52 protein-coding genes and 1 pseudogene (1 of these 53 running past the window's edge) are annotated in these 57,671 nt (G+C 58.3%); 16 read left to right on the plus strand and 37 right to left on the minus strand.

All coding sequences use genetic code 11. From position 1 onward, the window contains the following. Window positions 1–99: 99 nt before the first annotated feature. From AC6CWS_RS14400 to tssK, 9 genes and pseudogenes are all read right to left on the minus strand, one after another. Entirely contained in the window at window positions 100–459 is a 360-nt protein-coding gene (locus tag AC6CWS_RS14400; RefSeq protein ID WP_140599722.1) for a hypothetical protein, read from the minus strand. Window positions 460–614: 155 nt separating this feature from the next. After that, the gene (locus tag AC6CWS_RS14405; protein ID WP_130941553.1) at window positions 615–887 is read right to left on the minus strand and encodes a hypothetical protein; all 273 of its coding nucleotides are present in this window, start codon (window positions 885–887) and stop codon (window positions 615–617) included. Window positions 888–929: 42 nt separating this feature from the next. Then, window positions 930–1,826, minus strand: a complete 897-nt coding sequence (locus tag AC6CWS_RS14410) for a hypothetical protein (RefSeq protein WP_165454427.1) — start codon at window positions 1,824–1,826, stop codon at window positions 930–932. Between the two features lie 14 nt (window positions 1,827–1,840). Further along, window positions 1,841–4,030, minus strand: a complete 2,190-nt coding sequence (locus AC6CWS_RS14415) for a LysM peptidoglycan-binding domain-containing protein (protein WP_074442542.1) — start codon at window positions 4,028–4,030, stop codon at window positions 1,841–1,843. A 2-nt stretch (window positions 4,031–4,032) separates the two neighbouring features. Then, window positions 4,033–6,660 (minus strand): type VI secretion system Vgr family protein, encoded by a 2,628-nt coding sequence (locus tag AC6CWS_RS14420; RefSeq protein ID WP_498256409.1) that lies wholly within the window; start codon window positions 6,658–6,660, stop codon window positions 4,033–4,035. A gap of 150 nt (window positions 6,661–6,810) precedes the next feature. Further along, window positions 6,811–6,934: pseudogene (locus AC6CWS_RS14425) on the minus strand (hypothetical protein). 186 nt (window positions 6,935–7,120) lie between these two features. Beyond that, entirely contained in the window at window positions 7,121–8,818 is a 1,698-nt protein-coding gene (locus AC6CWS_RS14430) for an OmpA family protein (RefSeq protein WP_065881236.1), read from the minus strand. Window positions 8,819–8,821: 3 nt separating this feature from the next. Continuing rightward, the gene (tssL, locus tag AC6CWS_RS14435) at window positions 8,822–9,475 is read right to left on the minus strand and encodes a type VI secretion system protein TssL, short form (protein WP_065881234.1); all 654 of its coding nucleotides are present in this window, start codon (window positions 9,473–9,475) and stop codon (window positions 8,822–8,824) included. Continuing rightward, complete coding sequence (tssK, locus tag AC6CWS_RS14440) at window positions 9,472–10,812, minus strand: type VI secretion system baseplate subunit TssK (RefSeq protein WP_065881232.1); 1,341 nt, start codon at window positions 10,810–10,812, stop codon at window positions 9,472–9,474. The genes tssL and tssK overlap by 4 nt, the downstream gene beginning before the upstream one ends. Window positions 10,813–11,409: 597 nt before the next feature. Here tssK and AC6CWS_RS14445 point away from each other — a divergent pair. Next, on the plus strand, window positions 11,410–11,739 hold the full coding sequence (locus AC6CWS_RS14445) for a gamma-glutamylcyclotransferase family protein (RefSeq protein ID WP_065881230.1): 330 nt from the start codon (window positions 11,410–11,412) through the stop codon (window positions 11,737–11,739). A 115-nt stretch (window positions 11,740–11,854) separates the two neighbouring features. Next, window positions 11,855–12,394 (plus strand): DUF2058 domain-containing protein, encoded by a 540-nt coding sequence (locus AC6CWS_RS14450; RefSeq protein ID WP_140599508.1) that lies wholly within the window; start codon window positions 11,855–11,857, stop codon window positions 12,392–12,394. A 24-nt stretch (window positions 12,395–12,418) separates the two neighbouring features. Here AC6CWS_RS14450 and AC6CWS_RS14455 read toward each other — a convergent pair whose 3' ends face one another. After that, entirely contained in the window at window positions 12,419–13,117 is a 699-nt protein-coding gene (locus AC6CWS_RS14455; RefSeq protein WP_032428902.1) for an RluA family pseudouridine synthase, read from the minus strand. Between the two features lie 191 nt (window positions 13,118–13,308). Here AC6CWS_RS14455 and AC6CWS_RS14460 point away from each other — a divergent pair, with 191 nt between their 5' ends. Both AC6CWS_RS14460 and psrA read left to right on the plus strand, forming a co-directional pair. After that, window positions 13,309–13,791: a cold-shock protein gene (locus AC6CWS_RS14460; protein WP_004203243.1), complete on the plus strand. Its 483-nt coding sequence runs from the start codon at window positions 13,309–13,311 to the stop codon at window positions 13,789–13,791. Window positions 13,792–13,905: 114 nt separating this feature from the next. Continuing rightward, window positions 13,906–14,805 (plus strand): L-proline-binding transcription factor PsrA, encoded by a 900-nt coding sequence (gene psrA / locus AC6CWS_RS14465; RefSeq protein WP_044523908.1) that lies wholly within the window; start codon window positions 13,906–13,908, stop codon window positions 14,803–14,805. On the opposite strand, the gene AC6CWS_RS14470 is transcribed toward psrA, so the two are convergent. From AC6CWS_RS14470 to AC6CWS_RS14480, 3 genes are all read right to left on the minus strand, one after another. Then, window positions 14,780–15,589 carry a substrate-binding domain-containing protein gene (locus AC6CWS_RS14470; protein ID WP_074442541.1) on the minus strand — a complete coding sequence of 270 codons (810 nt, stop codon included), beginning with the start codon at window positions 15,587–15,589 and terminating at the stop codon, window positions 14,780–14,782. The two genes, psrA and AC6CWS_RS14470, sit on opposite strands and share 26 nt — an antisense overlap. Before the next feature lie 11 nt (window positions 15,590–15,600). Next, window positions 15,601–16,896 (minus strand): MFS transporter, encoded by a 1,296-nt coding sequence (locus AC6CWS_RS14475; protein ID WP_044523912.1) that lies wholly within the window; start codon window positions 16,894–16,896, stop codon window positions 15,601–15,603. Window positions 16,897–17,229: 333 nt separating this feature from the next. Further along, window positions 17,230–18,162, minus strand: a complete 933-nt coding sequence (locus AC6CWS_RS14480) for a LysR family transcriptional regulator (protein ID WP_065881227.1) — start codon at window positions 18,160–18,162, stop codon at window positions 17,230–17,232. A 99-nt stretch (window positions 18,163–18,261) separates the two neighbouring features. Here AC6CWS_RS14480 and AC6CWS_RS14485 point away from each other — a divergent pair, with 99 nt between their 5' ends. Further along, window positions 18,262–18,738 (plus strand): GNAT family N-acetyltransferase, encoded by a 477-nt coding sequence (locus AC6CWS_RS14485; RefSeq protein WP_004203250.1) that lies wholly within the window; start codon window positions 18,262–18,264, stop codon window positions 18,736–18,738. A 49-nt stretch (window positions 18,739–18,787) separates the two neighbouring features. Here AC6CWS_RS14485 and pckA read toward each other — a convergent pair whose 3' ends face one another. Continuing rightward, window positions 18,788–20,431, minus strand: a complete 1,644-nt coding sequence (pckA, locus tag AC6CWS_RS14490; RefSeq protein ID WP_023290179.1) for a phosphoenolpyruvate carboxykinase (ATP) — start codon at window positions 20,429–20,431, stop codon at window positions 18,788–18,790. Between the two features lie 283 nt (window positions 20,432–20,714). On the opposite strand from pckA, the gene AC6CWS_RS14495 reads away from it, so the two are divergent. Continuing rightward, entirely contained in the window at window positions 20,715–21,608 is an 894-nt protein-coding gene (locus AC6CWS_RS14495) for a LysR substrate-binding domain-containing protein (protein WP_023290180.1), read from the plus strand. A 5-nt stretch (window positions 21,609–21,613) separates the two neighbouring features. Here the strand turns inward: AC6CWS_RS14495 and AC6CWS_RS14500 are convergent, their stop codons facing one another. The 5 genes from AC6CWS_RS14500 to AC6CWS_RS14520 all read right to left on the minus strand — a co-directional run bounded on the left by AC6CWS_RS14500 (window position 21,614) and on the right by AC6CWS_RS14520 (window position 26,580). After that, on the minus strand, window positions 21,614–22,333 hold the full coding sequence (locus AC6CWS_RS14500) for an ABC transporter ATP-binding protein (RefSeq protein WP_065881224.1): 720 nt from the start codon (window positions 22,331–22,333) through the stop codon (window positions 21,614–21,616). Continuing rightward, entirely contained in the window at window positions 22,330–23,205 is an 876-nt protein-coding gene (locus AC6CWS_RS14505; protein ID WP_065881222.1) for an ABC transporter ATP-binding protein, read from the minus strand. Before AC6CWS_RS14505 ends, AC6CWS_RS14500 begins: the two co-directional genes overlap by 4 nt. Beyond that, on the minus strand, window positions 23,202–24,488 hold the full coding sequence (gene livM / locus AC6CWS_RS14510; RefSeq protein WP_065881220.1) for a high-affinity branched-chain amino acid ABC transporter permease LivM: 1,287 nt from the start codon (window positions 24,486–24,488) through the stop codon (window positions 23,202–23,204). The genes AC6CWS_RS14505 and livM overlap by 4 nt, the downstream gene beginning before the upstream one ends. A gap of 9 nt (window positions 24,489–24,497) precedes the next feature. Continuing rightward, the gene (locus AC6CWS_RS14515; RefSeq protein ID WP_065881218.1) at window positions 24,498–25,412 is read right to left on the minus strand and encodes an ABC transporter permease subunit; all 915 of its coding nucleotides are present in this window, start codon (window positions 25,410–25,412) and stop codon (window positions 24,498–24,500) included. Between the two features lie 109 nt (window positions 25,413–25,521). Then, window positions 25,522–26,580, minus strand: coding sequence for a branched-chain amino acid ABC transporter substrate-binding protein (locus tag AC6CWS_RS14520; protein ID WP_075206763.1), 1,059 nt, complete (start codon window positions 26,578–26,580; stop codon window positions 25,522–25,524). A 289-nt stretch (window positions 26,581–26,869) separates the two neighbouring features. Between AC6CWS_RS14520 and AC6CWS_RS14525 the strand changes: the two genes are divergently transcribed. After that, window positions 26,870–27,016 (plus strand): hypothetical protein, encoded by a 147-nt coding sequence (locus AC6CWS_RS14525; protein WP_004225356.1) that lies wholly within the window; start codon window positions 26,870–26,872, stop codon window positions 27,014–27,016. Between the two features lie 51 nt (window positions 27,017–27,067). Here AC6CWS_RS14525 and pflB read toward each other — a convergent pair whose 3' ends face one another. The 5 genes from pflB to tdcA all read right to left on the minus strand — a co-directional run bounded on the left by pflB (window position 27,068) and on the right by tdcA (window position 34,006). Then, on the minus strand, window positions 27,068–29,362 hold the full coding sequence (gene pflB / locus AC6CWS_RS14530) for a formate C-acetyltransferase (RefSeq protein WP_080901437.1): 2,295 nt from the start codon (window positions 29,360–29,362) through the stop codon (window positions 27,068–27,070). A 29-nt stretch (window positions 29,363–29,391) separates the two neighbouring features. Next, window positions 29,392–30,600 (minus strand): propionate kinase, encoded by a 1,209-nt coding sequence (gene tdcD, locus AC6CWS_RS14535; RefSeq protein WP_065881216.1) that lies wholly within the window; start codon window positions 30,598–30,600, stop codon window positions 29,392–29,394. Between the two features lie 27 nt (window positions 30,601–30,627). After that, window positions 30,628–31,959 (minus strand): threonine/serine transporter TdcC, encoded by a 1,332-nt coding sequence (gene tdcC / locus AC6CWS_RS14540; RefSeq protein WP_065881212.1) that lies wholly within the window; start codon window positions 31,957–31,959, stop codon window positions 30,628–30,630. Between the two features lie 25 nt (window positions 31,960–31,984). Next, window positions 31,985–32,974, minus strand: coding sequence for a bifunctional threonine ammonia-lyase/L-serine ammonia-lyase TdcB (tdcB, locus tag AC6CWS_RS14545; protein ID WP_065881209.1), 990 nt, complete (start codon window positions 32,972–32,974; stop codon window positions 31,985–31,987). A 93-nt stretch (window positions 32,975–33,067) separates the two neighbouring features. Continuing rightward, a complete protein-coding gene (tdcA, locus tag AC6CWS_RS14550) occupies window positions 33,068–34,006 on the minus strand; it encodes a transcriptional regulator TdcA (protein WP_032453338.1) in 939 nt (312 codons plus the stop codon). Between the two features lie 197 nt (window positions 34,007–34,203). On the opposite strand from tdcA, the gene AC6CWS_RS14555 reads away from it, so the two are divergent. Next, a complete protein-coding gene (locus AC6CWS_RS14555) occupies window positions 34,204–34,326 on the plus strand; it encodes a hypothetical protein (protein WP_218811005.1) in 123 nt (40 codons plus the stop codon). A 362-nt stretch (window positions 34,327–34,688) separates the two neighbouring features. Here the strand turns inward: AC6CWS_RS14555 and AC6CWS_RS14560 are convergent, their stop codons facing one another. The 6 genes from AC6CWS_RS14560 to AC6CWS_RS14585 form a co-directional block, all read right to left on the minus strand. After that, a complete protein-coding gene (locus AC6CWS_RS14560; protein WP_065881207.1) occupies window positions 34,689–35,489 on the minus strand; it encodes a phosphate/phosphite/phosphonate ABC transporter substrate-binding protein in 801 nt (266 codons plus the stop codon). After that, window positions 35,482–36,468 (minus strand): fatty acid desaturase, encoded by a 987-nt coding sequence (locus tag AC6CWS_RS14565; protein ID WP_074442538.1) that lies wholly within the window; start codon window positions 36,466–36,468, stop codon window positions 35,482–35,484. The genes AC6CWS_RS14560 and AC6CWS_RS14565 overlap by 8 nt, the downstream gene beginning before the upstream one ends. Window positions 36,469–36,891: 423 nt before the next feature. Next, the gene (locus tag AC6CWS_RS14570; RefSeq protein WP_032453343.1) at window positions 36,892–37,638 is read right to left on the minus strand and encodes a proteasome-type protease; all 747 of its coding nucleotides are present in this window, start codon (window positions 37,636–37,638) and stop codon (window positions 36,892–36,894) included. Between the two features lie 16 nt (window positions 37,639–37,654). Continuing rightward, on the minus strand, window positions 37,655–38,470 hold the full coding sequence (locus AC6CWS_RS14575) for a transglutaminase family protein (RefSeq protein WP_032453344.1): 816 nt from the start codon (window positions 38,468–38,470) through the stop codon (window positions 37,655–37,657). Then, window positions 38,467–39,396, minus strand: coding sequence for an alpha-E domain-containing protein (locus AC6CWS_RS14580; RefSeq protein WP_002910835.1), 930 nt, complete (start codon window positions 39,394–39,396; stop codon window positions 38,467–38,469). Before AC6CWS_RS14580 ends, AC6CWS_RS14575 begins: the two co-directional genes overlap by 4 nt. Next, a complete protein-coding gene (locus tag AC6CWS_RS14585; RefSeq protein WP_498256410.1) occupies window positions 39,390–40,829 on the minus strand; it encodes a circularly permuted type 2 ATP-grasp protein in 1,440 nt (479 codons plus the stop codon). The genes AC6CWS_RS14580 and AC6CWS_RS14585 overlap by 7 nt, the downstream gene beginning before the upstream one ends. A gap of 486 nt (window positions 40,830–41,315) precedes the next feature. Between AC6CWS_RS14585 and AC6CWS_RS14590 the strand changes: the two genes are divergently transcribed. Both AC6CWS_RS14590 and AC6CWS_RS14595 read left to right on the plus strand, forming a co-directional pair. After that, entirely contained in the window at window positions 41,316–43,049 is a 1,734-nt protein-coding gene (locus tag AC6CWS_RS14590; RefSeq protein ID WP_023290200.1) for an alpha,alpha-trehalase, read from the plus strand. Window positions 43,050–43,304: 255 nt separating this feature from the next. Next, window positions 43,305–45,425, plus strand: a complete 2,121-nt coding sequence (locus tag AC6CWS_RS14595) for a TonB-dependent siderophore receptor (RefSeq protein WP_049013407.1) — start codon at window positions 43,305–43,307, stop codon at window positions 45,423–45,425. Window positions 45,426–45,466: 41 nt separating this feature from the next. On the opposite strand, the gene emtA is transcribed toward AC6CWS_RS14595, so the two are convergent. Further along, entirely contained in the window at window positions 45,467–46,078 is a 612-nt protein-coding gene (gene emtA, locus AC6CWS_RS14600; RefSeq protein WP_048335997.1) for a membrane-bound lytic murein transglycosylase EmtA, read from the minus strand. A gap of 175 nt (window positions 46,079–46,253) precedes the next feature. Here emtA and ldcA point away from each other — a divergent pair, with 175 nt between their 5' ends. Next, the gene (gene ldcA / locus AC6CWS_RS14605; RefSeq protein WP_044523947.1) at window positions 46,254–47,168 is read left to right on the plus strand and encodes a muramoyltetrapeptide carboxypeptidase; all 915 of its coding nucleotides are present in this window, start codon (window positions 46,254–46,256) and stop codon (window positions 47,166–47,168) included. A 92-nt stretch (window positions 47,169–47,260) separates the two neighbouring features. Beyond that, entirely contained in the window at window positions 47,261–48,994 is a 1,734-nt protein-coding gene (locus AC6CWS_RS14610; RefSeq protein ID WP_050533798.1) for a potassium/proton antiporter, read from the plus strand. 16 nt (window positions 48,995–49,010) lie between these two features. Here the strand turns inward: AC6CWS_RS14610 and dadX are convergent, their stop codons facing one another. The 3 genes from dadX to AC6CWS_RS14625 form a co-directional block, all read right to left on the minus strand. Further along, the gene (gene dadX / locus AC6CWS_RS14615; protein WP_065881195.1) at window positions 49,011–50,081 is read right to left on the minus strand and encodes a catabolic alanine racemase DadX; all 1,071 of its coding nucleotides are present in this window, start codon (window positions 50,079–50,081) and stop codon (window positions 49,011–49,013) included. Window positions 50,082–50,090: 9 nt separating this feature from the next. After that, the gene (locus tag AC6CWS_RS14620; RefSeq protein WP_044523951.1) at window positions 50,091–51,389 is read right to left on the minus strand and encodes a D-amino acid dehydrogenase; all 1,299 of its coding nucleotides are present in this window, start codon (window positions 51,387–51,389) and stop codon (window positions 50,091–50,093) included. Window positions 51,390–51,487: 98 nt separating this feature from the next. Then, on the minus strand, window positions 51,488–51,634 hold the full coding sequence (locus AC6CWS_RS14625) for a hypothetical protein (protein WP_032428909.1): 147 nt from the start codon (window positions 51,632–51,634) through the stop codon (window positions 51,488–51,490). Window positions 51,635–51,710: 76 nt separating this feature from the next. Here AC6CWS_RS14625 and AC6CWS_RS14630 point away from each other — a divergent pair, with 76 nt between their 5' ends. After that, on the plus strand, window positions 51,711–53,243 hold the full coding sequence (locus AC6CWS_RS14630) for a SpoVR family protein (RefSeq protein WP_004203310.1): 1,533 nt from the start codon (window positions 51,711–51,713) through the stop codon (window positions 53,241–53,243). Between the two features lie 74 nt (window positions 53,244–53,317). Here the strand turns inward: AC6CWS_RS14630 and fadR are convergent, their stop codons facing one another. After that, window positions 53,318–54,037, minus strand: a complete 720-nt coding sequence (gene fadR / locus AC6CWS_RS14635) for a fatty acid metabolism transcriptional regulator FadR (protein ID WP_004203311.1) — start codon at window positions 54,035–54,037, stop codon at window positions 53,318–53,320. Window positions 54,038–54,285: 248 nt separating this feature from the next. Between fadR and nhaB the strand changes: the two genes are divergently transcribed. From nhaB to AC6CWS_RS14650, 3 genes are all read left to right on the plus strand, one after another. After that, the gene (gene nhaB, locus AC6CWS_RS14640; protein WP_065881193.1) at window positions 54,286–55,836 is read left to right on the plus strand and encodes a sodium/proton antiporter NhaB; all 1,551 of its coding nucleotides are present in this window, start codon (window positions 54,286–54,288) and stop codon (window positions 55,834–55,836) included. 127 nt (window positions 55,837–55,963) lie between these two features. Further along, window positions 55,964–56,494 carry a disulfide bond formation protein DsbB gene (gene dsbB / locus AC6CWS_RS14645; protein WP_004203315.1) on the plus strand — a complete coding sequence of 177 codons (531 nt, stop codon included), beginning with the start codon at window positions 55,964–55,966 and terminating at the stop codon, window positions 56,492–56,494. A 150-nt stretch (window positions 56,495–56,644) separates the two neighbouring features. Further along, complete coding sequence (locus AC6CWS_RS14650) at window positions 56,645–56,989, plus strand: TehB family protein (RefSeq protein WP_032453353.1); 345 nt, start codon at window positions 56,645–56,647, stop codon at window positions 56,987–56,989. Window positions 56,990–56,995: 6 nt separating this feature from the next. On the opposite strand, the gene ycgN is transcribed toward AC6CWS_RS14650, so the two are convergent. Together ycgN and AC6CWS_RS14660 are read right to left on the minus strand one after the other, a co-directional pair. Next, window positions 56,996–57,442 (minus strand): cysteine cluster protein YcgN, encoded by a 447-nt coding sequence (gene ycgN, locus AC6CWS_RS14655; protein ID WP_017900197.1) that lies wholly within the window; start codon window positions 57,440–57,442, stop codon window positions 56,996–56,998. Between the two features lie 94 nt (window positions 57,443–57,536). Further along, window positions 57,537–57,671: the 3' end of a fumarylacetoacetate hydrolase family protein gene (locus tag AC6CWS_RS14660; RefSeq protein ID WP_044523955.1), read on the minus strand. The gene runs 525 nt beyond the window's last position; the window shows 135 of its 660 coding nt (coding positions 526–660); its start codon lies beyond the right edge, outside the window; its stop codon occupies window positions 57,537–57,539.

Consider the following 57,671-nt stretch of genomic DNA (forward strand, 5'->3'; position numbering starts at 1 on the left):
GCGCTGAACAAAATGACGAAAGCAGGTATGCCTGAAAGCGTGCGTATTGCCTGAAAACACAACCCGCTACGGGGGAGACTTACCCGAAATCTGATTTATTCAACAAAGCCGTTTTCCATTAATCAAGATGGTTTTCCCATTGTCATCAGTTTTTGGTATCTTAGGTAAATCCTTGCCTATGTCAGGGTCAACAATAACTATCTGATCCTTTCTTGTTATCTTAAATGCCCCCTGTGCAGAATCAAACCTATAGTATCCATTTTTTAATACCAAAGACTCACTCATATATTTAAGACCTTCAGGGATTGAATAAGGAATTGAATCCAATTTAACTAATGTATTAAATTTCTTATCGTAAAGTAAAATATCATAATGCCCGTCATGCTTGATTGAGTTCCTCTGAAGTGAGTCATATGTACAGCCCGAATAAAAATATATATAAAACTGATCGTCTTTCATTATCTTATCATTCTTTTCAAGACAAGAGTTTGGATATCCATCAACTGCTGATGGCAATAAAAACTGTAATATTTTTCCATTTCCTTTTATTCTAATTACCTGCTGCGATTGATAACTATCCTCTGATAGATTTGAATAAATCCCAGCAGGTACTTTTATTTTTTTCCATCAAAAAAGCCTATCCATAAATTTTGTTTTTTATTTATCAACCAATACTGATTGTAAAATAAAGATTTATTCCTCTTTATATCGGGGAGATTGTTTTGAGTTGTTTTAAAATAAATAAATTGATCATGATGTCTTTCGTCTGCATCTCGATCTAATAGATTTCCAGGGTCACTCTCGGAAAAGAATATCTCATCATTTCTATCGCTAGCATGGACAAATTGTGTTGATATCAAAAAATAAAATAAAACAAAATATTTCATGATTTACCATCCTATGGATAATCAAAATAATTGATAAAGATATTAATCAACAATAGTGACTTCAGGAAGTCTTTTTAAAATGACAGGATTATAGCCATCAGGATCATCAACCATTACTGGCTTTCCATTAATCAAGATGATTTTCCCATTGTCATCAGTTTTTGGTACCTTAGGTAAAGCTTTGCCTGTGTCAGGGTCAACAATAACGATCTGATCTTTTGCGATTATTCTAAATGCAACGTCAAGCGCATCATACCGATAGTATCCATTTATTGACACCAAAGATTCTTTTATATATTTAAGATCTTCAGGAGTTGAATAAGGAATTGAATCAAGCACAATTATCGTATCATATATTTTATCATATAGTAAAATATCATATAATATGCTATGGCGGGTTGAGTTAGGTTCAAAACTAAAACTAGTACATCCAGAGTAAAAATATGTATATGATGAAGAGTCAAAAACTATATTATTTATTACACTGAGACATTTAGATGGGTAATTATTAGTTTCACGTTCCAATAGAAACTGTGAAATTTTACCCTTTCTTTTAACTCTTAATATTCGTTGTTGATGATACCCACCATTAGGAATGTCCTTGTAATAGTTTGCTGGCACTTTGATATTTTTTCCATCAAACAAGCCAAGCCATAGATCCTGTTCTTTATTTACCAACCAATATTCATTACTTGAAAAAACTTTGCTCCTCTGAGAATCAGGTAAATTATTTTGCTTATTTTTGTAATTACGATAATCACCGCGATATTCCTCATCAACACGTTGTTGTTCCTGTCTTGAAAAAATCTCCGATAATGTCATGGAATTTGTATCCGAGTTGACACTGGATACTGAGTTATCTGACGCATAACAGATTTGTAAGCTTGCTGCTTCTAAAAATAAAAGCGACATGAAAGAATATTTAATAAAAATTTTCATTTCTCATTTTCTTATTAAGGATAATTAAACCCATCGATGAAAGGAGCAGGATCAAGCCTGTTTGCTATACCAGGACCAGGTCTCTTTTTTACTCTAACTTCAAAATGGAGATGAGCACCTAAAGCTATACTGGTCATTCCATTGGCATTACCTGTGCAACCAGTTTCTCCCAATAATTCACCACAACGTACATGGTCTCCCCTCTCTAAACCAGAATGAATTGCAGACAGATGGGCGTAGAAAAAATAAACCTCACTAATTTCACTATCATTACATCTACAAAGCAACGCCTTCTCTAGTGGAAGATCGTCAACCTGAACAATAATACACAACTGTCTGCCATAATCACTACGAGGAGGATCAATTATAAAAGCGATGCGACCATCTGCTACTGAAAATATTGGTGTGTTTGGTGCAGCTTCTATATCCAAGCCCTGGTGTTGATAACGACGTCCATTAGAGCGAGTTCTCCATCCCTTAAAAGTAGCACTACGGACTCGAGGAAGAGCATGAGTACGAATCCGGCACACAGAAAGTGGGTTACTCCATGTATTCCCCTCAACGTTTACAGAAGGAGATGGGGTATTTCTTGGCTGCGAATTTGATGGGGTACTTCTTGGCTGCGAATTCGATGGGGTGCTTCTTGGTTGCGAATTCGATGGGGTACTTCTTGGTTGCGAATTCGATGGGGTACTTCTTGGCTGCGAATTCGATGGGGTACTTCTTGGCTGCGAATTCGATGGGGTACTTCTTGGCTGCGAATTCGTAAGAGTTACTGGAGGTAAATCCGTATTTATAATGTACGTAGAATTAAGTTTCTGAATAATATCTTTGGTGGAGTAATTTGTCATCTTCGGTTCAATTCGGTAATGATCAGGTACGATAATTGAATCGAAATAATTGACCATCCATGCAACAAAAGCGGTCCTCCATGTACTATCAATAGAATAATACCTAATTCTCATCTCATTATCTTTTAAATTACCAATTAGTCGGTTATAGAAAACAATATTAGTGGGGATTTTTTCGCCTTTTCCAGGAGTTTCTTTCCCATTCATAATAATGTCATATGCGCCAAATGCCCCATTCATATGAACAAGGTAAGCTATTTTAACTAATTCATCTGATTCAAGAGCACTAACTGCTGATAACTTTAAACTAAGTGAGTCAATCCCTTTTCGATCATACAATCCAATCATATCAATATTGTATTCTGCATTAACCCGTAAAGATAAAACAGTATCTGTATCGATTTCCGTTATAGTTCCGTCACCTGACTCGCCAAAAAGTTTATTATCTCTATATATTAATTTTTGGTATGAGTATTTTTCTGTTATAAACTGATAAACCTTAGATTCAGGTTTAGCGCAGTAAGATAACCATGTATCAGGTTTAAACTGTCCTAACCCTACCGCTCCCGAACCAGTAGGATTGGTCGCATTTGCTTTCCATCTTGACTCTGCATAAATTAATGCAGCAAGTCCCTCTGGCTGGAAATCATATTTTTTAGCTGTTTCAATGATATAATCTCGATATTGTTCTGCCTCTGGAGGAAGGCGTAACCCTTCACTAACATTACCAATATTACTCACACTGGTAGGAGCACCACCTTCAGTTCTGGTGGTTTGATTTACAGAAGGAGTCGGGTTTTCTGTTGTTCTACTTTCTGATGGGCTGGAAGCAGATGAGTCATTTCTTTGTTTCGCCTTTTCTTTTTCCTGTCGTTTGCTCGATTGCTGGGTACCTTGTTTAACTCTGGTACTTCCTTTTATTATCATTTCTCTGGATGATATCCGCAGAGTTAACGTTCCCAGCGGTAATTTTTTATGGTTGGCTATCAGAATATATTCTTTCTTATTCAAATGTTGTAATTCAACCTTTATACCTTTGGTACTATCTTCAATAAGCAGACCTGCCATAACACCAGTCCCATCGGTTACGTATTCATACGTCCTGCCATCGAAAGTGAGTCTGACTTTTGCATTTTTGAGCGGACGCCAGGCAAGATCGCAGATCCTCAACGTCAATTGAGTATCATAGACTTTATCTTTTGATGGTAAATTTAATATCTGTCCGGGTTGGATAATATGTCGCTCTGCTTTAGTGTGAAGTCCATTAATACTGGCAAGTTCATTGATATCAATGCCAAATTTACGACTGATTTTCCACAGGCTGTCACCCTTCTGAACGGTATACTGTTCCATAGCTATTCCTTATCTTGTTCGTTTAGTTCACCATCATACTGCGGACCATGCTCACCAAGATCCAGATCATCATCAATCTCATCCTCAATCTCGTAGTTATCATCATAAGAAAAAAGACTCGTCCATTTGTCATCGCCAATTATTGCCTGAAAATTTTTACTTTCAGGTTGTTCAAAACATCCCGACTCTCCATCATAAAAAGCAGAGTCCCATATTTTTTCTTTTGACTCACTATCGAAAAGACTCACTTTCATAACAGATGGTGCAGCATTACCCAAAGCGTCCAGCAACATAAAACTCATTGCGTGTGGGCCACTATCGGGTAGTTCTGGAATATTTGATTGCAAAGACGCCGGACCACTATAGAGAAGCTTACTTTGTTTCATCATAATATCACCAGGACAACCTAACTCTATATTCCCCCCGGACAGACGAACATACGCACCACCAGCACAAGCCAATGTCAAAGTTTTTGCTGCTGTCAAAGTAATATTTTCTGTTGTACTGACCAAAGAGATATTCTGTTTAGCGATTGTTTCAATATTTCCTGACTGAGACTGCGACACCAAATCTCCCTTTGCGGCAATCGTCTCGACTCCTTCATCCTCAGTAAAAATTGATATTTTTTTAGATGCAGCCAGGCAAATATTATTATTTGCCCCCAATTCAATACGTTGCCCTGCCGTAATATAGATATTTTCACTTGCAGTCGTCTGAAAATGACCACCGCTGGCTAAAGCAACACCTTCGGGTGCACTTGCCAGCAATACAGCCTGCTTTAATGTAAGTAGCTTCTCTTCCATCAATGCCTGTTGTTGTTCATATTGCAGAAGCTGTGCTTTTGCCGCTGATGCTGCCTGTGAAAGTGATTCCATTTGGCTAAGGGCTTGCGCCAGTAAAGAATGTGCCGCAGCCATATCCAATGTCTTCCCCTGTGCTTCAGGCTGACTGTCCGCAGTAATAAATATCCCTTTCCCGGCGCGTATCGCCCCCCACTCATCAGTACGCAGCTCAAAACCTTCCCCACGGAGCGCTCGCTGAGCATCCACATTATGCCCCAGGTTCAGCTGCGTCTTGCCGCCGTACTCGGTGCTGAGCTTGATATGCTCTTCGCCGCGCTTGTCCTCCATCCGCAGCTTGTTCAGCCCCGCCGTTCTGATGACGTTGCGCGTACTGTTCTTTTCCGTCACATGGTCAACATGCCGCGAGTCGTGCAGCGCATGGGCGATATACGGGCGGTCGGGGTCGCCTTCGTGGAACGCTATCGCCACTTCCGTTCCCTGAATCAGCGGGAAGTGAAAGCCGTACACATCGCCGCCGTAGGGTTTGGCAAGCCGCACCGGCATGCTCTCCTGGCCCTGCTTTTTATCATCCCGGTCGGCGTCGAACATCACCCGGTACAGCCCGGACGCATCCTGCCAGGCGTAGATATCATTCGCCTTCGCGCTGGTCACCCGCGCTGTCATCGTGCCGGTCACCTTCGGACGCGGCAGCAGCGGCGGACGCCAGCACACCGTTTCGCTGTACGGCACCGCCAGTATTGTCACCCGCAGGGCGTTCCTGCGACTGGCGGTAAAACCGGTTCCGGTGATGAGTACCGGCTCCTGTAATGGCGCCGGCAGGGTCGGCGGCAGGCTGTCGGTGAGGGTCAGCACCTGGGCGGGCGCCAGCGTCGCGTCGGTGCTGACGCCGGTTATCAGCGTCTGGTTCGCCAGAAAACGTTCGTGGTCCAGGCGGGCGTAAAAGTTCGCCGTTTCCGCCGTGGGGTCGATTTTATCGCCCCGCTCCTGGTGGCGCAGTTTGTAGTGATACACCTCGCCATAGGTATTTCCTTCGCCGTCCCCCCGCGTCATATCCGCCGGGGCTGACTGCAGAATGCTCTGCGCGGTACGGTGGTTGTAATCTTTCGTGATGACGCCCGCCTCCACCACGTTATGGGAGACATTCAGCCCCCACACTGATTTCGCACCGCTGTCGCTCATCCCGGACGGGCTGTTAACCGGCAGTGTCTTATCGAACATCAGCGCCCGCTGCGCGTCGGCGAAGTGGACCACTTCGCTCTGGGCCTCTTCCTGCAGGGTGAAGAAATAAAATATCCCCACCTCTGCCAGCAGGCGCTGGATAAACGCCAGGTCACTCTCCTGATACTGATTAATTTGCTCGCGCCGCGGATAGTGTTGCTTGAGATTAAACTCATACTCCCAGTCATGCAGGTGGTGTTCCTGCAAAACCTGCTCCACCACTTCCGGCACCGATTTATTGACGAAGAAACGATGGGTGCGGAACTGTTTGTCCAGCAGCGAGAGGAAGGGTTCGAGGGTTATCATGTACTCTGCCTGGTCAGCAGAGCCACTGATACGCTCAAAATGCGTGACCACGCCATGCACCCGTTTGCATTCGGTCAGGCTCTGTAATATGCCGCCGCCCATCGTCAGCGTCGCCGGTTTGCTCAGTAACTGGCTGGCGTCGATATTTTTATCCGTGCTGGTGAAATAAATTGTCCAGAGATACGTTTCACTGAGTTTTTCTGCACCGCTGAATTCTTCCACATCCAGCGATGCAGTACATGAAGGAATATCCAGCTGGTAACGGTTAAGGGTGGTGCCGGTAATTATTGAAGAGGTATCCATTATATTCCTGTTTTACTCCGCAGTAGTGACCATCAAACATCGATTAACAGGCCATACGGTTTAATTTTGTTTAATGATAATCATCTCATTCATCATAAATATATTTAAGTGCATATCGATATATCAGATACCCCACCAGGAGTTTCATTACTAAAAGGCAACCCCAGGGATATTTATTTTCACTTACTGAGAAATAAAAAAGCACACAGAAACCGGAACCTTCAACGTTTAACGCTGCCAGCATTTCTCTGGCACTGTCCTTAGCGCTATCCATGCTGATCTCCTTTATCCATCCCCTTTCCTGCGCTTCATCCCCGCAGAGGCCCCGCTTTGCCGACAAGATTGACTGGCTGCAGGCACGCTACCGCCCATCGCTGTTTCCTGTTTATCAGGAACCCGTAGCGCACAGGGTCAGGCAGGCAGATTGTTATTGTTCACCGTCCTCGTTCGGGGTCGCGGATTACTCGGTTTCGTTTTTTAAGGCGTCAGCCCCGGCTCCTGAGGTATTAGCCGTGCCCGGCGTCAGACAGGCGTCCTTCTGCGGGACCAGACTGATCTCCACCCGGCGATTTTGCGCCCGCCCGTCTGGCGTCTCGTTGCTGGCGACAGGACGACTTTCGCCGTAGCCCTGCACCGCAAAACAGCTCTCCGGCACATCGCCGGTATCGCGCATCCAGTCGCGGACCGCCTCGGCACGCTTCAGAGAGAGCTGTTGATTGGATCTATCGTTGCCGATGCTGTCGGTATGGCCTGCCACCACGATCAGCCAGCCGGGTTTCGCCTTAATGCCCAGCAGCGAGTTCACCAGCAGCTTTGTCGAACCCGGTTTCAGCGTCGATTTGCCTGTATCGAACAGCGCCATGCTATCGAGGCGGATCGTCTGCGGCCCCTGCACAACCTGCTTAATGACCGGACGCGGCGGCGGGGGCGGCGCCCAGTCATTGATCGCGGCTTCCACGAAGGGGATCAGCCGCAATCCCTGATACAACCCCAGCCGGTAACGCAGCGGCTCTCCCCGGCGCAGCCAGTCATCCAGCAGGCGGCTGTCGGCACGCAGACGCTGCTGCGCCTGCAGCTTCGGCGTCGGCGGCGCGCCGCTAAGGCGGTGATACACCGCCAGATGATCGCCGACGCTGCGCACCAGGCGCTGGTTGTTGATAAAGGAAGCCAGCATCGCCAGCGCCAGAAAGAGGAAGCCCATGCCAGCGGCAAGACCGGCAGCGCGCATCCGGCGGCTGACCCCGTGGCGGTGCGGCAGTGACGACAGAAGAAGATCCGGCAGCGGGTGAGGACCTGGCGCCGCGGCGTTGCCCGGGGAGAGCGTGGTGATCCCGGCGATTTGCTGCTGCCAGAGGTTATTTGCCACCGCCGTCACCGGCGTCAGGCAGATGCCCATGGCGCACAGGTCCAACGGCGAAAGTTCCGCCTGGCGAGTGCTCAGTGGCCGGACAAGAACGTTTTCTGCCAACGCCAGAATGCTCTCCAGCCACAGCGTCTGATGCAGGCGTGAGGCTGAGCTGCCCTCTCGCTGCCAGTCGGCAATCGACTGGGGCGCTTGTCCCTTCTGCCGCACCTGGAGACCAGGCCGATCCGGCGTGACGGTAAACCAGCGGCTTTCCGCTGCCTGGCCGCCAGGCGGCGTCACCCAGAACACGCTCCACACCGGCGGCAGACCGTTTAACCAGGTTCGGCACTGAACAATACTCCGCCGCCAGTCGCACAGCGACTGCACCAGGTGCTCCCCGGAGGGGTGGTGCTCCGGTACCACCGCCAGCAGCACGGAAACCTGCGATACCAGCGCCGGACGCGCCGCCGCCAGGTACTGCGCCAGCCGCGGCAACTGCTCCGCGCTGTCTCCCCGTAGATACCAGCCGTGACGGGTTTCGCAGTGCGCCGAACGCCCGGGAAACAGACTGTCGGTATCCCCGCAGACCAGAACCACTGCCCCCTGAAAATCCTCGGGCGGCAGGACGATTTCCGATCGCTGACGGCTGACTGCCCGGCGACGCTGACGCCAGAGCGCCGCGCCGCCCACCAGCAGGATGCACAGACTGACGATCACCTGGTTGCCGATGGACAGCGGCCAGAAGCCCAGCGCCAGCCACAGGGCCAGGATGACGGTCAGTAGCGTAAGCAGACGACGGGCGTTATCACGCATCTCTTATCCCTGCCCTGCTATCTTCGCCACCATCTGTGACAGCACGGCGGAGAAGGTCAACCACAGCGCGGCCAGCGCCACAATGCCAACCGCCCAGCCGCACCAGTACATCCGCCGTCCGCTGCGCAGCCGGGAGGCACGAACCACCACCGGCGCCTCCTGGGTCAGGCTGAACGGCGGGACCCGTGCGCCAAGCGCATGCGCCACGTCCTCACGCCGTTCGTCATCCTGGGCGCGGTACTGCCCGACAAACCCCAGCTGCAAAGTACGATAGAAACAAGTCAGCACTGCCGCATCCGCCGTGGGCTCTCGCAGCAGCTGGCGGATCCGTTCCCAGAGCTCTTCCCCGGCGTTGAGAGTGCTGAAAAAACGCGCCTGCAGCGGATCCTTGCGCCACCTGCGGTAGCCATCATCCTGACTGGCGCGGTTGAGGACGCTCTCATCGAGCAGCGCGCAGTAGGCATAGAGCATCTGCTCAGCGCTGGCTTCACTGACGCCTGCCGCCGCCAGCGCCTCGCGCGCCTCGGTCACCCATCGACAGGCCTGACGATAGAGCGCCTCGCCATCGGTCACCGGCTGGCCGCAGCGTAACTGACTGACCATCAGCCAGCCCGGGTAAAAGGTTTTGTTGATCAGATCGCTTTCAGAGATATTCATGAGCGCAGTACCGCAAAGAGTTCAAGTTTCACGTCGCCAAGCGATTCCGGGGTATAGAAGGTGCAGTTGCCGGCCTCCAGCATCGCGCGGGCGGCATCGGTGGAGAGATCCAGAGCGAAATATTGGTTTTCCAGACGTAGCGGAATCGCCGCCGGCACGTGGCTCAGCGGTTTGATCGCGATGCCGCTGAGGGCAATGTTGACGACCTCGGCGACATCATCATGGCTACCCGCCTTACAGAGCTGCGGAAAGCGGCTCTGAAGCTGGTGAGGGGGAAGTGAAGAACGCACCGACAGATAAAAATCCGCCCCCTCGCGCAGCCGTGCATCGTGCAGCCTCCCCCGCCAGATCTCCCGGTCAGCACCCTGCTCCAGCGCGATGGCGATCACCCTTGAGGGCAAGCTGACTTCGAGCAGCGTATCCAACAGGGCAAACAGCGGTGGGAATACCTGCTCCGGCGAGGCATGCCGGTAGCGGGGGATCGCGTCCAGATGATGTTCAAGAGAGAAGGTCAGCAGACTGCCGGCCAGCCTGGCCAGTTCACGATAGAGCAGCTCCGGATGGCGCGAAGGGTCCTGATGCAGCTCGCTGAGCACCGGCTCGGCGCTGTTCAGCGCGTTGAGCAGCCAGAACAGGGAAACATCCGCCACGGCAAAATCAGCCATCCGCGCATTGCTTTCACGGCGCATGGCCATGAGGCGTCTGCGTCGGGCCTGCAGGCGATGTAGCAGCTCGCCCAGCTCGCTGACCAGCGTCGGGCTTGCGGCCAGCGACAGCAGCGGCGGGATGAATTTCGGGTCAACGATCCACTGCCCCTGGGCGTCGCGTACCAGACGCGCTACCGGGCAGGTAAGGAAGGCCGCATTTTCCTCGGTGGAGAGACGCAGCGTCAGCGCGTGGCGCAGAACGGCCAGCTCGCTGCGTTCATGGCCTGCCAGCTCCTGCACGGTCACCTGCTCGGCGCGCCAGCGGCGCGGGCGGGCGCTTTCCTGGCCGTCATCAAGATTGCCGCCGCTGGCGCTGAGCAGCGGCAGAGCGAGCAGAACCTCCACGTTGTCCTGCATCACGTCCGATACATCGCGGACCGGTGGCAAAATATCCGCCAGCTCGGTGTCAATCAGCGCGCCGTCGGCGAAACGCACGATCAGCCGGGTGGCGTTGAGCCGGGAAAGGGTGAGCGCGCTGGCGTCAAACTCCGCGCGCAATACCCCCCAGGGGTGGGCGAGCGCCATGCGGGAGACCGTATCGGCGACGTGCGCCTCCCAGCGGGCCTGTTGCTGAAACTGCTGCGGAACCAGAAAAGCCCCGTCGCGCCATAATGGGCGGAAAATCTTCATTGCACCTCCTGTGCCTTTCGCTTTCATCTGTCTGCAGACAGGACCAAATGCCCGGTCGGATATCCTTCATCCGCCGTACGTTCGCCTCAGCCCCTGCATTTGCTCTGGCCTGTTCCTCACTAGCGGTTTTTCTCCCGAACGTCGTTCGTCTCGATTGATTGCCTGCCGCTTCAAGGAAAGGAAATATCTCCCCTGCCCGCGAGAATTTCGAAATCAGATGGTATTTTTTGTTCAAGGGAGGTTTATCTTAAAGTGAAATAGCCAGGGGAGGTAACGCCTGGCCCTAAATAATATCTGAATTCAACCCAAGGAAGTTTTATAATTCCTCTTCATTCCATTCACGCAGCTTATTCTATAAGCCGTCCATTTATTATTTCGCTATTAAATATTATTTATATTCACCTGCAAATAATAAAAAACTCAACACTAAATTGTCACTGCAGTAAATATGCCACCGACAGCGCCGGCGCCTGAATCTCCTCCGGCATCAGAGAGATGCCTGCCCCCCCACCCGGCCATTGCCAGGCGCTGAATTACCCCGTATTTTGGTTTTCCGCTCCGCTGGGGGCGGGTATCAGGGCGAACGAGAGAGAGAAAATGAAACCGCTATTTGTCTATGGGACGCTCTGTCCCGGTCGCAGCAATGCGCATATTCTGGAGGCGATCGGGGGCGAGTGGCGTCCGGGCTACGTTACCGGTACCTTTTACGCGCGCGGCTGGGGCGCAGCTGCTGATTTTCCGGGGATCGTCCTCGATGCCAACGGCCCGCGGGTCAACGGCTATCTGTTCCTGTCCGACCGGCTGGCGGCGCACTGGGCCATGCTGGACGACTTTGAGGAGGGGTACGATCGGGTGTCGGTGGAGGTGACCACCGACGATGGACAGCAGGTCAGCGCCTGGATTTATCAGCTCCAGCCCCGGGAGTAATCCCCGGCCAGTCTCGAGCTACCGGGCACAGCGGCCCAGTACGTCCGCGGGTCTGGCGTCGTTTCCGCCAATGCAGGTATACTTGCCAGATGTTTCCTAAGCTTCAGATACGCAAATGACAAAACTTACCTTACAAGAGCAGATGCTCAAAGCCGGCCTGGTCAGCAGCAAAAAAATGGCCAAAGTCCAGAGAACGGCGAAAAAATCCCGCGTGCAGGCCCGTGAGGCCCGGGAAGCGGTGGAAGAGAATAAAAAAGCCCAGCTGGAGCGCGATAAACAGCTCAGCGAGCAGCAAAAGCAGGCGGTGCTGGCGAAAGAGTATAAAGCTCAGGTCAAGCAGCTGATTGAGATGAACCGCATTACGGTCGCCCGGGGCGATATCGGCTTTAACTTTACCGATAATAATCTGATTAAAAAAATCATGGTCGACAAGACCACCCAAACCCAGCTGATTAACGGTCGCCTGGCGATTGCCCGCCTGGCGGTGGATAACAAACCTGAAGGGGAATATGCAATTATTCCGGCGATTGTGGCTGAGAAAATTGCCCAGCGCGATCCCAGCAGCATCGTGTTGCACAGCGCCCTGAGCCAGGATGAGCAGGATGAAGACGATCCGTACGCCGACTTTAAGGTGCCCGACGACCTGATGTGGTGATCGCGGGCTTTCGGCGGCAGGCGATCAGAACGAGCTTGCCTGCTGGATATGCATCGGCTCGCGACTGACGGGGTGGCGAAAACGCAGTTCGCTGGCGTGCAGCATCAGCCGCGGAGCCTGTTCCGTGCCCGGCAATTCCCGGCCGCCATACAGATCGCAGCCAAGGATCGGATAGCCCAGCAGCTGACAGTGGATCCGCAGCTGATGGGTGCGCCCGGTCTCCGGGGTGAGCGCCACCCTCGTCAGCGCCAGCGCCCTCTCCCCTTCCCGCGTCTGGTACATACGGTCAATTACCCGGTAGCGCGAACGCGCCGGTTTGCCGTGCCGGGCGCAGATCGACATGCGCGGGAAACGGGCCGGGTCTTTGGCGATCGCCGCCTCCACTATCCCTTCATCTTCCGGCAGATGGCCGCACAGCAGCGCCGTATAGACCTTACCCACCGTGCGCTGACTGAACTGCTGGCACAGCGCGGCGTTAATCACCTTGTTGCGGGCGACCACCATCAGACCGGAAGTGCCGAAATCAAGGCGGTGTACCAGGGTGCAGCCCGGAAAGCGCTGGACCAGTCGATGATGCACGGAGTCGAGGTTGCGCGGATCTTTGCCTGACAGGCTCAGCAGCCCGGCAGGTTTATTGATCAGCAGCAGGTGTTCGTCCTGATACAGGAGGGTTATCTGCTCGCGGCACGGCGGAGCGACAAAGGTATCGATAATGGTGGACATCAGACGGCCCGAAGAAGGAGTGGCCGGCGATAGTACCCCATTTTGCCCGCCGGTACGACGCTGGCGCACGATCCGCCCTCGCGGCGGCGTCATTTATCACCCACACTTATCGTAAAGGCATGGTCTGCGCAGGCAATGTGCTTTACACTGCGCGCTGCAAAATTTGAGTTAACCAACGAGTAAGAACGGTAATGGCGATGAACGGAACAATCACAACGTGGTTTAAAGATAAAGGTTTTGGATTTATCAAAGATGAAAACGGCGAAAACCGGTATTTTCATGTGATTAAGGTCGCCAATCCCGATCTCATCAAGAAAGACGCGGCGGTGACTTTTGAACCTACCACCAACAATAAAGGGCTGTCGGCCTACGCGGTGAAGGTCATTCCGGAAAGCAAATATATCTATATCGCCGGCGAGCGGCTGAAGCTGACCTCCATCAAGTCCTATGTGGTTTACCGGGAAGAAGAGCCGGTCGAGACCCGTGTGGATAAAGAAAACGCGGTGCTGTCGGTCGGGCTGCTGATGAACAGCATCCGGCCAAAATCCACGGTGCAGCCGGGAGAGATGCGCTCGGTGAAAAAGCTGGCGATCACCACCTTTCAGGGGACAACCCTGATCTTCTCGGAAGACGAAATCGATATCGATGCCACGGTAAAACTGCTCAAGGTATGACGACCCGGCGTGCGGTCAGCCGCGCGCCCAGTCACCTGCCGAGCCGATTTTCGTCGCCATCGCCCCTCACCGGACGGGGCGAGGCGCCAGACAGCCGATAAGGATGCCGCCGCCATGCCCGTAAATTTTGACTTCAACGATCTCTATGCCTTTCGCGCCCTGATGGAGTATGGCAGCTTTCGGCTGGCCGCAGAATCCATTTGCCTGTCGCAGTCGGCCCTCAGCCGCCGCATCGAAAAGCTGGAAACCGCGTTAGGCAACCGGCTGTTCGAGCGCACCACCCGCCGCGTGACCCTTACGCTGTATGGACAGAATTTTGCCGAACGTTCGGAGCAGCTGCTGGCCCACGTCGAGACGGTGCTGGCGGATATCAGCCAGGTCAGCAAGGCGCGTACCGGGCTGGTGACAGTGGCGACGGTACCTTCCGCCGCCTACTACTTTATGCCGGAAATCATCCGCAGCTTTCAGGCGCGCTTTCCCCAGGTGCGTATCCGGCTAATCGACAGCAGCGCCGGGAATGTCATTGAGGCGGTGAGCAGCGGACAGGCTGACTTTGGCCTCTGCTTTGCCAAAAACCTGCCGGCCAGCATCGAATTCACCCCGCTGGCCGACGACCGCTATGTCGCCGCCTGTCGGCACGACCATCCGCTGGCGAGCAGGACGCACCTCAGCTGGCAGGCATACTTTGAACAGGATTATATTGGCCTCGATCGGGTCTCCGGCAACCGGACGCTGCTCGACAGGGAGCTGGCGCATCTGACGCCGGCGCGGCCAAGCATTTGCGAAACCCGCCACGTCACCACGATGCTGGGGATGGTGGAAGCGGGCATCGGCATTGCCGCCGTGCCCGCGATGTCGATGCCCGCCGGGGAGCATTCCGTTCTCCGCGCCGTACCGCTTACCGACCCGGTGGTCACCCGTACGGTAGGCCTGATCCGCCTCAGCGGCCGTATTCAGTCCTACGTGGCGGCAGAGCTGGAGAAGCTGATTATTGAACAGTATCCTTCTGGCTGACCGGCGCGGCGGCAGCTACGCTTCGCATACCGGTGGCGTGGATGGTCTCCTGCGCCGCCGGTGAGGCCAGATACGTCAGCAGCGCCTTTCCTTCCTGCGGGTGGTCGGCGATGACGGTCACCGCCCCGGCAAAGCGGGTGATGTACTGCAGGTTATCCGGCAGTTCGCCGACAACGGTCACGCCGGGCACCGGCAGCAGTTCGCTCACCTGCTGAAAACCGATCGCATACCGTCCCTTCGCCACTTCCGAGGCCACCGGAATACGCTCCACCATCTGCGCTTTGCTCTGCATCGCCTCATCAATGCCCAGGCGGTGGAACAGCGTCGAGCTGACATAGCGTCCGCTGGCGCTGTCGGAGTACGCGACCGACGGCGCAGCCAGCAGCGCCGCCCGCAGCTGGTCTGCGCTGTGGATAGCCGGCAGCGGCGCTCCCGCTTTCACCACCACGCCGATGGGCGAGTCGGCCAGCTCCCGGCGTGAATCCGGTTGCGTACGGCCCGCTTTCTCGAGGCTGGTCAGCGCGTCGCCGACCATAATCACCACGTCCGCGTGTTCGCCCCGCGCCAGGCGGTTAGGGATCGCTTGCGGCGTTTTTCCCATCGACGGCCCGGGGATCACCACGAGGTGGTTGCCGCTTTGTTTTTCCCATGCCGGGGCCAGCTTTTCCAGCGCCGCTTTGAAGCCGCCGGAGATCATCACGGTGACCTCAGCGGACAGCGCGCTGCCGCCGGTGGCGGCCAGCAGCAGCGTGGCCAGCAGGGTTCCTGTCGTTTTACGCATCATCATCTCCCTGATTAACGTGCCGTCTGCAGCGTAACGGCGCTGCGGCGATAGAGGTAGCAAGTGGCCAGCAGGCCGCAGACGGCGGCAAAGCTCATCCAGTAGCCTGGGGAAGCTTTATCACCGGTATATTCAATCAGCGCCGTGGAAATCACCGGCGTGAAGCCGCCAAACACCGCGGTCGCCAGGCTATAGGCCAGCGAGAAGCCTGCCACGCGCACTTCGGCGGGCATAATTTCGGTCAGCGCCGGGATCATCGCCCCGTTGTACATGCCGTAGATAAAGGACAACCACAGCAGCACGCTCAGCATCATCAAAAAGCTCGGCGCGTTCGCCAGCATGGTCAGCGCAGGCCACGCGGTAGCCAGCGCCAGCAGGGTCATGGCAATCAGCACCGGTCGGCGGCCAAAGCGGTCGGACAGCGCCCCGCCCACCGGCAGCCAGAAGAAGTTGGAAATCGCCACCAGCAGCGTGACCAGCAGGCTGTCCGAGGCGCTGAGCATCAGCACTTTTTTGCCAAAGGTCGGCGCATAGACGGTGATCAGATAGAACGCGGTGGTGGTCATCGCCACCATCATCATCCCGGCGATGACCACCTGCCAGTTCGCCAGCAGGGTGGCGAATACCTGGCGCATCGCCAGATGATGGCGGCGGGCAGTAAACTCCTGGGTCTCCTCCAGCTTACGGCGCAGCACAAAAATGAACGGGACGATCAGGCAGCCGAAAAGGAACGGAATACGCCAGCCCCAGTCGCTGATGGCGCTCTGCTCCAGCACGGCGTTGAGGGCAAAGCCCATCGCGGCCGCCACCATAATGGCGACCTGCTGGCTGCCCGACTGCCAGCTGGTGTAAAACCCTTTGCGGCCCGGGGTGGCGATCTCGGCCAGATAGACGGATACCCCGCCCAGCTCAGCGCCGGCGGAGAAGCCCTGCAGCAGGCGGCCGATCAGCACCAGCAGCGGCGCCCACAGGCCAATGGCCTGGTAAGAGGGGATCAGCACGATCAGGAAGGTGCCGGTGGCCATGATCGACAGGGTCACAATCAGCCCTTTGCGCCGCCCTACCTTGTCGATATAGGCGCCAAGCACGATGGCGCCGATGGGCCGCATCAGAAAGCCGGCGCCAAAGACCGCGAAGGTCATCATCAGCGAGGCGAATTCACTGCTCGCCGGAAAAAAGGTATGTGCGATGTAGGTGGCATAAAACCCGAACAGGAAAAAGTCGAACTGTTCGAGAAAGTTACCGGACGTGACGCGCAGAATGGCGCCGAGCCGGTCACGGGTACTCATCAGTGAGGTTGTCGAATGCATGCAGGTCTCCAGTTTGTTATCCACGCGTTGTCGCGCGCCTGTTGCTGAAGACTGAAACAGAACCGGGAATGAAATAAGCGTAATAAACGCATCCATTGATGCAATTTACGCATAAATAACATTTAACTAATTAACATTACTTTTATATACAATCATTTAACACTCTCTGCGCCATCAGCGTCGGCGGCAGGGATGAAAAGGTGAGTTTTCCGTTTTGTGACCGAGGCCAGGGTACGCCGCTGCGCCCCGGGCGCCAGGCGGTAAAAGACATACCCGGCCCGGCAGGGTTAACGCGACGCCGAGCGGCAAGATGTTAATAATCCGGACGTGACCTCATGGCGCCGGCGCCGCGGCGGCGTTCCCCAGCGTCTGCAACAGGGAGATCAGCCAGCGGGTGGCCTCGCGTTTCCCGCTGCGTTTGTGGGCGTAAATCTTGACGTCAAACGGGGGAACCGGAAACGGCAGCGGGAAAATGGTCAGCCGGGCGGCGCGAGCCATCGTCTCCGCCGCCCGCCGGGGCAGCGCCATCAGCAGATCGCTCTGCTCAATAATAAAGGGAGCGCTCAGCAACGAGGGCGTTTTCACCGCCACCTGCCGCGAATAGCCCTGCCGCTCCAGCTCACAGTCCAGCACCCCCTGCCGCTCATTCCACGGGGTCACCACCAGATGACGGGCCGCAAGGTAGGCGTCCAAGGTCAGCGCCGTTCGGTCGGCCTGGCTGATAACCACATATTCGTCCCGCAGCCAGTTAATCTCCTCGAGATCGGGATGAGCTGGCTCGTCAGGGGTATTGAACCCGAGAGCCAGATCGACCTCCCCCGCCAGCAGCTCGGTCAGCGCCGGGCTGTGGGGCAGATAACGGAGCTCAAACCGCAGCCCGGGCGCCTCACGCTGCAGGTGGTGCATCAGCGTCGGAAAGACGCAGAACGCGGTGAAATCGGTGATCGCAATCTGCATGCAGTCGGTGCTGGCGGCCGGCACAAACGCCGCCGGCGGCGTCAGCTCCTGATTGAGAAATTTCAGCGCCGAAGCGATAGAGGGCGCCAGCTGGCTGGCATAGACGCTGGGACACATCCGGTGACCTTCCCGATAGAACAGCGGGTCGTTGAGGGCGCTGCGCAGCCGGGAGAGCGCATGGCTCAGCGCCGAGGTGCTCATCGCCAGCTCTTCTGCCGCCAGGCGCACCGAGCGGGAGCGATAGACCGCGTCAAAGACCGGCAGCAGGTTGAGGTCGATACGGCGCAGGACAGGATGCATAATATTCATCGTTTGCTGATTTCATTGCACTTAATTCTTTTCACAATACCGCTTATGCTCTGGGTCAGCAATTTTGCTTTCCTTCATACCATTCAGACAGGACGACCCATGAGCATCACGATCCGCCAGGCCACCCCGGACGACGCCACCGCTATTTATGACATGATTTATGAACTCGCGGTCTACGAGAAAGCCCCCGAAGAGGTGGTGACGACGGCAGAGGAGATCAGAGAGACGCTGTTTGCCAGCAGCAGCAAAACCGAGGCGCTGATCTGCGAGGTGGCGGGCAAAGCGGTGGGCTACGCCGTGTTCTTCACCAGCTACTCCACCTGGCTTGGCCGTAACGGCATCTATATGGAGGATCTGTACGTAACCCCCGACTATCGCGGGATCGGCGCCGGAAAAGCGCTGCTGAAAACCATCGCGCAATATGCTGTACAGCGTCAGTGCGGGCGTCTGGAGTGGAGCGTGCTCGACTGGAACCAGCCGGCGATTGATTTCTATCTGAGCATTGGCGCGCAGCCGCAGGATGAGTGGGTGCGTTATCGCCTCACTGGCGATGCGCTGCGGGCCTTTGCGGAGTAAAGCGGCTCGCCAGCAAGTCGGCGCCAGGCGTCGACCTGCTGGCCGCGGATCAGGCTTCGACCGCGCTATTCTGCAGCTGCGGACCGGCCAGCGCCAGACGCGCGCCCGCTTCGGTATCGCTGTACTGCTTAAAGTTATCCATAAACAGCTGAGCCAGACTCTCCGCCTTCTCCTGCCACTTATCCGCTGAGCTCCAGCCATTACGCGGATCCAGCACTGCGCTGTCGACGCCCGGAATGCTCTGCGGGATCGCAAGATTGAACACCGGGATCGCTTCATCGCGCAGCGGGCCGGTGGTGCCATTGAGGATCGCGCTGATGATGCTGCGGGTATCGCGCAGCGACAGGCGTTTGCCCTCGCCGTTCCAGCCGGTGTTGACCAGCCAGGCTTCCGCACCGGATTCCGCCATCTTCGCCGCCAGTACGCTGGCGTACTGGGTCGGGTGAAGCAGCAGGAACGCCGCGCCGTAGCAGGCGGAGAAGGTCGGCGTCGGCTGGGTAATGCCGCGCTCGGTGCCCGCCAGCTTCGAGGTGAAGCCCGACAGGAAATGGTACTGCATCTGCTCGGTGGTCAGACGGGAGACCGGCGGCAGGACGCCAAACGCGTCTGCGGCAAGGAAAATCACCTTCGACGGATGGCCCGCCCGGGACACCGGCTTGACGATATTGTCGATATGCGACAGCGGATAGGAGACGCGGGTGTTCTCGGTTTTGCTGCCGTCGGCGTAATCCACGCTGCCGTCGGCGCGCACCACCACGTTTTCCAGCAGCGCATTGCGGCGGATGGCGCCATAAATCTCCGGCTCCGCCTGCGGGTCGAGATTGATGGTCTTGGCGTAGCAGCCGCCTTCGAAGTTAAACACCCCGTCATCGTCCCAGCCGTGCTCGTCATCGCCAATCAGTTGACGATGCGGATCGGTGGACAGCGTGGTTTTGCCGGTACCGGAGAGGCCGAAGAACAGCGCGACGTCCCCTGCTTCGCCGCGGTTGGCCGAGCAGTGCATCGACGCGATGCCTTTCTGCGGCAGCAGGTAGTTCATGACCGAGAACAGCCCTTTTTTCATTTCGCCGCCGTACCAGGTGCCGCCGATGAGCTGAATACGCTCGCTCAGGTTAAAGGCGACGAAGTTCTCGGAGTTCATGCCCTGCGCCTGCCAGTTAGCATTGGTGCAGCCGGCGCCGTTGAGCACCACGAAGTCCGGAGTAAAGCTGGCCAGCTCGTCGGCGCTCGGCACGATAAACATGTTTTTGACAAAGTGGGCCTGCCACGCCACCTCGGTGACGAAGCGCACGCCAAGGCGGGTGTCCGGGCTGGCGCCGCACCAGGCGTCGATGATGTACAGTTTTTTGCCGCTCAGCTGGCCTGCGACCAGGCTTTTCAGGCTGCGCCACACTTCTGGCGATAACGGCTTATTGTCATTGCGGCCGAGGCCGGAGTCAGCCCACCATACGGTGTCGCGCGTCTGCTCGTCTCTGACGATATATTTATCGCGCGGCGAGCGGCCGGTGAAGATGCCGGTATCCACTGCCACAGCGCCAGAGTCGGTCATTACGCCGCGGGCCGCGCCGGTCAGCTCAGGAGCGGTTTCATGTGCAATAAGCAAATCGTAATCAGGGTTGTAAAACAATTCGCCGCTTGCATTAATCCCCAGCTCCTGCAGAGCCATTTTTACTGATTCAATTTGTTGTGACATGGAACTCCTGACAAACTATTTAAGGTAAGAGGCCTGGGTTATTCATTGCTTTCGTCATCGTCGGCAGCTATTTAATAAGATAAATCCTGGGCAATGAAATAAAGCAATAAATAACCGTGAGTCGCGATTTCATATCGTGCTCATGTAGGGTCGCCGATACGCATTCTTAAATCTCAACTTTCCAAAAAATGTTAACACCTGTCGATAATTATGTTAATTGCATAGTTTCTATGCGCTATGCTAAAATTGCATAGCCTTTATTGCGTTTTTGAGGACTGGATCGGTGTTGGCAAATCTGGAAGTTAAATGGCTGTATGATGTGATTGCTCTCGAGGAGTCACGCAGCTTTACCCTGGCGGCCAAAGCCCGCAATATCTCCCAGTCCTCGTTCAGCCGACGCATCCAGTCGCTGGAGGCTTCCCTCGGATTCAGCATCTTCGACCGCAGCGCCAACCCCCTGCAGTTGACCAACCGCGGGAAAATTTTTGTCGGCTATGCGCGAAATATGCTCGACGACATGGATTTTCAGATCAGCCGAATTAAAGGTTTAAATAACACCACGCAAAAAATAAGAATCGACGCCGCCCCGTCGCTGTCGGTGTTATTGCTGCCGGAAATTATCGCCGGTTACACCGACCGTAAAAATAAGACTTTTCATGTTGAATCGATTAACGTCAACGACGCCGTATTTAACCTGAAAGAGGGTAAAAGCGATTTTATCCTCTCCTTCTATAATGAAGAATTAATGAACTATCCGTTTATTAATCATAAAATTTTTGATTCTTACCTGCACCTGGTCTCCCCCTGCGACGAACATGGCCGGCCGCTGTTTCATTTACATCGCGGCGTGCTGCCGCTGATGAAATACGCCAACGACAGCTATATGGGGCGCCAGGTGAACCAGGTCATCGACCGCACGCCGGAGATCACCTTCTCCCTCACCTTTGTCTCTTCCATGAGCGAGCTGCTCAAGCGCATGATCCTCAATGGCGACGGCGTGGGCTGGTTGCCGCAGTACTCCATTCAGCGCGAGCTGGACGAAGGCCGACTGACGATCCTCGATGAGAGCCTGTCGCTGCCGATCGGCGCCTGGCTCTACCGCTCCGGCTCGCGGCTTAACCAGGCCGCCGAACGTTTCTGGCAGCACATTAAAACCCGTAACCAACCGCGGGATTAACCCTCTCAGCCGCTGATCCCCAGATACGCCTTACGCACCTCCGGGTCGTTGAGCAGCGCCTGGCCGCTACCGCTCAGGCGGATCTGGCCGTTCACCATCACGTAGGCGCGGTCCGACAGGTTGAGGGCATGGCGGGCGTTCTGCTCCACCAGAAACAGCGTCATCCCCTGGGCCGTTAGCTCGCGCAGGATCTGAAATATCTGCTTCACCACCAGCGGCGCCAGTCCCAGGCTCGGCTCATCCAGCAGCAGCAGGCGCGGCCGGCTCATCAACGCCCTGGCGATGGCCAGCATCTGCTGTTCGCCGCCGGAGAGGGTCATCGCCCGCTGTCCCCGCCGCTCTTCCAGCCGGGGGAACAGCTGGTACATCCGGGACTTGTCCTCGGCCTGATAGCGGTTGCCAATGGCAATGGTCCCCATCAGCAGATTCTCCTCGACGGTCATATCGGGAAAGATGCGCCGCCCTTCCGGGGCCTGGGCGATGCCGTTGCTGGCGATAAAGTGGGTCGATTTCCGGCTGATCGCCTCCCCGCGATAGAAAATCTCCCCGCCGGCAATACGCGGCTGCCCGAAGACCGACATCAACAGCGTCGATTTACCCGCGCCGTTGGCGCCGATCAGCGCCACCGTCTCCCCCTCGTTGACGGTCAGGGAGACCTGCTTCAGGGCCTGGATCGGCCCGTAGAAGACATCCACCTCATCAAAGGCAAGCAGTGGCTGGCTCATCGGCGCGTCTCCTCTTCCTCAGCGCCAAGATAGGCGGCAATCACGCTGGCGTTGGCCTGAATCGCCTGCGGCGCGCCGCGGGCGATGACGTCCCCGTGATCGAGGACGATGATATGATCCGAAATCTCCATCACCATCCCCATATCATGTTCGATCAATAGCACCGTGATGCCGTGCTGCTGGCGCAGAAAGCGGATGATCCGGCTCAGCGCCTGGGTTTCGACCGGGTTGAGTCCGGCCGCCGGCTCGTCCAGACAGATCATCTCCGGACGGGTGCACATGGCGCGGGCGATCTCCAGCCGCCGCTGCTGTCCGTAGGAAAGCGTTCCCGCCAGACGGTTGGCGCAGTCCACCATCTCCACCACCTCCAGCCAGTAAAACGCGCGATCCAGCGCCTGAGTTTCCGCCTGCCGATAGCTGCGGGTGTTGAGGATCCCGGCCAGCAGATGGCGGTTGACCTGGGTATGCTGGGCCACCAGCAGGTTCTCAATCACCGACATCTCGCGGAACAGGCGAATATTCTGGAAGGTGCGGGCCAGACCGGCGCGGTTCACCAGATGGGTGCCGCCGAACATCTTGTAATAGATCCGCCGCCCCAGCTGCGCCGGGTGGAGGAAATCGTCCGGGTGAAGCTTTTGCCCCAGCACCTGAATGACATCGGTGACCTTTTCCCGCGCCCGTAGCACGATACTCCCCCCCGTCGCCCGGTAAAAGCCGGTCAGGCAGTTAAATACCGTGGTTTTGCCCGCGCCGTTGGGGCCGATCAGGGCGGTGATCGACCCGCGCTCCACCTCCAGATTGACGTCATTCAGCGCTTTGATGCCGCCGAAATGCATCATCAGATGCTCAACGCGTAAGATGCTGTCGCTCATGGCGCGACTCCTTTTCGCAACGCGACCCCGCTGCGGCTGGTGCGCACCAGGCCGCGCGGCCGCCAGATCATCATCAGCACCATCAGCACGCCAAACAGCAGCACGCGATATTCGTCAAACCCACGCAGCAGTTCCGGGGTGACCGTCAGGACAAAGGCCGCCAGCACCACCCCAAGGGTGGAGCCCATTCCCCCCAGCACCACAATCGCCAGGATCAGCGCCGACTCAAAAAAGGTGAACGACGTCGGATTAACAAATCCCTGATAGCTGGCGAAGAACACTCCGGCGATGCCGGCGGTCGACGCGCCGAGCATGAACGCCGAGAGCTTAACCAGCACATGGTTGAGCCCCATCGCCCGACAGGCGATCTCATCCTCGCGCAGCGCCTCCCAGGCGCGGCCGATGGGCATCCGCGTCAGGCGATGCTTCACCAGCAGCACCAGTATCACCACCATGCACAGCACGGCGTAGAGGAAGATAAATTTCAGGTTGGGGTTGTAACTGACGTGGAAGAACTCATGGATAGGGATACCGCCATCCTTTGCCCGGCGGGTAAATTCGAGGCCAAACAGCGTGGGGGACGGCACCGGGACGCCGTTGGGGCCGCCGGTGAAGCTCACCCAGTTGTTAAGCACCAGGCGAATGATTTCGCCAAAGCCGAGGGTGACGATGGCCAGATAGTCGCCGTGCATGCGCAGCACCGGAAAGCCCAGCAACGCCCCGGCGAGGGCCGCCATCACCGCCCCCAGCGGCAGCATCACCCAGAAGCCGAGGCCCAGGTACTGGTAGCCCAGCGCCAGGCCGTAGGCGCCGATAGCATAGAACGCCACATAGCCCAGATCGAGCAGCCCCGCGAGACCCACCACGATATTCAGCCCCAAACCGAGCAGGACGTAGATCAGCCCGAGGATCGCCACGGTCAGCAGGTATTTGCTGGCGAGAAACGGAAAGGCGATAGCCAGGCCCACCAGCAACGGCATTATCCAGCGCAGCCGCGAGCGGTAGCCCGGGGGCCGGACGTACACCCCGTCATCCGCCCCCTCAAAGCGGGCAACCAAGGCCTTGCCCCGCCGGCTCTGCAGCAGCAGGCTGAGCGCCAGTCTGCCGGCCATCACCACCGCCACCAGGATCGCCACCCGCGCGGGCGCGAGGGTAAAGCCATAGCCTTTGAGCACCACGCCGACGATCGGGCCAAAGACAATTAACGCGCAAAGACCGGCCAGCACGCTGTCGATCAGCGCGCTTTTGATATCCCGCGCAGGCTGGCGCGTCAGTTCACCCATAGAGCCCCCTCAGACCTTGGCCACCAGCGGACGACCCAGCAGCCCCTGCGGGCGAAAAATCAGGATCGCCACCAGCAGCGCAAAGGAAAAAACGTCTTTGTAATCCGAATTCACCATTCCGGCGAACTGCGCCTCGGCCACCCCGAGTAGCAGTCCGCCCAGCATCGCGCCAGGCAGCGAGCCAATCCCGCCCAACACCGCGGCGGTGAAGGCTTTGATGCCGATAATAAATCCGATGTAGAAGTCGAAGGTGCCGTAGTTCATGGTCACCAGCACCCCGGCCAGGCCGGCCATCGCCGCGCCGAGGACAAACACCAGGGAGATCACCCGGTCGGTATTGATGCCGAGGATCGCCGCCATGCGCCGGTCCTGCTGGGTGGCGCGGCAGATGCGCCCCAGCCGGGTGTACTGGATAATCCAGGTCAGGATCAGCATCCCCACCAGCGCGGCGACGAGAATAAACACCTTGGTCCAGGTGATCTGCACTACCCCATCGCCCACCGTCATACGCAGCGCGCCGCTGAGCAGCGTCGGGATCCCCTGCTGGTTTGGCCCCTGGCTCAGCTGAACATAGTTCTGCAGGATCAGCGACATTCCAATAGCCGAGATCAGCGGCGCCAGGCGCGTCGAGTTGCGCAGCGGCCGGTAGGCGATGCGCTCGATCGCCCAGCCGTACACGCCGGTGACCACAATGGTGAATACCAGGGTGGCGAAAATCAGCAGCGGAAACGAATGGATCCCGAAGAAGGAGAGCAGCGCCAGGCCGATGGCGCACAGGTAGGCGGAGACCATATACACCTCGCCGTGGGCGAAGTTGATCATGCCGATGATCCCATACACCATGGTGTAGCCGATGGCGATTAAGCCGTACACCGCGCCCAGCGTCAGCCCATTGATCAGTTGTTGCAGAAAAAACGCCGTCATAGCCCCTCCAGCCGCCCGGCCGACGGCCGTCGGGATCGGTACCCGGTCGACCGCCGTCGTGAGACGATTAGCCAATCAAAACAACGGATAGTTACTGGGTGGTCGCCGATCAGAGCTGGTGATATTTGCCCTTGTCGTCCCACTGATAGACCACATAGTCCGACACCTTGAGGTCGCCTTTGCCATCCCAGCCTTTTTTGCCCATCACCGTCTCGACGTCGTGGCTCTTCAGCCAGTCGCTGGCTTTGGCGTTATCGGTGCCGACGGCGTTCCAGGCGGCGGCGATAGCCTGAATGGAGGCGTAGGCGTAGAGGGTATAGCCTTCCGGCTCAAAGCCGCTGGCGCGGAACTTCTCGATCACCGCTTTGCCTTCCGGGAGGGTGCGCGGGTCCTGACCAAAGGTCATCAGTACGCCGTTGGTGAACTGCGGCCCGCCGGCGGCAGTCACCAGCTCCTCGGTGACAATACAGTCGCCGGAGAAGAATTTCGCCTGCACTCCCTGCTCGCGCATCTGGCGCACCAGCGGGCCCGCCTCAGGGTGGCAGCCGCCAAAATAGACCACGTCCGGCTTGAGGGCGCCGATCTTGGTCACCAGGGCGTTAAAGTCTTTTTCACCGCGGGAGAGGCCTTCGTACAACACTTCTTTGGTGCCCCGCTTCGCCAGCGCCGCGCGGGTGGCATCGGCCAGCCCCTGGCCATAGGTGTCTTTATCGTGGATGACGGCAATTTTCTTCGCCTTCAGCACGTCCAGCATATAGTTGGCGGCAATCGCCCCCTGCTGATCGTCGCGGCCGCACATGCGGAAGAGATCCTTCATGCCGCGCTCGGTGATCTGCGGATTGGTGGAGCCGGGGGTAATGGTCAGAATCCCGGCTTCGTCATACACCTCGGAGGCCGGCATCGTTGAGGAAGAGCAAAAGTGCCCCACCACGGCGGAGACTTTCGCTTCGTCCACCAGCCGGTTGGCCACCGCTACCGCCTGTTTCGGTTCGCACGCGTCATCCCCCTGCACCAGCACAATCTTTTCGCCTTTGATGCCGCCGGCGGCATTGATATCAGCCACCGCCTGCGAGGCCCCCTTCCAGTACTGGGCGCCGTAGGTGGCGTTGGGGCCGGTGAAGGGCCCGGCGACGCCGATCTTCACGTCAGCCTGGGCGTAAAAGGCCATGCTCATACAACCTGCTATCACAACATGAAGCGTCATTGTTTTCAGTTTCAAAGACATTCGGATATTCCTCAGCGATTTAGAGCCTGGCGTCATGGAATGACGCAGAAAATATCACTTACCGTGTGGTACCGACGCAGGCGCAGCGCCAGGACGGCCAGGGTGGAAGAAGCAAAAATCCCGCCAGGTAGAGAGATCGCGCCGGAGAGCGGACGCCCCGGTCGGTGCGCACGCGACGACAACCCGTGCCGCATCTGGCAAGGGCGCATTCCCTTTCAGGTCAGGAGATCGGTTGCCATCACGTGGCGAGCCGGACAACGCGGTATCCGTACCGGCCCGTGAGCTAAACATAGATGCAGTTAGCGGTCGCTGCGCGCCAGCGTGGTGCAAAAATGCGAATATGATCAACAGTGGTGATTATTTTGTTGCGGTAATGTGAAGATGATAACAGGAGAGCCCGTGAAGGGCTCTCCTGTGGCCCGGCGGCCGTTCAGAGCTGGCTGGTGAACGTTCGCGAGATCACATCCTGCTGCTGCTCGCGGGTTAGCGCGTTAAAGCGGACCGCATAGCCGGAGACGCGGATCGTCAGATTCGGATACTGCTCCGGATGTTCTATCGCATCGAGCAGCTTTTCCCGGTTCAGTACATTAACGTTGAGGTGCTGTCCCCCCTCCACCGTCTCCTCGTGATGGAAGTAGCCGTCCAGCAGCCCCACCAGGTTGTTTTCCTGCGCCGACGGCGCTTTGCCGAGGGCCGCCGGCACGATGGAGAAGGTGTACGAGATGCCATCTTTGGCGTAGGTAAACGGCAGTTTCGCCACCGAGGTCAGCGACGCCACCGCCCCTTTGCGGTCGCGGCCATGCATCGGATTGGCCCCCGGGGCGAACGGCGTCCCCGCCCGACGTCCGTCCGGCGTGTTGCCGGTTTTCTGCCCGTACACCACGTTGGAGGTAATGGTCAGGATCGACTGGGTCGGCACCGCCTGGCGCCAGGTGGGCAGCGCCTGAATTTTGCGCATAAAGCGCTCCACCAGGTCGCAGGCGATGGCATCGACGCGATCGTCGTTGTTGCCATATTGCGGATAATCCCCCTCAATGACAAAGTCCACCGCCAGCCCGTGATGGTCGCGCACCGGCTTCACCCGGGCGTACTTTATCGCCGACAGCGAATCCGCCGCCACCGACAGGCCGGCGATGCCGCAGGCCATCGTGCGGTAAACGTCACGGTCGTGCAGGGCCATCAGCGCCGCTTCGTAACTGTACTTATCATGCATGCAGTGGATGATGTTCAGCGCGCTGATGTACTGCACCGCCAGCCAGTCCATAAAGTGGTCGAGGCTGGCCATCACGCTGTCGTAGTCCAGCACCTCATCGCGCAGCGGCGCGGTTTTCGGCCCCACCTGGATCTTCAGTTTCTCATCCACCCCGCCGTTAATCGCGTAGAGCAGCGTTTTGGCGAGATTGGCGCGGGCGCCGAAGAACTGCATCTGCTTGCCGATCACCATCGGGCTGACGCAGCAGGCGATGGCGTAGTCGTCGCTGTGAAAATCGCTGCGCATCAGATCGTCGTTCTCATACTGCAGCGACGAGGTGGCGATTGAGACCCGGGCGGCGTATTTTTTAAACGCCACCGGCAGCGCCTGCGACCAGAGCACGGTCAGGTTCGGCTCCGGCGCCGGACCCATGGTGTGCAGGGTATGCAGGTAACGGAAGGTGGTTTTACTGACCAGGGTGCGGCCATCCAGCCCCATACCGCCCAGGACTTCCGTCGCCCAGATGGGATCCCCGGAGAACAGCGAGTCAAATTCCGGGGTACGCAGGAAACGCACCATGCGGATCTTCATGATGAAGTGGTCAATCAGCTCCTGGGCCTGCTCCTCATTGAGTAAACCGGCGCGCAGATCGCGTTCAATATAGATGTCAAGGAAGGTGGCCGTGCGTCCCAGCGACATGGCGCCGCCGTTCTGCGACTTCACCGCCGCCAGGTAGGCGAAGTAGAGCCACTGCACCGCCTCCCGGGCGGTGCGCGCCGGGTGGGAGATATCGCAGCCGTAACGGGCCGCCATCTCCTGCATCTGCTGCAGCGCGCGCCGCTGTTCGGCCAGCTCTTCGCGCAGGCGCAGGGTGGCCTCTAGCGCCTCGCCGCGTTCAAGGGCTGGCTGCAGGTCGGCAAACTGCAGCTCACGTTCGCGGACCAGATAGCGAATGCCGTACAGCGCCACGCGGCGGTAATCGCCGATGATCCGTCCGCGACCGTAGCCGTCCGGTAGCCCGGTCAGCACCCCGGACTTACGGCAGCGCAGCATATCCGGGGAATAGACGTCAAATACGCCCTGATTGTGGGTCTTGCGCAGCGCCGTAAACTGATACTCAAAATCGGGGTCCATTTCGCGGCCATAGGCCTCGAAGGCGCTTTTGATCATATTGATCCCGCCAAAGGGATGCAGGGCGCGCTTCAGCGGCCGGTCCGTTTGCAGGCCGACGATCTTTTCCAGCGGCTGGTTGATATAGCCCGCCGCGTGGGCGGTGATGCTGGTGGCGACATTGGTGTCGAAATCCACCGGCGCATGGGTGGCGTTCTCGACGCGGATCCCGGCCATTACCTGCTCCCAGAGGGCGTTGGTGGCCGGCGTCGCGTCGGCGAGGAAGGACTCATCGCCCTCGTAAGGGGTGTAGTTATGCTGAATAAAGTCGCGAACGTTAATCTGCGTTTGCCACGCCGTACCACGAAAGCCCTGCCAGGCGTCGGCGTATCGTGCGTCGTGGGTGTCGATATCTACTTTCATGAGCATCGTCTCTCTACAGAATATAAAAATCAGGCCAGCGCCGCCGCGGTGTGGATCCGGCCTAAGCGGATCGCATCGAGGGCAATCATGCGCTCTTCATTGGTGGGGATAACCGCACAGCGCACCCGGCTGCCGTCGGCGGAGATCAGGCGCTCGCCGGCCGAATTAGGCTGCTGGTTGCGGGCGGCGTCCATCTCAAGGCCAAAGACCGCCAGCCGCTCGCTCACCAGCCGACGGATCAGCACCGAGTTTTCGCCAATCCCGCCGGTGAAAATAATGCCGTCGAGACGCTGCAGCGCGGCGGCGTGGCCGGCGATATGGCGGGCGATGCGATGGACGAAGGTTTTGATCGCCAGGCGGGCGCGGGCATGGCCCTCATGCCAGGCCTGCTCCAGTACCCGCAGGTCGGAGGAAAGGCCGGAGATCCCCAGCAGGCCGGAAGCGGTGTTGGCCACCCGCTCCAGGTCGCTGAGGGTCTGCCGGGTTTCCGCGGCAATCCACGCCATGGCGCCGAAGTCGACATCGCCGCTGCGGGTGCCCATCATCAGCCCCTCCAGGGGCGTCATCCCCATCGAGGTGTCCACGCTGCGGCCGTTGTGCACCGCGCAGATCGAGGCGCCATTGCCCAGGTGGGCGATCACCAGGCCGCTCTCCTGCTCCGGCAACCCGAGCAGCGCCAGGGCGCGCCGGGAGACATAGCGGTGAGAGGTTCCGTGGAAGCCATAGCGGCGCACCCCGAGGTTCTGGTAATACTCCCACGGCAGGCCATAGAGAAAGGCTTCCGGGGCCAGGGTCTGGTGAAAGCTGGTATCAAAGACCGCCACCTGCATGACCCCCGGGAACAGCCGCTGCGCCGAGGCGATGCCGCTAAGGCTGGCGTAGTTATGCAGCGGGGCCAGGGACGATACCTGGCGAATATTGTCGATAACCTCCTCGCTGATAATGACCGACTCGGTGAAGAGGTCGCCGCCGTGGGCGACACGGTGGCCAATCAGGGCCACGCTGTCGATAAGATCGCGTTGGGCTAATGCCCCGGCAATCGCCTTCAGGGCGCCTTCGTAGCCGCGCGGCGCCAGCGCCACCGGCTCGCCGCCGTTGAGCGAGAGAGACGCCTGGTCCGCGTTGATGCCCTCGGCTACGCCGTTGAGCAGGCAGTCGCAGCTGGCGGCGTCCAGCACGGAAAATTTGATCGACGACGAGCCGCAGTTGATCACCAGCACTACCGGAAATTCAGTCATGTTGTACTCCGTGTGGCCTGAGCCGGATTAGAACAGTTTGTAAACGATATTGAGGATGGTCAGCAGACCAATGGCGGTCACAAAGAGGTTATCGAGACGGCCACGGTATTTGGCCAGCGAAGGCGCTTTACGAATGGCGTACATCGGCAGCAGGCACAGCAGCGAGGCGATAATCGGCGCGCCCATGGCCTCAATCAGGTCGAGGATATTAGGGTTGGCATAGGCCACCACCCAGGTCGAACCCATGATGAACACCATGCTCAGGGTATTGAGCTTGCCGCTGGAGACCCGGGTTTTATCCCCTTTATAGCCGAAACGCAGGATCAAACCGTTCAGCCCCTCGAGGGTGCCGAGATAGTGGCCGAAGAACGATTTGAAGATGGCCACCAGGGCGATGATCGACGCGCCATACTCCAGCAGGGTGGCAAAGGTGGATTTGGCGCCCGACATCGAGGCAAAATGGTTCGCCAGATAGGAGAGCACCGGGATATTCTGCGCCTTGGCGTCCGCCATGTTCTGCGGCGAGAGGGTAAACAGGCAGCTGAAGGCGAAGAACATCACCACCGCCACCATCAGCATGCTGGCCCGGGAGATGATCTGCGAGCATTTGTGTTCGGTATACTCCCGGCCAAACTGCGCTTCATACTCTTCGCGTTTGGAGACCACAAACGAGGAGACGATCGGCGAGAAGTTAAAGGAGAACACCATAATGGAGATGCCCAGCCACACTGTCACCAGAATGCCGTCGTGACCAGTTAAGGCGATATCGCTGAGGTTCACCTGATCAATCACCGCGCTATTCCAGTAAGGGATCAGAGACAGGGAGATCACCACCAGGCTGGCGATAAACGGCCACACCAGATAGCTCATCACCTTGACCATCAGGTCTTTGCCAAACCAGATGACAAACGCCATCAGCAGCAGCAGGAGCAGCGCCACCACTCCGCGGTTGAGGGCCGGCATCTGCAGCTGGTTCTCCCAGAAGGTCATGAAGGTATTGGTGATCGTCACGCCATAAATCCACAGCAGCGGGCAGATGGCGAAGAAGTACAGAAAGGTGATCACCACCCCGCCGGTTTTGCCAAAATGCTCTTCCACCGTTTCGGTGATATTGTCGGAGGGGTTAGCCCCCGACAGGCACAGCCGCGCCAGCGCCCGGTGGCAATAGAAGGCGATGGGATAGGCCAGCACCAGCATCACCAGGATCGGGATCAGCCCGCCGAAGCCGGCGCGGATGGGGAAAAACAGCACCCCGGCGCCGATGGCGGTACCAAACAGGCCCAGGGTCCAGGTGGTGTCGGATTTACGCCAGGACGAAAGGCTTGTCTGGCTGGATGCAATGCTCTCAGTCGTACTCATATCCTGTCCTCACTTATGTATTGAATTAAGCGTCAACAAAACCGGTAATTTGCGATACCCGCGAGAGATCGATATTGCCGCCGGAAATCAGGCTGACCGTTTTGCGGTTCTGGATATAGCTGTCTAATTTGCCGCTTAATAACGCGGCGCAGGCCAACGCTCCGGCCCCTTCGGTGATCACTTTATTGCGCTGAATTAAGGCGACCATGCTCTGGCGAATGTCGTCCTCACTGACGAGGACGATGTCATCCACCAGCTGGCGGGCGATTTCATAGGTCAGTTTTCCCGGGCGGGCGACATCGCAGCCATCGGCTAAGGTGCCGGCGTGGCGATGGCTGGTGATCTCTCCGGCGTACCAGGAGGCGGCCATGCCGTGAACATTCTCCGACTGCACACCGATAATGCGGATCGTCGGGTTAATAGATTTAATCGCAATCGCGATGCCGGCAATTAAGCCCCCGCCGCCAATCGGCACAATGACATTATCCACGTCATACAGATCTTCTAATATTTCGAGACCGATGGTGCCCTGCCCGGCAATAACCTGGGGATCGTCATAGGGAGGAATAAAGATACGGCCTTCAAGTTCAACAATATCGCTGGCTTTGGCGAGGGTATCGTTAAAATTATCGCCATGCAGCACCACCTCCGCCGAATAATCGCAGGTGGCGGCGACTTTCGATTTCGGCGCCCCTTTCGGCATCACCACTTTCCCGTCAATGCCGAGCATGGCGCAGGAGAGCGAGACGCCCTGGGCGTGGTTGCCCGCTGAGCAGGCCACCACCCCTTTGCGTTTTTCCGCTGCGGATAAGCCGCAGAGCTTATTAAAGGCGCCGCGAATTTTAAATGAACCCGTGCGCTGCATATTTTCGAATTTAAGAAATATTTCACCCTTACAGCGCTCGCTAAAATAATTCGAACGCGGCATACCCGTTTTATATATTTTTCCTGCCAGGCGTTGCTTCGCTTCGAGAATATCGTCAATGGATACCGGAAGATCGTAGGTAATATGCATTATGGCCTCTGTATCTTAATATAAAGTCAATGACCGGGCGTCATCCTGCTGACAACAGCGAGGATGGTTGTTGGATTATTTAATTAATATCAGTCAGGCAATTTCTATTGGCTGCCAGTGGCGGTTGCCCTGCCCCGATGAATACTGTTTCGCCATCTCCACCAGCGACGCCGCCGCGGTTTTCAGCCGATAATTTTTCGACCACACCGCCGCATAGCGCGCCACCGGCAAGGCCTCTTTAATGGGGATGGTGACAAACTGGCTCGAGCCGAACGGCGTGGTCATGTCGCAGGGAATGACCGTCAAAAAATCGGCATTGAGCACCAGGTTATAGATCGTCACCACCGAATCGGTATTGACGATATTTTCACGGCGGATGCCGCTGCGCTGCAGGGTGGTCAGCAGTTCGCTGTAGTAGCCCATATTGGTCTCCGGCAGCACCCACTGCTCGTGCTGGAGCGAGGCCAGGCGGACGGTGCCGTTGCCGATCCGCGCCCGGTTCGCCACCAGCACAAACTCAGACTCAAACAGCGGCTCGACGTGCAGGTCCTGCAGCTTCATCTCATCGCTCAGCGTCCCGATGGCGAAGTCGAGGCGCCCGTCGCGGATCGCCGGCAAGAAGGCAGAGAGCTGCGCCTCATACATCGATACCCGCGCCTTGGGGAAGGTCATTTTGAACTGATGCACCATCTCCGACATAAAGGTAAACCCCACCAGCGAGGGAAAACCAAAGGAGACATCCACCACCGTGCTGTTGGTCAACGCATTCATTTCATTGACCATATTTTTCATTTCCCGGGTGATCGCCTCTGACCAGTTCAGAAATACCTGCCCGGCCTCGGTGAGCGAGACGCCGGTATTTCGCCGGACGATTAATTCGCTGCCAAAATAGCTTTCCATGTCGCCAATGATTTTACTGACCGCCGGCTGTGTGAGTCCTAACGCTTTTGCTCCGGCCCCGATAGACCCGCTGCGGATCACTTCCTGGAAAACCACCAGATGCTGAGTTTTAGGCAGAGAAAAAGTATTCATCACGTCTCGCTTTCATTCCTTTGTTGACGGCGGAAAGTGTAACAAATCGCGATTAGCGGGTTATGTGAGAGCTCTCACAAAGGCTCCGCCGTGGCCGATTAGCAGGATTCACCATCCGGAATAATCCATTTAAAATCAATTCATTAAAATCATTACCAACGTTGTTTTCGCGTTTTTTGTCGTAACCGAATGCGGGGATAAAAATAATTGATGGCGATAACATCGACGGCAAAATGGCGATAAAAAATACGCTTTTTGTACGCTATTTGACCCGCGCCGTCAGGGCGATAAAAAAGGCTAAAATTAAATTAATGCTGTAAAGAATAAAAAGCGGACGTAATCAACGCCATTATTTAACGACAAGTCGGTTTGGCATCACATTTTATCGGCGGCGGGCGGGAAAAAGGCGCAGGCATTATTTACATCAAAGAAACATTAAATTCACAATCTTGTTTTTCTTATGCGGCGGAGGGGGCGGCTTTTTCCGCCATATCGCAGGCGGTCATACTTTGATTAAAATCAACCCTGGCAATTTATCTTTTGCGGTGCCTGGCAGGCAGTCATTTGTGTTGCCGATCACAAATCTTCAAAACAGCTAATTAAACGCGCCTGTTGCTCGCTCTGACACGGAGGTGGTACACCGCAGCCGACTCGCCAACGACGGTAAACCGGACCGTCTCCCTTATAACTCACTGACCCCCAGCGCCGCGGCCTCATCCCGCCACGCCAGCAGCGGAGCATAGGCCTCCCGCGACATATCGCTATAGCCGCAGATCAGCAAGGCGTCGCACAGGGGGCGATAGCGCGCATCGCTCACCAGCTGCTGGAGCGCCTCGCGCAGGCTGTTCAGCGTCGTCGCCGGGGTGGCGCCGGCGGTGATCAGCGGCAGCCCTGGCGCGGCCGGGCTCCAGCCGATCGCCGCCAGGCCTGCCAGGGCCTGCGGCTGATGGCGCTGCAGCAAAGCGTAGGTCACGCAGTCGATGGCGGCGATATCGGCGTTTTCCTGTTGCAGCTCGCGCAGCGACTGCCGATGGCTGCCGCTGAACACCACCGCCGAAAAAAATCGCCCCTGCCGGGAGAGCGGCGCGACCATTTTGCGCAGCACGTTGTAGCCAGACTGCGAGTGCTCGGCATTGCATACCGCGCGGCGGCCAAAAAAGTCCGCCAGCATCCGGTGACTATCCGCTTCGCGGACCACCAGCAGGCTGCGGTAGCGGCGCCCCTCGCAACCGGGCGCGGCGTAGTGGAAGCAGCCCACCGTCTGCACCTCCGGCAGCTGGGTCACCAGCGGATAGCCACAGGTCTGGCTCAGCAACAGCCCCGGCTGGCGCCAGTGGGCCTGCAGATCCTCGGGATCGGCCGCCGGAGGGTCCCCTGTCACCATCACGCCGCGTTCAGCCAGCAGCGACTGCACCGCCAGCCACAGGGCCTGGGTCTGTTGTCGGTGGATGGCATACATGGGAAAGGTCATACGTTCAGCCATGTTCTCCTCCCGCCTGCGCCTGTTCGCCAAAGCCTGGATGGGCGTTCACCGCCACCGCCCGGCGGCTAAAATGGCGTCGCCACTCACCGTAACCACGTACCAGGAACCCCTGATTACGCTGCAGATAAGCCGCCTGACGATGCAGATACAGCCGACGTAAAGCGTACCAGGGGACCCCTGGCAGGTCATGATGTACCGCATGGTAGTTGAGATTGAGGAACAGCACCCGCCAGGGAAGCCCGGCCTCGTTGATCACCGAGCGGGCCAGCGGGTCATCCGCGGCCCGGTGTTCGAGAAAAGAGCGCACTTTGGTCAGGGCCAGCGCCGGGTAGCTCACCGCCAGCACAAACCACAGCGGGGAAAAACCCTGCGCCGCCATCCAGGCCAGCAGACCCGTCAATAGAAACAGATGCAGGCTCCACATGGCGATGGCGCGGCGGTCGCCCGCGCGGAAAGCCCGCAGCGCGCTACGCAGGGTGTGAACGATATCCATCAGCGGCGCCAGCAGCAGACGCCCCCAGAAGGTGTTGCGCAGGTGGATAAGACGGCGCTGCCAGGCAGAGAAGCGCTGCCAGCTTTCCGCCGTCACATAGTACGACTCGGGGTCGTCCTCGGGGTGCGTCAGCAGATGGTTGCGATGGTGCGCCAGATGGCTGTCGCGGTAGACGCCGTAGGGATACCAGACCGCCAGCGGCAGCGTCCCCAGCAGCTGGTTGAACCATGCCAGCCGGGTGGGATGCCCATGGATCAGCTCATGCTGTAAGGACATATACCAGGCGGTAAACCAGATTAGCAGCAGCGTGGCCGGCAACAGTCCCAGCGTCCGCCAGCTCGTCACGCAGGCAAACCAGCCGCCGTAAACCGTCACAATCAGCAGCCAGGTCGGCAGCTCGCTGCGCCACAGCCAGCTGCGCGCCAGCTGGCGGATCAGGATGCGCTGTTGGTCATCCACATAGACAGCCGTCTTCTTTTCCGTCACTTCCGATACCTTGCCGTGTTGCCTCATTCCCTTCGAAGATGTGAGATAACACGTTAAATAACAAAGTATTTAATTTACTTAGCTTTGCCAAAAAGCGCGTTTACGTTCCGCATGACTCAGAGAATGCCGTCCACGGCGCAACGGGTCGATGGCGTGCAAATAGCGTGGGATTCTGACAGCCGTGGCATGAGTTAAGAGGAGACGTTCGCTGCGACCACCATCTGGTTATGATGGCCCATCGCCCGGCGGCGCTAAGCTTGCCGGGCCTACGGGATGAACGTCGATCCCCGGTCACTGGAGGCCGGTGTTAGCGCAGCGCCGCCCGGCAATCCACAGCAGGCAACGTACCCCCCTTTCTTGCCCGCTGGAGGCTGGCGCCTTATCCGCCTTCGCGCCGGCGTGGCCGGCGGAGCGGCGCAGAGACTACTCCTCTTCCCGCTCCGCTGGGGTCCAGGTCGGCAGGGTCCGGAAGGTGTGCAACAGCCCTTCCGACCACGCCTTGCGGATGCGGTTGAAGTAGGGATCGCTGTCGGTGATGCGATGCTGCCCGGCGCTGCTCAGGCTGCCGCTGCGGTAGAGCAGCGTATCCAGCGGCAGACCGACGGACAGATTACTGCGCAGCGTCGAGTCAATGGAGATCAACGCGCAGCACATCGCCTGCTCCAGCGGCGTATCGATGGTCAGCACCCGATCGATGATTGGCTTCCCGTACTTGCTTTCGCCAATCTGGAAATAAGGCGTGTCGCGGGTGGCTTCAATAAAGTTGCCCTCCGGATAAATATGGAATAGACGATGGGTTTCACCGGCGATCTGGCCGCCAAGCAGCAGGTTGCAGTTGAAGTTGGTGTTACTGCAGTTTTGCTGGTTGCTGCTGTCGCGCTGGATCACCTCCAGCAGCGTTTTCCCGATCAGCATGGCGGCGTCGTAGAGGGAAGTCACCTGCATCAGGTTCGGCTCCTGCTGGGTACGGATCCGCGCGCTGAGCAGGCTTATCACGCTCTGGGTGGTGGCCAGGTTGCCGGCGGATTGCAGCACCAGCACCCGTTCCCCTTCCTGATGGAAAACGTGCAGCTTTTTAAAAGTGGCAATATGGTCGACGCCCGCGTTGGTGCGGGAGTCGGAAGCAAACACCAGTCCATCCGCCAGGCACATGGCCACACAGTAGGTCATTGCGGTTATTCCCGTATTATTGCTGCTGCGCCTGCTGGCTGTGTTCGCGCACTTCAGCGTTGGTTAACATAATCTCCCCGCCGCCGCCCAACCGGGTGCCCCGTACCGGGCAGGCGTCGAGATAATCCAGCCCGGTCGCCAGCCGCAGATGCTGATTCAGACGACGGGTATTATTGGTGATATCAAACGACAGCCAGCGGCCGTCAAGCCACACTTCCGCCCAGGCATGCATCGCCACATGCTGGGCGTTATCGCTGTAGACATAGCCGCTGACGTAGCGCGCCGGGATATCCAGCGCCCGGCAGCAGGCGAGAAAAACATGGGTATGATCCTGGCACACTCCCTTCGCCCGGGCGAAGGCGTCGGCAGCGGAGTCCTGCACCTGGGTCGCGCCGGGGGAGTATGGCATTCTTAACAGCAGATCCGCCATCAGTTGATTCAAACTCTCTTCCGCCGCATCGGGACGATAGAGGCGCTGGGCAAACTCGCGGATCGCCGTATCGGCGCGGGTCAGCGGCGTAGAGCGCAGAAAAACCAGCGGCGATAGCAGCTCGGCCTCTTCATCACGCGTCTCTTCCCCCTCGTCGGCGATATCGACAATCCCGCTGGCGCGGATGGTGATCTCTTTGTGCGGGTTATCCAGCGTCAGCACATGCAGCACATTGCCCCAGCCGTCGGTGGTGGTCACCGCCGCGCCGTCCGGCAGGGTCAGCGTCCAGGCGGTGATGGTCTGCCGTCCGGTGCTGCGCGGCGTCAGGCGCAGATACTGGGTGGAAAACTTCACTTCTTCATCGTAGCCGTAGCGGGTGAGATGATCGATGACCAGTTTCATAAGGCCTCCAGATAGGTTTGTCTGATGCTGTCGGACAGGGCGTTAATTCTCGCCAGCAGTCCGTTAAGCGTGGTCTGCAGGTCCGCCTGCGCCAGGTCGTCACGGGTGCTGAAGCGCAGGTCAACGTTGAGCTGATGGGCGAGGCGCAGCGGCTGATAGGAGCGATCGTTGGCGATCTTCTCCAGTTCGCCCACCAGGTCGGCAATGCTGGCGCGCAGCGAACGTGGAATATCGTTACGCAGGATCAGCAGCTCCATTACCGTTTCGCGACTGACCGGCTGGCGGTAGAGGCTGTTGTATGCTTCGCGGGCGCTGACCGCATTGAGCAGGGTATCCAGCCGGTAGTATTCGCGCACCGGGTCCGGATCGTTGGTCAGCTGTTGATCCTTAATCAGCAGCAGCTGGGTGGTGGCGAACGCACGCTCGATCAGCGTGCCGATACCGATAAAGCTCAGGGCGTCGTTGCGCAGCAGCGTGCCAATCACCGCCCCGCGAAACAGATGCACCCGCTCTTTCACCCACTCGAAAAAGCCGTCGCTCCCCAGCTCGCCCAGCCCCTGCTGGCGGAGGGTTCGCAGCTCGATGCGGGTGGCATTGATGCTCTCCCACACTTCGGCCGACAGACTGCCGCGCACCGCGTGCGCGTTGTTCCACGCCATCTCCACGCAGCTGTAAATACTGCAGGGGTTGTTGCCATCGAGGGCAAAAAAGTTGAGCAGATTGCTCATGGTAAAGCGGGCGTGGCGCGCCTGAAACAGCTCGTGGGTCATCGACAAATTTAGCGGCAGCGCCAGATCCCGCGACTGCTGACTGTGGCGGGGGATCATTGATAATTTCCAGGTCACGTCCAGCACCCGGGCGTAGCTCTCCGCCCGCTCAAGATAGCGGGCCATCCAGAACAGTTCACTCGCCGTACGACTTAGCATGATGCGTCATCCTCCATCACCCAGGTATCCTTGGTTCCGCCGCCCTGCGACGAGTTGACCACCAGCGACCCTTCGGTCAGCGCCACGCGGGTCAGGCCGCCAGGCACCAGCCGCATCTCCTGCCCGGACAGCACGTAGGGGCGTAAATCGATATGCCGCGGCGACAGCCCTTCATCAACGAAGGTCGGGCAGGTCGACAGCGCGAGGGTGTCCTGGGCGATATAGTTGGCCGGATTGGCCAGCAGGCGCTGGCGGAAGGCCTCCCGCTCTTCTTGGGTGGAACGCGGGCCGACCAGCATGCCGTAACCCCCGGCGCCATGGACCTCCTTGACCACCATCAGCTCCAGATTGCTCAGCACGTAGCGCAGGTCCTCCGCTTTCCGGCACTGCCAGGTGGGGATATTGCTGAGGATCGGCTGTTCGCCGAGGTAAAAGCGGATCATCTCCGGGACGTACGGGTAGATCGATTTGTCGTCGGCCACCCCGGTGCCGATGGCGTTGGCCAGCACCACGCCGCCGGCGCGATAAACGGACAGCAGCCCCGGTACGCCGAGCATCGAATCGGCGCGGAAGGCCAGCGGGTCGAGCCAGGCGTCATCGATGCGGCGATAAATCACAGCCACCCGCCGCGGCCCCTCGGTGGTGCGCATATACACCGCGCCGTTTTTAATAAACAGGTCGGCGCTTTCCACCAGCTCGACCCCCATCTGCTGCGCCAGGAAGCTGTGCTCGAAGTAGGCGCTGTTGAAGCGACCCGGCGTCATCACCACGACGCAGGGATCATCCACCAGCGAACTTTCGCGCAGGGTCTGCAGGAGGTAGCTCGGGTAGCGCTCCACCGGCGCAATGTGATGCTGCTCGAACATCTCCGGATAGAGGCGCATCATCATCTTACGGTTTTCGAGCATGTAGGAGACACCGGACGGCGTGCGCAGATTATCCTCCAGCACGTAGTACTGACCGTCGTTATTGCGCACCATATCGACGCCGGTGATATGGGCATAGGTGTTGTTTGGCAGGTTGATGCCCTGCATGCACGGCTGATACTGCTCGTTGGCCAGCACCTGTTCGGCCGGGATCAGCCCCGCACGCAGGATATTCTGCTCATGATAGATGTCATAGAGAAAAGCGTTCAGCGCTTTCACCCGCTGGCGTATACCGCGGTCAATGCGCTGCCACTCCCCGGCGGGGATGATCCGCGGCACGCTGTCAAACGGGATCAGCCGCTCGGTCCCTTCATCCTCGCCGTAAACGTTAAAAGTGATGCCGATACGGTGAAAGAGCAGTTCCGCTTGCGCTTTTTTCTGCCGGATAGAGAATTGATCGGTGTTGCGAAACCATTGCCACCAGGCATTATAGTGCGGCCGCTGTTCACCCTGGGCGGTCAGCATCTCGTCATAATAATGCCCGTCAGGAAGCGTTATTTTTATCATGGCCGTCTCCTCCGGTTGTACTCACTTTGTGGTAATCCCGGTAAGAGATAAGCATTAATTATGCCAGGTCATCCGCCGCCGCGGCGTTGTGCAAATCGGTTCTGACCCGCCGTCTGATTGTGCAAAAAATCGCCACAATGGCCGCCTGCGCCCGCCTGCGGTTGCACCGTCGTGAGGCAGGGCGACGATTTTTGCGCCATGGTGGACGCCAGCGCCGTCAGCCAGTGTGCCGCAGGCCGGGCCTCACAACCCTTCTCGATCCGCTGGTATTCGCCTCCAGCGCGCCGTGGCCAGTGGCCCGGGCGCGCTGGCTTGTCTGTAAGACTAATCGCTTTGCCGGCGGTTGTAGCAGAAAACCAGGCAGGTAAATCCTCTGTTTTCGCGCAAAATGTTACCCCTGACACGCGCAGCGGCAGATATTCGTCTAAGGTTTTTGGATGGCCAAACGTCGTGGCCCGCAGTCGATAATGATAAGGAGAACTCCCCATGACGAGTACTGATGCACATCGTCCCGCTGCTTTGCCCTGTTCCCTGCGCCTGGCGATCGGCGGCGCCCTGCTCGCCCTGATGAGCCTGAATGTCCAGGCGGAAGACGGCAAAACCGCGCCGCCACCCTCGCCGGATATTCTGCTGGGCCCGTTGTTCAATGATGTCCAGAGCGCGAAGCTCTTTGCCGATCAAAAAACCTTCGCCGACGCGATCCCTAACAGCGATCCGCTGATGATCCTTGCCGATTACCGGATGCAAAAAAACCAGGCCAGCTTCGACCTGCGCCACTTCGTCGAGCTGAACTTCACGCTGCCGAAAGAGAACGACACCTATGTGCCGCCCAAAGGGCAAACCCTGCGTCAGCATATCGACGGCCTGTGGCCGGTCCTGACCCGCAGCACCGTCGAGGTGGAAAAGTGGGACTCGCTGCTGCCGCTGCCTAAGCCCTACGTGGTCCCCGGAGGACGCTTTCGCGAAGTCTATTACTGGGACAGCTATTTCACCATGCTGGGTCTTGCCGAAAGCGGTCACTGGGATAAAGTCGAAGATATGGTCGCCAACTTCGCCGCGGAAATTGACACCTGGGGCCATATCCCCAACGGTAACCGCACCTATTACCTCAGCCGTTCGCAGCCCCCCTTCTTCTCCTTTATGGTAAGCCTGCTGGCGACGCACGATGGCGACCAGGTGCTGAAAACCTACCAGCCGCAGCTGGAGAAAGAGTATCGCTACTGGATGGCCGGGGCGGACGCGCTGGCTCCCGGCAGCGCCGACAAACGGGCGGTGCGGATGGCCGATGGCGCGCTGCTCAACCGCTACTGGGACGATAACGACACCCCGCGCCCCGAGTCCTGGCTTGACGACGTCAAAACCGCCAAAAGCAACCCGAATCGTCCGGCCACCGAGATCTATCGCGACCTGCGCTCCGCCGCCGCTTCCGGCTGGGATTTCAGCTCCCGCTGGATGGACAATCCGCAGCAGCTTGCCACCATTCGCACCACCTCGATTGTCCCGGTCGATCTCAATGCCCTGATGTTCCATCTGGAGAAAACCCTCGCCCGCGCCAGTAAAGCTGCGGGGGACAGCGCCGGCGCTACGCGGTACGATGCGCTGGCCAACACCCGCCAGCAGGCTATCGAGAAATACCTGTGGAATGAAAAAGAGGGGTGGTACGCCGATTACGATCTGAAAAGCCACAAGGTGCGCAATCAGCTGACCGCCGCGGCGCTGTTCCCGCTGTACGTCAATGCCGCGTCACGCGAGCGGGCGACGAAAGTGGCGGCCGCCGCCGAGTCGCGGCTGCTCAAACCCGGCGGGCTGACCACCACCACCGTCAACAGCGGCCAGCAGTGGGACGCCCCCAACGGCTGGGCGCCGCTGCAGTGGGTGGCCGTCGAGGGGCTGCAAAACTATGGCCAGCAGAAGATCGCCATGGAGGTCAGCTGGCGTTTCCTGACCAACGTGCAGCATACCTATGACAGCAAACAAAAACTGGTGGAGAAGTATGATGTGAGTTCGACCGGCACCGGCGGCGGCGGTGGGGAATATCCACTGCAGGACGGTTTTGGCTGGACCAACGGCGTCACCCTTAAGATGCTGGACCTGATCTGCCCGCAGGAGAAACCCTGCGATGCGCTGCCCGCCACCCGTCCGGCGACAACGCCTTCACTACAGGACAAACCCGCCGCTAACGACCCCGCCCCTGCGGCACCGCAAAAGACCGGCTCCTGACGCTGTTCCGCTTCCCCCTACCAAAATCGGTAGGGGTGAAGCGGTCTCCCTGGTCACGACCCTCCCGCGCAGGGCCATTCTGCGGCTCGCGGGAAACACCTCTCCACCCCCTCGCGCTGAACAGGTCACCTTTTCGCTTGATTGCACAAATACAAACAATAATAATTCGCATTACTTTTTAACGAATAATGACAGATTCGTTTTTCCCGCGGCGGCGTACAGGAGTACCAGACCGCGCTGGTTCAGGATGATCTTATGAACGTGGCTATTTCTCGAAAACGCCCGGGGCTGCTGTACGCCCTCGCGGTCGCACTTCCCTTCACCGCGCAGGCCGAAGAGACGGTGGTGGTGACGGCCAGCCCGCCGGCGTCTGCCAGCGCGCCGACTGAAGGCTATAGCGCCAGCACCTCGCTCGGGGCGACGAAAACCGACCAGCCGTTAATCACCACCGCCCAGTCGGTGTCGGTTGTCACCCGCCAGCAGATGGCGGATCAGGGGGCGAATACCATCAGCCAGGCGCTGGAATATACCCCAGGGGTCTACTCCAGCTTCGGCGGCGGCGCCACCCGGTTTGACGCCATCTCCCTGCGCGGCTACCACGGCGGCGACGTCGATAACCTGTTCCTCGACGGCATGCGCCTGATGAGCGACGGCGGCAGCCATAACGTTGTGCAGATCGACCCATGGTTTATCGAACGCGTCGATGTGATCCGCGGCCCCTCCTCCGCGCTCTACGGGCAAAGCGTGCCGGGCGGCGTGGTCAACCTGACCTCCAAGCGCCCGCAGTTCAGTCAGCAGGGCCACGTCCGCCTGACTGGCGGAACGCAAAATACCAAAGGCGCGGCCTTCGATTACACCGACGCCATCAATGAGCAGTGGGCATGGCGGCTGATCGGTATGACCCGCAGCAGCGACACGCAGTATGACCATACCCGCGAAGAGCGCTACGCCATTTCGCCTTCCCTGCTGTGGCAGCCGGACAGCGACACCTCGCTGCTGCTGCGCGCCTATCTGCAAAAAGATCCTTCCGGCGGCTATCATGGCTCTTTGCCGCTGGACGGCACCCGCTTCGCGCACAATGGCCGTAAGCTCTCCACCAGCACCAACGAGGGCGATCCGGGAGATGGCTATCAGCGCCGTCAGCAGATCTACAGCTATGAGTTTGACCACCAGTTCACCGACGTCTGGTCGGTCTATTCCGCCGGGAGCTACACCCACACCAACGTCTCCCTCGATCAGGTCTACCAGGTCGGCTGGATAGATGACAGCGATAGGCTGGCCCGTGGCTACAGCGGCTCGCGCGGTTCGCTGGACGGCTGGTCAACCGATAACCGCCTGCGCGCCGATTTCAACACTGGCGATCTGGCGCATACCCTGATCCTCGGCGCCGAATATCATCGCTTCCGCAACGATCTGTGGACCGGCGCCGGCGGCGCGGCGCCGCTTAACCCGTTTACCGGCTATACCGCCCAGACCGGGCATACCGTGACCTACAGCGATGACAATAATCGCCGCTATTACCAGACCGGGCTGTATCTGCAGGATGAGATGGTCTGGGACCGCTGGCATATGGATGTTTCCGCCCGCTATGACCGCATCGTTTCCCAGCAGGTCAGCGACACCCAGGGCACCTCGAACCGCCGTTCAGACGATCATATCAGCGGCCGCGCCTCGCTGTTATACGCTCTGGACAACGGGCTTTCACCCTATCTGAGCTACAGTCAGGCGATTACCCCGGCGATGCTGCCCGGCGCGGATGGCAAACCGTTGAAACCGACCACCGCCGAACAGTTTGAAGCCGGCCTGAAGTTCCAGCCGCCGGGCAGCAGCGACCTCTACAGCATCGCGATTTACGACCTGACGCAAAAGGATGTCGCCACCCGCGACCCGAACATCGCCACCGCCACCTATATTCCTGCGGGGAAAGTGCATTCCCAGGGCGTCGAACTGGAAGCGCACCATCAGATCACGCCGCAGCTGAGCACTATCGCCTCGTATACCTGGAATCGTCTGCGCTTCCAGGATACTAAGGACGGTACCGACAACAACACGCCGCAGCTGACCCCGGATCAGATGGCCTCCTTCTGGGCGCGCTATCAGTTCCCGGCGGGGATCTCGGTGGGCGCCGGCGTCCGCTACATCGGCAAACAGTGGGCGGATGATGCCAACACCGCGCGGCTGCCGTCGGTGACGTTGATGGATGCCATGATGCGGGCCGACCTCGGCGTCTGGTCGCCGGGGCTGAAAGGCGCTTATGTGCAGGTTAACGCCAACAATATCGGCAATCGTGAATACGTTTCCGGCTGCTACGGCACCGGCAACTGCTACTGGGGAGCAGAGCGCAGCGTGATGGCTACCGTCGGCTACGATTTCTGAGGACGTGGCCTCCGGGAGACTCCCGGAGGCCAAACGAGGGATTACATGGCATCCAGCGCTTTCTGCAGCTTCCAGATATAGCGCGGCGCCTGCGGAGCCGGGTGTTTTTTCACCACATGCTCGAAGAACTCATCGGCGTCGAGATCGTTAATCTCGTCGATGGCGTCCTGCCGGTTTGACGAGAAGGTGCGCAACAGCGCGCCCGCGCCGTTGGCGTAGGAGACCACCACCGCATAGCGCATCACCTGCGGGTCTTTGATCCCCGCCAGCGGGCCGTTTTCCAGAATGCTCAGATAGGCGGCCCCCATCGAGATATTCCGTTCCGGGTTTTTCAGCTCACTGACCGACGGCTCGCCGCGCCAGCCCATCCGCCGATAGACATCGCGTCCGGAGGTCGACGGCTTAAGCTGCATCAGCCCGACGGCGCCGGATTTACTCACTACCGCAGGGTTACCGCCCGACTCGATGGCGATAATCGCCGTGATCAGCTGCGGATCCACGCCCCAGGCGGCGCCGGCTTTTTCACTGATCGGCATCCACTGCATCGCCCGCTTCACCGGGACCTCGGGGTTCCACGGCGGATTGGTGTAATCATGTTTCGAACTACAACCGGCCAGAAAAACGACTAAAATAAGCAACCATCTCAATTTCACACATCTATCCTTATCTACCCAAACGCCATCATGCTGCAGAACGACGGCAGCGGTACGACCCCCGCCCGCCGACAGCCTGATGGATGACGGGTGCGGATTGAAGTTAGCCACCTGGAGATGACAATCGCCATTCCAGGCGGCATCATAACCCTTTCATTCATAGCAAGGAATTATCATGTCTCAGTTTTATCTGGTCGCGCCATCCGGTTATTGCATCAACCAGCAAGCGGCGGCCCGCGGCGTCGAGCGTCTGCAGCAGGCCGGACACGAGGTGGCCCACCAGCAGGTCATTCCCCGCCGGCTGCAGCGTTTCGCCGGGACTGAACATGAACGGCTGGCCGATATTAACCAGCTTGCCCAGCTGCCCGGGCGCAACCGGATCGTCCTCGCGGTGCGCGGCGGCTACGGCGCCAGTCGTCTGCTGCCGCATATCGACTGGCAGGGGCTGATTGCCCGCCAGCAGCGCGACCCGCTGCTGATTTGCGGCCACAGCGATTTCACCGCCATCCAGTCGGGCCTGCTGGCCCTGGGCAATGTCGTCACCTTCAGCGGGCCGATGCTCGCGGGCAACTTCGGCGCGGAGACCCTCGATCCGTTTACCGAACACCATTTCTGGCAGGCGCTGCGCCAGCCGGAATTCACCCTCGAATGGCCGGGCGAAGGGCCGAACTGCCGGGTGGAAGGCACCCTGTGGGGCGGGAATCTGGCGATGCTGACCTCGCTTATCGGCACCCCGTGGCTGCCGGCGATCCGCGACGGCATCCTGGTGGTGGAGGATATCAATGAGCACCCGTTCCGCGTCGAACGCATGTTGCTTCAGCTGTTGCACAGCGGCGTACTGGCGGCGCAGAAGGCGGTGATCTTCGGCAGCTTCACCGGCGGCACGCCGAACGACTATGACGCGGGATACGACCTGCCGCAGGTCTTTGATTACCTGCGCCAGCAGCTCTCTGTACCGATGATTAGCGGACTGGAGTTTGGTCACGAGCAGCGCACGGTGACCCTGCCGCTGGGGGCGCGCGCGCGGCTGGTGAATCAGGCGGCGGCCACCACCCTGACAATCAGCGGCCACCCGGTGCTGGCAGAATAAATTTGTCAGACGCATAGGCGGATCCCCTGCGAATTGTTAAAATAGTGTCACTTTTAGCCATTTTTTCACGCCAGTCAGGGAGTACGTGAACATTGGACGCCGCTGCGGTCATTAGTCTGTTTATTCTGGGTTCTGTTTTAGTAACCTGCAGTATCTTATTGAGCTCCTTTTCTTCTCGCCTTGGCATCCCGATTCTGGTCATCTTTCTGGCTATCGGGATGCTGGCAGGCATTGACGGCATCGGCGGCATCCCCTTCGACAACTACCCCTTCGCCTACATGGTGAGTAACCTGGCGCTGGCGGTGATCCTGCTGGACGGCGGGATGCGCACCCAGGCCAGCTCCTTTCGCGTCGCGCTGTGGCCGGCGCTGTCGCTGGCGACGGTCGGGGTGCTGATCACTTCGGCGCTCACCGGGATGATGGCGGCCTGGCTGTTCAAACTGGATATGATCGAAGGCCTGCTGATCGGCGCCATTGTCGGCTCCACCGACGCCGCGGCGGTCTTCTCGCTGCTCGGCGGCAAGGGGCTCAACGAGCGCGTCGGCTCGACGCTGGAAATTGAGTCAGGCAGTAACGACCCGATGGCGGTTTTCCTGACCATCACCCTGATCGAAATGATCCAGCAGCACCAGACCGGCCTCAGCTGGATGTTCGCCGTGCATATCATTCAACAGTTTGGCCTCGGGATCGTCATCGGCCTCGGCGGCGGCTACCTGCTGCTGCAGATGATCAACCGCATCGTGCTGCCCGCCGGGCTCTATCCGCTGCTGGCGCTGAGCGGCGGGATCATGATTTTCGCCGTCACCACCACCCTCGACGGCAGCGGTATCCTCGCCGTCTATCTCTGCGGCTTTTTGTTGGGCAATCGGCCGATCCGCAACCGGCACGGTATCCTGCAGAACTTCGACGGTCTGGCGTGGCTGGCGCAAATCGCCATGTTCCTGGTGCTGGGCCTGCTGGTGACGCCCTCCGACCTGCTGCCGATCGCTATCCCGGCGCTGCTGCTGTCGATGTGGATGATTTTCATTGCCCGTCCGCTGTCGGTGTTTGCCGGTCTGCTGCCGTTCCGCGGGTTTAATCTCCGTGAACGGGTGTTTATCAGCTGGGTTGGCCTGCGCGGCGCGGTGCCGATTATTCTCGCGGTGTTCCCGATGATGGCCGGCCTGGACAACGCCCGCCTGTTCTTCAATGTCGCCTTCTTCGTGGTGCTGGTGTCGCTACTGCTGCAGGGCACCTCGCTATCGTGGGCGGCGAAAAAAGCCAAAGTGGTGGTGCCCCCCGTCAGCTGGCCCATCTCCCGCGTCGGGCTGGATATTCACCCGGAAAACCCGTGGGAGCAGTTCGTCTACCAGCTGGGGGCCGATAAATGGTGCATCGGCGCGGCGCTGCGCGACCTGCATATGCCGCCGGAGACGCGAATTGCCGCGCTGTTTCGCAACAATGCCCTGCTGCACCCCACCGGCAGCACCCGCCTGCGGGAAGGCGATATCCTGTGCGTCATTGGCCGGGAACACGACCTGCCTGCGCTGGGCAAAATGTTCAGCCAGTCGCCGCCGGTGGCGCTCGATCAGCGCTTTTTCGGCGACTTTATCCTTGATGCCGAGGCCCGCTTCGCCGATGTGGCGCAAATCTACGGCATCGACGGCGGAGAGGAGTTCCGCGAACATCAGCAGTCGCTGGGGGAAGTGGTTCAGCAGCTGCTGGGCGCCGCGCCGGTGGTGGGCGACCAGGTGGAGTTCGCCGGGATGGTGTGGACAGTAGCGGAAAAAGAGAACGATCACGTACTGAAGGTAGGGGTCCGGGTCGCGGAAGACGAGGCGGAGTGATCCGCCCCGGAATACGTTACAGGGTCACAACCGGCACCCGCGGCGCCAGGGCGCACATCAGCTCATAGCCGACGGTGCCGCAGCTGGCCGCCACGTCGTCGATTTTAATCTCTTTGCCCCACAGTTCGACCGGCGCGCCAATCCCGGCCTGCGGACAGGGGGTTAAATCGACCGCCAGCATATCCATCGACACGCGCCCGACGGTGGTGGTCCGCACGCCGTCCACCAGCACCGGCGTGCCGCTCGGCGCCACCCGCGGATAGCCGTCGGCATAGCCGCAGGCGACGATGCCGATCCGCTGCTCCTGGGTGGTGCAATACAGGCCGCCATAGCCGATCGCCTCGCCGGGGCGCAGGTTCTGCACGGCGATGATTTCGCTGCGCAGGGCCATCACCGGCTTCAGGCCGGTGTTCGCGATATCCTGCCACTGCCCGGAGGGCGACGCGCCATACAGCACGATGCCCGGTCGAACCCAGTCAAAATGCGCTTCCGGATGCCAGAGGGTCGCCGCCGAGTTGGCCAGCGAGCGCGGGCATTCCAGTCCCTCCGCCGCTTGTTCAATCCGGCGCATCGGCTCGACAATCCCCTGCGGGTTCTCCGCCTCCGCGAAGTGCGACATCAGCGTCATCTCGCCGACGTTGCTTATCGCCCGCAGCTGCTGCCAGACGGTATGCACCCGCTCCGGCATAAAGCCCAGCCGGTTCATGCCGCTGTTCACCTTGAGATAGATATCCAGCGGCGCGCGCAGCTTCGCCTGCTGCAGCGCCTTAATCTGCCAGTTGCTGTGAACGCTGGTGGTTAAGCGATATTGATCCAGCACCGCCAGCTCATCGGCATGGAAGAAGCCCTCCAGCAGCAGGATCGGACCTTTCCAGCCCTGCTCGCGCAACAGGATCGCCTCTTCAAGGTTGAGCAAGGCGAAACCATCCGCCGCGCTCAACGCACTCCATACTCGCGCCACGCCATGGCCATAAGCATTAGCTTTGACCACCGCCCACAGGCGCGACCCGGGGGCCGCGCGACGCACTATCTGTAAATTCTGCCGCAAGGCCAGCAGGTCGATGCTGGCCACTACCGGACGGGTCATGCAAGCTCCTTAGTTGTGTGCGCCATGCAGATGCTGCGGACGCGCCGGGGTGAACCCGGGGCTGTAGCGGGCGACCGCCAGATCGTCGTAAGGGATCGCCGGCGTGCGGCCGGAGATCAAATCGCTGATAAGCTGCCCTGAGCCGCAGGCCATGGTCCAGCCGAGGGTACCGTGACCAGTGTTGAGCCACAGGTTTTTAAACGCCGTGCGCCCGACCACCGGCGTGCCGTCCGGCGTCATCGGCCGCAGGCCGGTCCAGAAGGTGGCCTGCTCAACGTGGCCGCCGCGCGGGAACAGGTCGCGCACCACCATTTCCAGAGTTTCCCGACGCGGCTGCAGCAGCGCTTTGTTAAAACCGACGATCTCGGCCATACCGCCGACGCGAATGCGCTGATCGAAACGGGTGATGGCGATTTTATACGTCTCATCAAGGATAGTGGAAACCGGCGCGCCGTCTTCCTGGGCAATCGGGATGGTTAACGAATAGCCTTTCAGCGGGTAGACCGGAATATCCACCAGTCCCTTGAGCATCGCCGTCGAGTAGGAGCCGAAGGCCATCACATAGGCGTCGCCTTTGATAATCTCATCGCCGCATTTCACCCCGGCAATGCGATCGCCCTCCTGCAGCAGGGCGTCCACCGGGGTATTGAAGCGGAAGGTGACCCCGGCCTGTTCCGCCATCGCCGCCAGACGGGTGGTAAACAGCTGGCAGTCGCCGGTTTCATCGTTTGGCAGACGCAGGCCGCCGGTCAGTTTGTGGCTGACCTCCGCCAGCGCGGGCTCCACTTCCGCCAGCCGCTTCGCCTCCAGCAGCTGATACGGTACGCCGGCGTCCTCCAGCACCGCGATGTCGCGGGTGGCGTTTTCATACTGTTTGGCAGTACGGAACAGCTGCAGCGTCCCGCCCTGACGCCCTTCATACTGAATGCCGGTGGTGTCGCGCAGCGCCTTCAGGCAGTCACGGCTGTACTCCGCCAGGCGCACCATCCGGCCTTTGTTCTCCATATAGTGGCGGGTGTCGCAGTTGCGCAGCATCTGCCACATCCACTTCAGCTGGAACGACGTGCCGTCAAGGCCGATCGCCAGCGGCGCATGGCGCTGGAACATCCATTTTATCGCCTTCAGCGGCACCCCCGGCGCCGCCCAGGGCGCCGCATAGCCGGGAGAAATCTGCCCGGCGTTGGCCGCGCTGGTCTCCTCTGCCGGACCGGGCTGACGGTCGATAACCGTCACCTCATGACCCGCCTGACTCAAATACCACGCGCTGGCTACCCCAACCACTCCACTTCCCAGTATGACGACACGCATAGCGACTCCGTAACAGTTAAAGAACAATCATCTAATTACAAATTGATAACTCAGATGAAAATATTATTCAACATACGCTTTATTTATGGTGACTTAACTCACAGCAAACCGCACCAGCCCTGCGCTGCGAGATTTACGATCTCATGCTGCGCTTTATTTTTACCCAGCATTATATTCTGTAAATAAGCGCAAAAAACGGCTTTGAGATGGGGAAATCGCGAAGAAAAGCGATTGGCTGACAACACAGTTTGCTGTGCGGTGTTCTATGCTTGTTTAGAGGTTTTCCGTTCAGAGAAAACCAACAACAACGAGGGCGCGCTAATGGCTACGATTGACTCCATGAACAGGGACACCACCCGTTTAAGCGATGGACCCGACTGGACGTTTGAGTTACTGGAGACCTACCTGGCCGAAGTGGACCGGGTCGCTAAGCTCTATCGTCTTGACACCTACCCGCACCAGATCGAAGTCATTACTTCCGAGCAGATGATGGACGCCTACTCCAGCGTCGGCATGCCCATCAACTATCCGCACTGGTCGTTCGGCAAAAAATTCATTGAGACCGAGCAGGCCTATAAGCACGGCCAGCAGGGCCTGGCGTATGAGATTGTCATCAACTCTAACCCCTGTATCGCCTACCTGATGGAAGAAAACACCATCACCATGCAGGCGCTGGTGATGGCGCACGCCTGCTACGGGCATAACTCGTTCTTTAAAAACAATTACCTGTTTCGCAGCTGGACCGACGCCAGCTCAATCATCGATTACCTGATCTTCGCCCGCAAATACATTACCGAGTGCGAAGAACGCTATGGCGTCGACGAAGTGGAGAAACTGCTCGACTCCTGCCATGCGCTGATGAACTACGGCGTCGACCGCTATAAACGTCCGCAAAAAATCTCTCTGCAGGAGGAGAAGGCGCGGCAGAAAAGCCGGGAAGAGTATCTGCAGAGCCAGGTGAATATGCTGTGGCGCACCCTGCCGAAGCGCGAAGAGGAGAAGGCGATTGAGTCCGCCCGCCGCTACCCTTCCGAACCGCAGGAGAACCTGCTGTACTTTATGGAGAAGAACGCCCCGCTGCTGGAATCGTGGCAGCGCGAGATCCTGCGCATCGTGCGCAAAGTCAGCCAGTATTTCTACCCGCAGAAACAGACCCAGGTGATGAACGAGGGGTGGGCCACCTTCTGGCACTACACCATCCTCAATCATCTCTATGACGAAGGGAAAGTGACCGAGCGCTTTATGCTGGAGTTTCTCCACAGCCACACGAACGTGGTGTTCCAGCCGCCATACAACAGTCCGTGGTACAGTGGGATTAACCCCTACGCGCTGGGCTTCGCCATGTTCCAGGACATCAAGCGCATCTGCCAGTCGCCCACCGAAGAGGACAAGTACTGGTTCCCGGATATCGCCGGTTCCGACTGGCTGGAAACGCTGCATTTCGCCATGCGCGACTTCAAGGATGAGAGCTTTATCAGCCAGTTCCTGTCGCCGAAGATCATGCGCGATTTCCGCTTCTTCACGGTGCTCGACGACGACCACAACAATTATCTCGAGATCTCGGCGATCCACAACGAAGAGGGCTATCGCGAGATCCGCAACAAGCTCTCAGCGCAATATAACCTCAGCAATCTTGAGCCGAATATCCAGGTGTGGAACGTTGACCTGCGCGGCGACCGCTCACTGACGTTGCGCTATGTGCCGCACAACCGCGTCCCGCTGGACAAAGGGCGGCGCGAAGTGCTGAAACATGTGCATCGTCTGTGGGGGTTCGATGTGCTGCTGGAGCAGCAGAACGCCGACGGCAGCATTGAGCTACTGGACCGCTGCCCGGCGCGGCCGAACGCGCTATAGCTTTGCGGGACGTATAAAACGACGAAGGGGGCCATCGGCCCCCTTATTGTGTTTATCGATGGCGAATAGCCAGCTTAACGCACATTCATGGCTAAATCGCCGGGCAGCGATTTCTGCATCCGGTGCCAGATCTCGCCGCTGTCATGGCCGTAGCGACGAACCAGCTCATACACCTGATCGTGCAGGCCGCCTTCGCACACCTTCGCCAGCTGATGATAAAAGCCCAGCGCCAGGCTGCGCGCTTCCGGGCTGGAGAAATAGTGGCGGCCAATGCGGGTATACAGCCCCTTCATGCCGTTGAGGATCAGACCATAGATCGGATTGCCGGAGGCGAACGCCAGACCGCGGAAAATGTTGTAATCGAGGTCGGCGAAGGCGTCGGCGTGATCTTCCACTTCCCGGGCGCTGTCCAGCACCGCCAGCGCTTTATCCGGATGCTGACGGAACGCGGTGCGAATAAAAATCGTGGAAATATTGGTGCGCACGGAGAGCAGGTTATCAATCAGCTGCGGGACGCTGTCGTGATCGAGACGCGCCAGCGTTTCAAGGATATTCAGCCCGGAGGTCTCCCAGAAGTTGTTCACTTTGGTGGGTTTGCCGTGCTGAATGGTCAACCAGCCGTCACGCGCCAGACGCTGCAACACTTCGCGCAGAGTGGTGCGGGTGACACCGATCAGCTCAGAAAGCTCGCGTTCAGCGGGGAGAATCGATCCAGGTGGGAAGCGGTTATTCCAGATGCTCTCAATGATATACTCTTCCGCGAAACCCGCAGGGCTCTGCGCCTTAATGACCATAATAATATTTCCATTACACATTGTTGCAATTGCACTCATCATACCAGAGCCGCTATAGCGCAGATAGCATCGCAAGTGAATTAAAAAGGGATCGCCGTTTCATTTTCCGTTTTTACTTTACGCTTTTCCTTCTCTCCCGTAACCGCCGCCGCGCTGCGAAGAAAGTTGCTTCTCATTTTGCTCAGCTGATACTCTTGCCAATCGTTACGCACAAAATCATGTACTAATTGACGGGGAAGGATTCTGTCGTGGAAATTTCTTATGGCCGCGCGCTGTGGCGCAATTTTCTTGGCCAGTCGCCTGACTGGTACAAGCTGGCATTAATTATTTTCTTAATCATCAATCCGCTGGTGTTCGCCTTAGCGCCGTTTGTCGCCGGCTGGCTGCTGGTGGTTGAGTTTATCTTTACCCTCGCCATGGCGCTGAAGTGCTATCCACTGCTGCCGGGGGGGCTGCTGGCATTTGAAGCGGTGCTGATCGGCATGACCAGCCCGGGTCATGTGCGGGAAGAGATCGCCAGCAACCTGGAAGTGCTGCTCCTGCTTATGTTCATGGTGGCGGGCATCTACTTTATGAAGCAGCTGCTGCTCTTCGTCTTTACGCGCCTGCTGCTCGGCATCCGCAGCAAAATGCTGCTGTCGCTGGCCTTCTGCCTGGCCGCCGCCTTCCTCTCCGCCTTTCTCGATGCGCTCACCGTGGTGGCGGTGGTAATTAGCGTCGCCGTCGGGTTTTACGGCATCTATCACCGCGTCGCCTCGGCGCGCCCCGACGATAGCGATATGCAGGACGACAGCCATATCGATCAGCACTACCGCGAGGTGCTGGAGCAGTTCCGCGGTTTTCTGCGCAGCCTGATGATGCACGCCGGCGTCGGTACCGCGCTCGGCGGCGTCATGACCATGGTCGGCGAGCCGCAAAACTTGATTATCGCCAAAGCGGCGGGCTGGCATTTTGGCGAATTCTTCATTCGCATGTCGCCCATCACGCTGCCGGTGCTGGTCTGCGGGCTGCTGACCTGTCTGCTGGTGGAAAAGTATCGCCTGTTTGGCTACGGCGAACCGCTGCCGCCGGCGGTCCGAAAGGTGCTGCAGGACTTTGACGATCGCAGCCGCGCGCAGCGCAGTCGTCAGGAACGGCTGCGGCTGATTGCCCAGGCGCTGATTGGCGTCTGGCTGATCGCAGCCCTCGCATTGCACCTTGCCGAAGTCGGCCTCATTGGCCTGTCGGTGATCATTCTCGCTACCACCTTTACCGGCGTGACCGATGAACATGCGATTGGCAAGGCGTTCACCGAGGCGTTGCCCTTCACCGCGCTGCTGACGGTATTCTTTGCCGTCGTGGCGGTGATCATCGACCAGCAGCTGTTCACGCCGGTCATCGAGTTTGTTCTGCAGGCCTCGCCGCACGCGCAGCTGTCGCTGTTTTATCTGTTTAACGGCCTGCTGTCGTCCATCTCGGATAACGTTTTTGTCGGTACGGTCTACATCAACGAAGCGAAAACCGCCCTCGAGCATGGCGCCATCAGCCTGAAGCAGTTTGAGATGCTGGCGGTGGCGATCAACACCGGCACCAACCTGCCGTCAGTGGCCACCCCGAACGGCCAGGCGGCATTCCTCTTCCTGCTGACTTCCGCGCTGGCGCCGCTTATCCGGCTCTCCTATGGCCGCATGGTGTGGATGGCTCTGCCCTACACCCTCGTGCTGACGCTGGTCGGCCTGCTGTGCGTCGAGTTCACCCTGATGCCGGTCACCGAATGGTTGCTGGCTCACGGCTGGCTGGTTACCCCCACCCTGCCCTGATCCACCCGTCGCCCGGGTCGCCCGGGCGATTCAATAACCAGTTACGTAATATTTTCCGCCGGGCCGCTGGCGTCGGTTCGGTTTTCGTTTACACTGCCATGATTTAGCATCTTCCAGGGAAATGATTATGTTGCAATATTTAAACCAGTGCTCGCGGGGACGCGGCGCCTGGCTCCTGATGGCATTGACCGCGTTCATTCTCGAACTCGTCGCGCTGTGGTTCCAGCACGTGATGCTGCTGCAGCCGTGTGTGATGTGCATTTATGAACGCTGCGCCCTGTTTGGCATCATGGGCGCGGGGCTGGTGGGCGCCATTGCCCCCAAAACGCCGCTGCGCTATGTCGCCATGCTGATTTGGCTGTACAGCGCGGTACGTGGGCTGCAGCTGGCGTGGGAACATACGATGATCCAGTTGCACCCATCGCCGTTCCAGACCTGTGATTTCGCCGCCCGCTTCCCGAGCTGGCTGCCGCTGGATAAATGGTTGCCGCAGGTGTTTGTCGCGTCCGGCGACTGTTCGGTACGCCAGTGGCAGTTCCTGTCGCTGGAGATGCCGCAATGGCTGGTGGGCATTTTCGCGGCCTATCTGGTGGTGGCTATCCTGGTGATCGTTGCTCAGCCTTTTAAAGCGAAAAAGCGCGATCTGTTTGGCCGCTAAGCCGCTGTGAGTACCGCGCATCATGAAACGCCCTCCGGGGCGTTTTTTTGTGCCTGCTGTTCATCGCTGAATCGTTTCCTGTCTGCGGTTGACCACGGCCACCAAAAGATGCATATTAAATACATCTTATATAGCCCCACAGGAGCTCACATGTCATCTTTACTGATCCCCGCAGACTGGAAAGTTAAACGCTCCACCCCGTTCTTTACCAAAGAGAACGTCCCCGCCGCCCTGCTGAGCCACCACAACACCGCAGCCGGCGTCTTCGGTCAGCTGTGCGTCATGGAAGGTACGGTGACCTATTACGGTTTTGCCAATGAACAGGCGACGGAGCCGGAGAAAAAAGTCGTGATTCATGCCGGGCAGTTTGCCACCAGTCCGCCGCAGTACTGGCACCGCGTCGAACTCAGCGACGATGCCCGCTTCAATATTCACTTCTGGGTGGCGGATGAAACCGACGGTGAAAACGGGCTGTTCCACGCGAAAAAAGCGTGACGGCGCTTACCGCGCCCTGTCAGGCAGATTGAGGATGTGGTCCTGCCAGTCGACAACGGTGGACTCGGGCACCGCAATATGACGGACGGAGATGCGTTCGCCGTGCATCGCCGCTTTTGAGCCGGTCAGCAGCGGGTGCCAGGCCGGCAGAGGCTTGCCTTCCGCCAGCAGACGATAGGCGCAGGTCGGCGGCAGCCATTCGAAAGTCGGCAGATTTTCGCGCGTGAGCTTGATGCAGTCCGGCTCATATTCGAAGCGACGCTCGTAGTTACGGCACTGGCAGGTTTTGATATTGAGCTGACGGCAGGCGACGTTGGTGAAGTAGATCTCATCGGTATCTTCATCCATCAGCTTATGCAGGCAGCACTGGCCGCAACCGTCACACAGCGATTCCCACTCCGCGTCGGTCATATCATCCAGGGTTTTTTGTTGCCAGAAAGGTTGTTCGCTCATCGAAGTGTCCGTCGTTGCCAGTTAAGGGTGCACCTTATAACCAGTCTGGCACGACGATGCAAGTTTTGCCGCCCCAAAAGGCGGCAAACCGCGCTTACAGTACCCGGGTGGTGAGCGACAGGCCGTTGAAGCCGACCACCAGCTCGTCGCCGCTGTGCAGCGGCCCTACCCCTTCCGGGGTGCCGGTGAGGATCACGTCCCCGGCTTTGAGAGTAAAGAAGCGCGACAT

This window comes from Klebsiella sp. M041 (assembly GCF_059759695.1).

Coding starts and splice junctions, on each gene's coding strand:
- AC6CWS_RS14400 (WP_140599722.1), bottom strand. CDS start 459: ATGAAAGACGATCAGTTTTATATATATTTTTATTCGGGCTGTACATAT.
- AC6CWS_RS14405 (WP_130941553.1), bottom strand. CDS start 887: ATGAAATATTTTGTTTTATTTTATTTTTTGATATCAACACAATTTGTC.
- AC6CWS_RS14410 (WP_165454427.1), bottom strand. CDS start 1,826: ATGAAAATTTTTATTAAATATTCTTTCATGTCGCTTTTATTTTTAGAA.
- AC6CWS_RS14415 (WP_074442542.1), bottom strand. CDS start 4,030: ATGGAACAGTATACCGTTCAGAAGGGTGACAGCCTGTGGAAAATCAGT.
- AC6CWS_RS14420 (WP_498256409.1), bottom strand. CDS start 6,660: ATGGATACCTCTTCAATAATTACCGGCACCACCCTTAACCGTTACCAG.
- AC6CWS_RS14430 (WP_065881236.1), bottom strand. CDS start 8,818: ATGCGTGATAACGCCCGTCGTCTGCTTACGCTACTGACCGTCATCCTG.
- tssL (WP_065881234.1), bottom strand. CDS start 9,475: ATGAATATCTCTGAAAGCGATCTGATCAACAAAACCTTTTACCCGGGC.
- tssK (WP_065881232.1), bottom strand. CDS start 10,812: ATGAAGATTTTCCGCCCATTATGGCGCGACGGGGCTTTTCTGGTTCCG.
- AC6CWS_RS14445 (WP_065881230.1), top strand. CDS start 11,410: ATGAAACCGCTATTTGTCTATGGGACGCTCTGTCCCGGTCGCAGCAAT.
- AC6CWS_RS14450 (WP_140599508.1), top strand. CDS start 11,855: ATGACAAAACTTACCTTACAAGAGCAGATGCTCAAAGCCGGCCTGGTC.
- AC6CWS_RS14455 (WP_032428902.1), bottom strand. CDS start 13,117: ATGTCCACCATTATCGATACCTTTGTCGCTCCGCCGTGCCGCGAGCAG.
- AC6CWS_RS14460 (WP_004203243.1), top strand. CDS start 13,309: ATGGCGATGAACGGAACAATCACAACGTGGTTTAAAGATAAAGGTTTT.
- psrA (WP_044523908.1), top strand. CDS start 13,906: ATGCCCGTAAATTTTGACTTCAACGATCTCTATGCCTTTCGCGCCCTG.
- AC6CWS_RS14470 (WP_074442541.1), bottom strand. CDS start 15,589: ATGATGCGTAAAACGACAGGAACCCTGCTGGCCACGCTGCTGCTGGCC.
- AC6CWS_RS14475 (WP_044523912.1), bottom strand. CDS start 16,896: ATGCATTCGACAACCTCACTGATGAGTACCCGTGACCGGCTCGGCGCC.
- AC6CWS_RS14480 (WP_065881227.1), bottom strand. CDS start 18,162: ATGAATATTATGCATCCTGTCCTGCGCCGTATCGACCTCAACCTGCTG.
- AC6CWS_RS14485 (WP_004203250.1), top strand. CDS start 18,262: ATGAGCATCACGATCCGCCAGGCCACCCCGGACGACGCCACCGCTATT.
- pckA (WP_023290179.1), bottom strand. CDS start 20,431: ATGTCACAACAAATTGAATCAGTAAAAATGGCTCTGCAGGAGCTGGGG.
- AC6CWS_RS14500 (WP_065881224.1), bottom strand. CDS start 22,333: ATGAGCCAGCCACTGCTTGCCTTTGATGAGGTGGATGTCTTCTACGGG.
- AC6CWS_RS14505 (WP_065881222.1), bottom strand. CDS start 23,205: ATGAGCGACAGCATCTTACGCGTTGAGCATCTGATGATGCATTTCGGC.
- livM (WP_065881220.1), bottom strand. CDS start 24,488: ATGGGTGAACTGACGCGCCAGCCTGCGCGGGATATCAAAAGCGCGCTG.
- AC6CWS_RS14515 (WP_065881218.1), bottom strand. CDS start 25,412: ATGACGGCGTTTTTTCTGCAACAACTGATCAATGGGCTGACGCTGGGC.
- AC6CWS_RS14520 (WP_075206763.1), bottom strand. CDS start 26,580: ATGGCCTTTTACGCCCAGGCTGACGTGAAGATCGGCGTCGCCGGGCCC.
- pflB (WP_080901437.1), bottom strand. CDS start 29,362: ATGAAAGTAGATATCGACACCCACGACGCACGATACGCCGACGCCTGG.
- tdcD (WP_065881216.1), bottom strand. CDS start 30,600: ATGACTGAATTTCCGGTAGTGCTGGTGATCAACTGCGGCTCGTCGTCG.
- tdcC (WP_065881212.1), bottom strand. CDS start 31,959: ATGAGTACGACTGAGAGCATTGCATCCAGCCAGACAAGCCTTTCGTCC.
- tdcB (WP_065881209.1), bottom strand. CDS start 32,974: ATGCATATTACCTACGATCTTCCGGTATCCATTGACGATATTCTCGAA.
- tdcA (WP_032453338.1), bottom strand. CDS start 34,006: ATGAATACTTTTTCTCTGCCTAAAACTCAGCATCTGGTGGTTTTCCAG.
- AC6CWS_RS14560 (WP_065881207.1), bottom strand. CDS start 35,489: ATGGCTGAACGTATGACCTTTCCCATGTATGCCATCCACCGACAACAG.
- AC6CWS_RS14570 (WP_032453343.1), bottom strand. CDS start 37,638: ATGACCTACTGTGTGGCCATGTGCCTGGCGGATGGACTGGTGTTTGCT.
- AC6CWS_RS14575 (WP_032453344.1), bottom strand. CDS start 38,470: ATGAAACTGGTCATCGATCATCTCACCCGCTACGGCTACGATGAAGAA.
- AC6CWS_RS14580 (WP_002910835.1), bottom strand. CDS start 39,396: ATGCTAAGTCGTACGGCGAGTGAACTGTTCTGGATGGCCCGCTATCTT.
- AC6CWS_RS14585 (WP_498256410.1), bottom strand. CDS start 40,829: ATGATAAAAATAACGCTTCCTGACGGGCATTATTATGACGAGATGCTG.
- AC6CWS_RS14590 (WP_023290200.1), top strand. CDS start 41,316: ATGACGAGTACTGATGCACATCGTCCCGCTGCTTTGCCCTGTTCCCTG.
- AC6CWS_RS14595 (WP_049013407.1), top strand. CDS start 43,305: ATGAACGTGGCTATTTCTCGAAAACGCCCGGGGCTGCTGTACGCCCTC.
- ldcA (WP_044523947.1), top strand. CDS start 46,254: ATGTCTCAGTTTTATCTGGTCGCGCCATCCGGTTATTGCATCAACCAG.
- dadX (WP_065881195.1), bottom strand. CDS start 50,081: ATGACCCGTCCGGTAGTGGCCAGCATCGACCTGCTGGCCTTGCGGCAG.
- AC6CWS_RS14620 (WP_044523951.1), bottom strand. CDS start 51,389: ATGCGTGTCGTCATACTGGGAAGTGGAGTGGTTGGGGTAGCCAGCGCG.
- AC6CWS_RS14630 (WP_004203310.1), top strand. CDS start 51,711: ATGGCTACGATTGACTCCATGAACAGGGACACCACCCGTTTAAGCGAT.
- fadR (WP_004203311.1), bottom strand. CDS start 54,037: ATGGTCATTAAGGCGCAGAGCCCTGCGGGTTTCGCGGAAGAGTATATC.
- dsbB (WP_004203315.1), top strand. CDS start 55,964: ATGTTGCAATATTTAAACCAGTGCTCGCGGGGACGCGGCGCCTGGCTC.
- AC6CWS_RS14650 (WP_032453353.1), top strand. CDS start 56,645: ATGTCATCTTTACTGATCCCCGCAGACTGGAAAGTTAAACGCTCCACC.
- ycgN (WP_017900197.1), bottom strand. CDS start 57,442: ATGAGCGAACAACCTTTCTGGCAACAAAAAACCCTGGATGATATGACC.